At 51.4% G+C, this 57,671-nt stretch carries 47 protein-coding genes, 6 tRNA genes, 1 other RNA gene and 3 pseudogenes (2 of these 57 cut by a window edge); 24 read left to right on the top strand and 33 right to left on the bottom strand.

What is annotated here, in order from left to right:
• Positions 1-3,331, bottom strand: the start of a protein-coding gene (locus O1Q74_RS05520; protein WP_442953124.1) for an Ig-like domain-containing protein. It extends 9,146 nt beyond the left edge of the window; only the first 3,331 of its 12,477 coding nucleotides appear in the window; the start codon lies at positions 3,329-3,331; its stop codon lies off the left edge, out of view.
• Between the two features lie 380 nt (positions 3,332-3,711).
• Here O1Q74_RS05520 and O1Q74_RS05515 point away from each other — a divergent pair, with 380 nt between their 5' ends.
• From O1Q74_RS05515 to O1Q74_RS05505, 3 genes are all read left to right on the top strand, one after another.
• Positions 3,712-5,064 (top strand): TolC family outer membrane protein, encoded by a 1,353-nt coding sequence (locus O1Q74_RS05515; protein WP_271876833.1) that lies wholly within the window; start codon positions 3,712-3,714, stop codon positions 5,062-5,064.
• Positions 5,065-5,143: 79 nt separating this feature from the next.
• On the top strand, positions 5,144-7,420 hold the full coding sequence (locus tag O1Q74_RS05510; RefSeq protein WP_271876831.1) for a type I secretion system permease/ATPase: 2,277 nt from the start codon (positions 5,144-5,146) through the stop codon (positions 7,418-7,420).
• Positions 7,407-8,768: an HlyD family type I secretion periplasmic adaptor subunit gene (locus O1Q74_RS05505; RefSeq protein WP_271876829.1), complete on the top strand. Its 1,362-nt coding sequence runs from the start codon at positions 7,407-7,409 to the stop codon at positions 8,766-8,768. Before O1Q74_RS05510 ends, O1Q74_RS05505 begins: the two co-directional genes overlap by 14 nt.
• A 43-nt stretch (positions 8,769-8,811) precedes the next feature.
• Here the strand turns inward: O1Q74_RS05505 and O1Q74_RS05500 are convergent, their stop codons facing one another.
• Both O1Q74_RS05500 and pdeH read right to left on the bottom strand, forming a co-directional pair.
• A complete protein-coding gene (locus O1Q74_RS05500) occupies positions 8,812-10,326 on the bottom strand; it encodes a sensor domain-containing protein (RefSeq protein ID WP_271876826.1) in 1,515 nt (504 codons plus the stop codon).
• 783 nt (positions 10,327-11,109) lie between these two features.
• Positions 11,110-11,901, bottom strand: a complete 792-nt coding sequence (pdeH, locus tag O1Q74_RS05495; protein ID WP_271876823.1) for a cyclic-guanylate-specific phosphodiesterase — start codon at positions 11,899-11,901, stop codon at positions 11,110-11,112.
• Positions 11,902-12,369: 468 nt separating this feature from the next.
• Between pdeH and O1Q74_RS05490 the strand changes: the two genes are divergently transcribed.
• On the top strand, positions 12,370-12,630 hold the full coding sequence (locus O1Q74_RS05490) for a YfhL family 4Fe-4S dicluster ferredoxin (protein ID WP_180743920.1): 261 nt from the start codon (positions 12,370-12,372) through the stop codon (positions 12,628-12,630).
• Between the two features lie 18 nt (positions 12,631-12,648).
• Here O1Q74_RS05490 and acpS read toward each other — a convergent pair whose 3' ends face one another.
• The 7 genes from acpS to lepA form a co-directional block, all read right to left on the bottom strand.
• Positions 12,649-13,029 carry a holo-ACP synthase gene (acpS, locus tag O1Q74_RS05485; protein ID WP_271876820.1) on the bottom strand — a complete coding sequence of 127 codons (381 nt, stop codon included), beginning with the start codon at positions 13,027-13,029 and terminating at the stop codon, positions 12,649-12,651.
• Positions 13,029-13,760 (bottom strand): pyridoxine 5'-phosphate synthase, encoded by a 732-nt coding sequence (gene pdxJ / locus O1Q74_RS05480; RefSeq protein ID WP_271876818.1) that lies wholly within the window; start codon positions 13,758-13,760, stop codon positions 13,029-13,031. The genes acpS and pdxJ overlap by 1 nt, the downstream gene beginning before the upstream one ends.
• A gap of 80 nt (positions 13,761-13,840) precedes the next feature.
• Positions 13,841-14,578 (bottom strand): DNA repair protein RecO, encoded by a 738-nt coding sequence (recO, locus tag O1Q74_RS05475; RefSeq protein ID WP_271876815.1) that lies wholly within the window; start codon positions 14,576-14,578, stop codon positions 13,841-13,843.
• Between the two features lie 11 nt (positions 14,579-14,589).
• Complete coding sequence (gene era, locus O1Q74_RS05470) at positions 14,590-15,495, bottom strand: GTPase Era (protein ID WP_015841243.1); 906 nt, start codon at positions 15,493-15,495, stop codon at positions 14,590-14,592.
• A complete protein-coding gene (gene rnc / locus O1Q74_RS05465; RefSeq protein WP_010280465.1) occupies positions 15,492-16,172 on the bottom strand; it encodes a ribonuclease III in 681 nt (226 codons plus the stop codon). The genes era and rnc overlap by 4 nt, the downstream gene beginning before the upstream one ends.
• A gap of 291 nt (positions 16,173-16,463) precedes the next feature.
• Entirely contained in the window at positions 16,464-17,429 is a 966-nt protein-coding gene (gene lepB / locus O1Q74_RS05460; protein WP_271876809.1) for a signal peptidase I, read from the bottom strand.
• Between the two features lie 16 nt (positions 17,430-17,445).
• Positions 17,446-19,245 (bottom strand): translation elongation factor 4, encoded by a 1,800-nt coding sequence (gene lepA, locus O1Q74_RS05455; RefSeq protein WP_015841245.1) that lies wholly within the window; start codon positions 19,243-19,245, stop codon positions 17,446-17,448.
• On the opposite strand from lepA, the gene O1Q74_RS05450 reads away from it, so the two are divergent.
• The gene (locus O1Q74_RS05450) at positions 19,237-19,449 is read left to right on the top strand and encodes a hypothetical protein (protein WP_039284410.1); all 213 of its coding nucleotides are present in this window, start codon (positions 19,237-19,239) and stop codon (positions 19,447-19,449) included. The two genes, lepA and O1Q74_RS05450, sit on opposite strands and share 9 nt — an antisense overlap.
• A 107-nt stretch (positions 19,450-19,556) precedes the next feature.
• Here the strand turns inward: O1Q74_RS05450 and rseC are convergent, their stop codons facing one another.
• From rseC to rpoE, 4 genes are read right to left on the bottom strand one after another with little or no spacing between them, the layout of a single operon-like run.
• Positions 19,557-20,009 (bottom strand): SoxR-reducing system protein RseC, encoded by a 453-nt coding sequence (gene rseC / locus O1Q74_RS05445; protein WP_271876804.1) that lies wholly within the window; start codon positions 20,007-20,009, stop codon positions 19,557-19,559.
• Positions 20,006-20,968, bottom strand: coding sequence for a sigma-E factor regulatory protein RseB (gene rseB / locus O1Q74_RS05440; RefSeq protein ID WP_271876801.1), 963 nt, complete (start codon positions 20,966-20,968; stop codon positions 20,006-20,008). Before rseB ends, rseC begins: the two co-directional genes overlap by 4 nt.
• On the bottom strand, positions 20,968-21,615 hold the full coding sequence (gene rseA, locus O1Q74_RS05435; protein ID WP_271876798.1) for an anti-sigma-E factor RseA: 648 nt from the start codon (positions 21,613-21,615) through the stop codon (positions 20,968-20,970). Before rseA ends, rseB begins: the two co-directional genes overlap by 1 nt.
• 59 nt (positions 21,616-21,674) lie before the next feature.
• Positions 21,675-22,250: an RNA polymerase sigma factor RpoE gene (rpoE, locus tag O1Q74_RS05430; protein WP_005973561.1), complete on the bottom strand. Its 576-nt coding sequence runs from the start codon at positions 22,248-22,250 to the stop codon at positions 21,675-21,677.
• A gap of 430 nt (positions 22,251-22,680) precedes the next feature.
• On the opposite strand from rpoE, the gene nadB reads away from it, so the two are divergent.
• Positions 22,681-24,282: an L-aspartate oxidase gene (gene nadB / locus O1Q74_RS05425; protein WP_271876787.1), complete on the top strand. Its 1,602-nt coding sequence runs from the start codon at positions 22,681-22,683 to the stop codon at positions 24,280-24,282.
• Between the two features lie 72 nt (positions 24,283-24,354).
• On the opposite strand, the pseudogene trmN reads toward nadB, so the two are convergent.
• A pseudogene (trmN, locus tag O1Q74_RS05420) lies at positions 24,355-25,109 on the bottom strand (tRNA(1)(Val) (adenine(37)-N(6))-methyltransferase TrmN).
• Between the two features lie 134 nt (positions 25,110-25,243).
• On the opposite strand from trmN, the gene srmB reads away from it, so the two are divergent.
• Entirely contained in the window at positions 25,244-26,569 is a 1,326-nt protein-coding gene (srmB, locus tag O1Q74_RS05415) for an ATP-dependent RNA helicase SrmB (RefSeq protein WP_271876784.1), read from the top strand.
• Between the two features lie 194 nt (positions 26,570-26,763).
• Here srmB and grcA read toward each other — a convergent pair whose 3' ends face one another.
• Positions 26,764-27,147: an autonomous glycyl radical cofactor GrcA gene (gene grcA / locus O1Q74_RS05410; RefSeq protein ID WP_180743908.1), complete on the bottom strand. Its 384-nt coding sequence runs from the start codon at positions 27,145-27,147 to the stop codon at positions 26,764-26,766.
• Positions 27,148-27,521: 374 nt separating this feature from the next.
• Here grcA and ung point away from each other — a divergent pair, with 374 nt between their 5' ends.
• Positions 27,522-28,208 (top strand): uracil-DNA glycosylase, encoded by a 687-nt coding sequence (ung, locus tag O1Q74_RS05405; RefSeq protein ID WP_271876781.1) that lies wholly within the window; start codon positions 27,522-27,524, stop codon positions 28,206-28,208.
• 176 nt (positions 28,209-28,384) lie between these two features.
• On the opposite strand, the gene O1Q74_RS05400 is transcribed toward ung, so the two are convergent.
• Both O1Q74_RS05400 and O1Q74_RS05395 read right to left on the bottom strand, forming a co-directional pair.
• Positions 28,385-28,460 (bottom strand) — tRNA-Ala (locus tag O1Q74_RS05400).
• 47 nt (positions 28,461-28,507) lie between these two features.
• A tRNA-Ala gene (locus tag O1Q74_RS05395) sits at positions 28,508-28,583 on the bottom strand.
• Positions 28,584-28,849: 266 nt separating this feature from the next.
• Between O1Q74_RS05395 and O1Q74_RS05390 the strand changes: the two genes are divergently transcribed.
• Complete coding sequence (locus O1Q74_RS05390) at positions 28,850-29,719, top strand: alpha/beta hydrolase (protein WP_271876779.1); 870 nt, start codon at positions 28,850-28,852, stop codon at positions 29,717-29,719.
• Positions 29,720-29,800: 81 nt separating this feature from the next.
• On the opposite strand, the gene gltX is transcribed toward O1Q74_RS05390, so the two are convergent.
• Positions 29,801-31,216, bottom strand: coding sequence for a glutamate--tRNA ligase (gene gltX / locus O1Q74_RS05385; protein ID WP_271876776.1), 1,416 nt, complete (start codon positions 31,214-31,216; stop codon positions 29,801-29,803).
• Positions 31,217-31,507: 291 nt separating this feature from the next.
• Between gltX and O1Q74_RS05380 the strand changes: the two genes are divergently transcribed.
• The 5 genes from O1Q74_RS05380 to O1Q74_RS05360 all read left to right on the top strand — a co-directional run bounded on the left by O1Q74_RS05380 (position 31,508) and on the right by O1Q74_RS05360 (position 32,100).
• Positions 31,508-31,583: transfer RNA gene (locus tag O1Q74_RS05380), tRNA-Val, on the top strand.
• Positions 31,584-31,636: 53 nt separating this feature from the next.
• A tRNA-Val gene (locus O1Q74_RS05375) sits at positions 31,637-31,712 on the top strand.
• 55 nt (positions 31,713-31,767) lie between these two features.
• Positions 31,768-31,843 (top strand) — tRNA-Val (locus O1Q74_RS05370).
• A 7-nt stretch (positions 31,844-31,850) separates the two neighbouring features.
• Positions 31,851-31,926, top strand: a tRNA-Lys gene (locus O1Q74_RS05365).
• 46 nt (positions 31,927-31,972) lie between these two features.
• Positions 31,973-32,100: non-coding RNA, RtT sRNA (locus tag O1Q74_RS05360), on the top strand.
• Between the two features lie 223 nt (positions 32,101-32,323).
• On the opposite strand, the gene O1Q74_RS05355 is transcribed toward O1Q74_RS05360, so the two are convergent.
• The gene (locus tag O1Q74_RS05355; RefSeq protein WP_271876773.1) at positions 32,324-33,277 is read right to left on the bottom strand and encodes a helix-turn-helix transcriptional regulator; all 954 of its coding nucleotides are present in this window, start codon (positions 33,275-33,277) and stop codon (positions 32,324-32,326) included.
• Between the two features lie 149 nt (positions 33,278-33,426).
• Here O1Q74_RS05355 and O1Q74_RS05350 point away from each other — a divergent pair, with 149 nt between their 5' ends.
• The 4 genes from O1Q74_RS05350 to O1Q74_RS05335 all read left to right on the top strand — a co-directional run bounded on the left by O1Q74_RS05350 (position 33,427) and on the right by O1Q74_RS05335 (position 38,029).
• Positions 33,427-33,810, top strand: coding sequence for a hypothetical protein (locus tag O1Q74_RS05350; RefSeq protein ID WP_271876769.1), 384 nt, complete (start codon positions 33,427-33,429; stop codon positions 33,808-33,810).
• Positions 33,807-35,033, top strand: coding sequence for an MFS transporter (locus O1Q74_RS05345; RefSeq protein WP_271876766.1), 1,227 nt, complete (start codon positions 33,807-33,809; stop codon positions 35,031-35,033). Before O1Q74_RS05350 ends, O1Q74_RS05345 begins: the two co-directional genes overlap by 4 nt.
• Positions 35,034-35,063: 30 nt before the next feature.
• The gene (locus tag O1Q74_RS05340) at positions 35,064-37,319 is read left to right on the top strand and encodes a TonB-dependent receptor (RefSeq protein WP_271876763.1); all 2,256 of its coding nucleotides are present in this window, start codon (positions 35,064-35,066) and stop codon (positions 37,317-37,319) included.
• A 275-nt stretch (positions 37,320-37,594) separates the two neighbouring features.
• Positions 37,595-38,029, top strand: coding sequence for a DoxX family protein (locus O1Q74_RS05335; protein WP_271876760.1), 435 nt, complete (start codon positions 37,595-37,597; stop codon positions 38,027-38,029).
• Positions 38,030-38,110: 81 nt separating this feature from the next.
• Here O1Q74_RS05335 and O1Q74_RS05330 read toward each other — a convergent pair whose 3' ends face one another.
• From O1Q74_RS05330 to dgt, 7 genes are all read right to left on the bottom strand, one after another.
• The gene (locus O1Q74_RS05330) at positions 38,111-39,103 is read right to left on the bottom strand and encodes a sulfate/molybdate ABC transporter ATP-binding protein (RefSeq protein WP_271876757.1); all 993 of its coding nucleotides are present in this window, start codon (positions 39,101-39,103) and stop codon (positions 38,111-38,113) included.
• On the bottom strand, positions 39,093-39,974 hold the full coding sequence (cysW, locus tag O1Q74_RS05325; protein WP_271876754.1) for a sulfate ABC transporter permease subunit CysW: 882 nt from the start codon (positions 39,972-39,974) through the stop codon (positions 39,093-39,095). Before cysW ends, O1Q74_RS05330 begins: the two co-directional genes overlap by 11 nt.
• Before the next feature lie 12 nt (positions 39,975-39,986).
• On the bottom strand, positions 39,987-40,799 hold the full coding sequence (gene cysT / locus O1Q74_RS05320) for a sulfate ABC transporter permease subunit CysT (RefSeq protein WP_010280704.1): 813 nt from the start codon (positions 40,797-40,799) through the stop codon (positions 39,987-39,989).
• A 275-nt stretch (positions 40,800-41,074) separates the two neighbouring features.
• Complete coding sequence (locus tag O1Q74_RS05315; protein WP_369987577.1) at positions 41,075-42,079, bottom strand: sulfate ABC transporter substrate-binding protein; 1,005 nt, start codon at positions 42,077-42,079, stop codon at positions 41,075-41,077.
• A 397-nt stretch (positions 42,080-42,476) separates the two neighbouring features.
• Positions 42,477-43,634, bottom strand: a complete 1,158-nt coding sequence (locus tag O1Q74_RS05310; protein WP_271876748.1) for a CdaR family transcriptional regulator — start codon at positions 43,632-43,634, stop codon at positions 42,477-42,479.
• Positions 43,635-43,866: 232 nt separating this feature from the next.
• Entirely contained in the window at positions 43,867-45,306 is a 1,440-nt protein-coding gene (gene degP / locus O1Q74_RS05305) for a serine endoprotease DegP (protein WP_271876745.1), read from the bottom strand.
• Positions 45,307-45,491: 185 nt separating this feature from the next.
• On the bottom strand, positions 45,492-47,003 hold the full coding sequence (dgt, locus tag O1Q74_RS05300; protein WP_271876742.1) for a dGTPase: 1,512 nt from the start codon (positions 47,001-47,003) through the stop codon (positions 45,492-45,494).
• Positions 47,004-47,249: 246 nt separating this feature from the next.
• Here dgt and mtnN point away from each other — a divergent pair, with 246 nt between their 5' ends.
• From mtnN to O1Q74_RS05285, 3 genes are all read left to right on the top strand, one after another.
• Positions 47,250-47,948, top strand: coding sequence for a 5'-methylthioadenosine/S-adenosylhomocysteine nucleosidase (gene mtnN, locus O1Q74_RS05295; protein WP_271876739.1), 699 nt, complete (start codon positions 47,250-47,252; stop codon positions 47,946-47,948).
• A gap of 2 nt (positions 47,949-47,950) precedes the next feature.
• Complete coding sequence (gene btuF / locus O1Q74_RS05290; RefSeq protein ID WP_271876736.1) at positions 47,951-48,781, top strand: vitamin B12 ABC transporter substrate-binding protein BtuF; 831 nt, start codon at positions 47,951-47,953, stop codon at positions 48,779-48,781.
• 231 nt (positions 48,782-49,012) lie between these two features.
• The gene (locus O1Q74_RS05285; RefSeq protein WP_271876733.1) at positions 49,013-49,291 is read left to right on the top strand and encodes a hypothetical protein; all 279 of its coding nucleotides are present in this window, start codon (positions 49,013-49,015) and stop codon (positions 49,289-49,291) included.
• 92 nt (positions 49,292-49,383) lie between these two features.
• Here the strand turns inward: O1Q74_RS05285 and erpA are convergent, their stop codons facing one another.
• The 4 genes and pseudogenes from erpA to O1Q74_RS05265 form a co-directional block, all read right to left on the bottom strand.
• Positions 49,384-49,731, bottom strand: a complete 348-nt coding sequence (gene erpA / locus O1Q74_RS05280; protein ID WP_015841270.1) for an iron-sulfur cluster insertion protein ErpA — start codon at positions 49,729-49,731, stop codon at positions 49,384-49,386.
• Positions 49,732-49,810: 79 nt separating this feature from the next.
• Positions 49,811-50,653: pseudogene (gene clcA, locus O1Q74_RS05275) on the bottom strand (H(+)/Cl(-) exchange transporter ClcA); the annotation flags it as partial.
• A gap of 26 nt (positions 50,654-50,679) precedes the next feature.
• Positions 50,680-52,043, bottom strand: a protein-coding gene (locus O1Q74_RS05270; protein WP_271873361.1) for an IS3 family transposase whose coding sequence is annotated in 2 segments (ribosomal slippage) — positions 50,680-51,566 and positions 51,566-52,043 — 1,365 coding nt in all. Because the reading frame shifts where the segments join, the coding sequence is not laid out codon by codon here.
• 51 nt (positions 52,044-52,094) lie between these two features.
• Positions 52,095-52,598 (bottom strand): annotated as a pseudogene (locus O1Q74_RS05265) (chloride channel protein); the annotation flags it as partial.
• A 253-nt stretch (positions 52,599-52,851) separates the two neighbouring features.
• Here O1Q74_RS05265 and hemL point away from each other — a divergent pair.
• Both hemL and O1Q74_RS05255 read left to right on the top strand, forming a co-directional pair.
• On the top strand, positions 52,852-54,132 hold the full coding sequence (hemL, locus tag O1Q74_RS05260) for a glutamate-1-semialdehyde 2,1-aminomutase (protein WP_271876730.1): 1,281 nt from the start codon (positions 52,852-52,854) through the stop codon (positions 54,130-54,132).
• A gap of 183 nt (positions 54,133-54,315) precedes the next feature.
• The gene (locus O1Q74_RS05255) at positions 54,316-54,939 is read left to right on the top strand and encodes a glutathione S-transferase family protein (RefSeq protein WP_271876727.1); all 624 of its coding nucleotides are present in this window, start codon (positions 54,316-54,318) and stop codon (positions 54,937-54,939) included.
• A gap of 21 nt (positions 54,940-54,960) precedes the next feature.
• Here the strand turns inward: O1Q74_RS05255 and O1Q74_RS05250 are convergent, their stop codons facing one another.
• The gene (locus tag O1Q74_RS05250) at positions 54,961-56,421 is read right to left on the bottom strand and encodes an aminotransferase-like domain-containing protein (RefSeq protein ID WP_271876725.1); all 1,461 of its coding nucleotides are present in this window, start codon (positions 56,419-56,421) and stop codon (positions 54,961-54,963) included.
• Between the two features lie 135 nt (positions 56,422-56,556).
• On the opposite strand from O1Q74_RS05250, the gene O1Q74_RS05245 reads away from it, so the two are divergent.
• A complete protein-coding gene (locus O1Q74_RS05245) occupies positions 56,557-57,147 on the top strand; it encodes a LysE family translocator (protein ID WP_271876722.1) in 591 nt (196 codons plus the stop codon).
• A 40-nt stretch (positions 57,148-57,187) separates the two neighbouring features.
• On the opposite strand, the gene fhuB is transcribed toward O1Q74_RS05245, so the two are convergent.
• Positions 57,188-57,671, bottom strand: partial view of a Fe(3+)-hydroxamate ABC transporter permease FhuB gene (gene fhuB, locus O1Q74_RS05240; protein ID WP_442953139.1) — the 3' portion only. 1,469 nt of this gene lie beyond the right edge of the window; 484 of the gene's 1,953 nt are visible here — the last part of the coding sequence; its start codon lies off the right edge, out of view; it ends in the stop codon at positions 57,188-57,190.

Here is a 57,671-nt window from a genome sequence, read left to right as displayed (position 1 = left end):
TGACGTTATCGATAGTAATCGATGCCGTTGGTGCAACGATGTCCACGCCGTAGGCATGATTCGTGTTGGCGGTAGTGACGTTGCCTGCTGGATCGCGTGTGGTCACGCTGGCGCTCACATCGCCATTGGCTGCTAACACCGAACCAGGAACATTCACGCTCCAGGTTTTGCCATCGGCATTCACGGTGGTCTGGTAGGTCTCGGTACCCACTTTAACGGTAACCGCATCGCCGACTTTGACGTCGTTATCGACTTTCCCGGTCACCGCAATGGTCTGCCCGGATTCGCTGGCATTGATGACGTTATCCGACGTGACATCGTCGATAGTAATCGACGCCGTTGGTGCCACCGTATCCACGCCGTAAGCATGATTCGTGTTGGCGGTAGTGACATTGCCTGCGGTGTCACGCGTGGTGACCGTGGCACTCACATCACCGTTGGCGGCTAACACCGAACCGGGAACATTCACGCTCCAGGTTTTGCCGTCCGCATTGACGGTGGTCTGGTAGGTCTCGGTACCGACTTTAACGGTAACCGTATCACCAACTTTCACGTCGTTATCGACCTTCCCCGTCACCGCAATGGTCTGGCCGGACTCAGTCGCATTAATCACGTTATCAGACGTGACGTCATCGATAGTAATCGACGCGGTTGGTGCAACCGTATCGACACCGTAGGCATGGCTGGTATTTACAGTCGTAACGTTGCCTGCCGGATCGCGCGTGGTGACGCTAGCACTCACATCGCCGTTGGCGGCTAATACCGATCCGGGAACATTCACGCTCCAGGTCTTGCCATCGGCATTGACGGTGGTCTGATAAGTCTCGGTGCCGACCTTAACGGTAATGGCATCCCCGGCTTTGACGTCGTTATCGACGTTACCGGTCACCGCAATGGTCTGGCCGGACTCAGTCGCATTAATCACGTTATCAGACGTGACGTCATCGATAGATATCGAGGCAACGGGTGCAACGGTATCGACACCGTAGGCATGGGTCGTATTCGCGGTAGTGACGTTGCCTGCCGTGTCGCGTGTGGTGACCGTGGCGCTCACATCGCTATTCGTTGCCAGCACCGAGCCGGGAACATTCACGCTCCAGGTTTTGCCATCGGCATTCACGGTGGTCTGGTAGGTCTCGGTACCGACTTTAACGGTAACCGCATCGCCCGCCTTCACGTCATTATCGACTTTACCGGTGACTGCAATGGTCTGGCCGGATTCGGCGGCATTAATCACATTATCCGACGTCACATCGTCAATGGAAATTGAGGCAACTGGCGCAACCGTATCGACGCCGTAAGCGTGAGAAGTATTCGCCGTGGTGACATTGCCTGCCGCATCGCGCGTGATGACGGTAGCACTCACATCACTATTGGCTGCTAACACCGAACCGGGAACATTCACACTCCAGGTTTTACCATCAGTATTGACGGTGGTCTGGTACGTTTCCGTGCCGACCTTAACGGTAACCGCGTCGCCCGCTTTGACGTCGTTATCAACCTTACCGGTCACCGCAATGGTCTGGCCGGATTCGGTCGCGTTAATCACGTTATCCGACGTCACATCGTCGATAGTAATCGACGCGGTTGGTGCAACCGTATCGACACCGTAGGCATGGGTCGTATTGGCGGTAGTAACATTGCCCGCCGGATCACGCGTGGTGACCGTGGCACTCACATCGCTATTGGCGGCCAATACCGATCCGGGCACATTCACGCTCCAGGTTTTGCCATCGGCATTGACCGTGGTCTGGTAGGTCTCGCTACCGACTTTTACTGTAACCGCATCGCCGGCTTTGACGTCGTTATCGACTTTACCCGTCACCGCAATGGTCTGGCCGGACTCACTGGCATTAATCACGTTATCGCTGGTGACATCGTCGATAGTAATCGACGCCGTTGGGGCCACCGTATCGACATCATAAGCATGGCTGGTATTGGCGGTAGTAACATTGCCTGCCGCATCGCGGGTGGTGACCGTCGCGCTCACATCGCCGTTGGCGGCTAATACGGAGCCGGGAACATTCACGCTCCAGGTTTTGCCGTCCGCATTGACGGTGGTCTGGTAGGTTTCAGTACCAACTTTAACGGTAACCGCATCCCCGGCTTTCACGTCGTTATCGACTTTCCCGGTCACCGCAATGGTCTGCCCGGATTCGCTGGCATTGATGACGTTATCCGACGTGACATCGTCGATAGTAATCGACGCCGTTGGTGCCACCGTATCGACGCCGTAAGCATGAGAAGTATTCGCCGTGGTGACATTGCCTGCGGTATCACGTGTGGTGACGGTAGCACTCACATCACTGTTGGCGGCTAACACAGAACCGGGAACGTTGACGCTCCAGGTTTTGCCATCGGCATTGACCGTGGTCTGGTAGGTCTCGGTGCCGACTTTGACGGTGATTGCATCGCCCACTTTGACTTCATCGCCCACCTTGCCAGTAACGGCAATGGTCTGCCCAGACTCGGCGGCATTGATGACGTTATCGGACGTCACATCATCAATTGAAATTGAGGCAACAGGAGGTAGGGTATCGACGGTTACCGCTTCACTTCCCCCTGTTCCAGGAATGCCAGCATCATCGGTATAGCTGCCATCAGGGATGCTGACACGAACCTCACCCTCAAAATTGTTGGCAGGCGTTAATGTCGCCGTCCAGCGAGTGGGATCGTTAGGATCCTGCACCAAGTTCGTTACTGAGCCGTTTGTTACGGTGATATCAGTGAGGTCAAAACCAACGGGCGGTTTTGTAAAAACGAAACTTATTGTGCCGTCACTGTTTATGACAAGGGTGACAGAGGGAGGTGTGGTATCAGTGGTATCCGCGGCGGCAGTAAGCAGCGTGGATGAAGCGACACCATCCAGAACGGATGAGGCGCGGTCAGTAAACGATAAGCCCGCGGTATCATACCCAATCGGCGTCGTCACGACCTCGGCTGTCAGGTTCAAAATGACCGCGGGATTGAAATGTCCACCGCCACCGTCCCCCGCATCTCCTGTGCTGTCATTACCTGCTGCAGTTGCTTCAAGCACCTGTGTCGGATCAGCGCCCTGAGCAATCGCATCTTGTATCTCGGCAACATCATTGGCGACATCGGCACTTCCTTGAGAAGACGCATTGCTGACATCGCTCCAGCGGCTATCCCGCCCCAGATCCAATGTTTTGCCATCTGGTAATGTGATTGAAACCGCGCCATTAGCACCGGTAACGACCTCTTCACCGCTGTAGACCCGATCGCCAGCAACCAGCAATCTTTGACTTCCATCAAGCGCGACGATAAAAACCTGTCCAATAACGAATTTAATGACGCCAATCACACCATTCAAAATTCTTTCTCCTTGATATTTATAATTATTTTCATCATTTAGCGATATTGTGGATACCGATTTTAACTATCGTCCTGATAGGGTTGATTTGCTGTGTCTCGTCCTGACATTTTATTAAAAAAAGCGTTACGATAGGGTTGTTGTGATGCGTCAAATACTTGACTCAATGCACAATATAATAAAAAATTCAGAATATTCTTTCCAGAACTTTACTCATTGAGAGTAATTTCTATTTTTTCGCCTTAAGTGCGCCAAAAAAAACAAACCAAGATATTGATAAAAAAAGAATAAAATAAAAAAACTCATTAAACGCTTATATAACACTCAAGAATTTTAATAGGAATAATCACAAATAAAGTTTTTGTGAAGGAAGACTGCTGATGATTCGTAGATACCAATTTGCTTTATTGCCTTTTATTACCGTTCTTTCCACAGCGACGCATGCCGAGACGATTCAGGAAGCCATTAGAAGCACGCTCTATACCCACCCCGAAGTGAGTGCATCCATTAATAGTCGTTTTTCTGCCGAACATGATTTACGCGCAGCAAAAGGGGGATATCTTCCCTCCATAACCCTAAGCGCAGGCGTGGGCCGTGAAGAAACCGATAGCCCCTCAACGCGTGCCAGCGCCAATAAACGCGTTGAACTCAGCCGTCAGGAATCGAGTATTAATCTAAGCCAAACGGTATTCGATGGTTTCGCCACCTCAAGTGAGGTCGGCAGACAACACGCCACCGTCAATTCACGCGCCTATAAAGTATTAAATACCAGTGAGTCGACAGCGTTAGATACAGTTCAGGTTTATCTCAATGTGTTGCAACGTCAGGAATTCGTCCGTCTGGCACAAGCCAATCTGGCAAGCCATGAGCGCATTTACGATCAAATCAGGCTGCGCAGCGAACAGGGCGTTGGCCGATTGGCCGATTTGGATCAGGCCGAAGCACGTCTTGCGCAGGCTCGTAACAACGTGCTGACAGAGCAAACCAATCTGGACGACGCCAAAATCAACTACATGAGCATTGTGGGCAAAGTACCCGATAATTTGGTGATGCCCGATGCTTCTGTGATAAAGCTCCCTGCCTCGTTGGAAGAAGCGCAGCGCATCATGCTGGCTAACAGCCCGGCGCTGAAATCCGCAGAGTCAGATATTGAAGCCACACAGCAGCAATATGAGGCTTCAAAATCAAAGTTTTATCCACGCCTCAACGTTGAACTCTCTCGTACGATGGATAACAACGTTGACGGGACGCGCGGCCAAAACAATGAGTGGCAGGCGATGTTGCGGATGCGCTACAACCTGTATGAAGGCGGTAGCAGCAAAGCCAATATGGAAGCAAAAGCCTACCAGGTAAAAGAAGCGCAGGATGTACGAAATAATGCCCTGCGCCTGCTGAGCGAAGAGCTAAAACTAGCTTGGTCAGCGTTAAATAACTCGCGCCAACAGTTGCCGATCGCCGCCGAATATGCCGACCGCAGTATGAAAGTGCGTACTGCCTATCAGAAGCAATTTGGCCTGGGGGAAAGGACGCTGTTGGACCTGTTGGACAGTGAAAACGAGCTGTTCACCGCACAACGCCGTCTGGTCGAGGTCCGCTTCACCTCACTCTATACCGAATACCGGATCGCATCACGTATGGGGGAGCTATTAAATCGTTTAGCTATCCCAGCGCCTGATGCCGGTACCAGCTTGACAAACGTGACCACCAACGCAGAGTTGCCGAGCCTTAATTAATATATTTCATTGGTCAGACGGCGATAAATTATGGTTTATATGCGAGGGAATTACGTTGCGTAAGGGAACGTTCCGTTAAATGAAGTTGCATTCAGTACAAGAGACTCATGGTTCTGATAAATCAGTTGCCCAGGAGCCTATCGCCCATGAGTCTGCTGTTGTTCATGAATCAGCGGTTGTTCATGAATCAACGGTCGTTCATGAAGCGACTGCCGCGCATGAAAATAATAGTGACCCTCGCAGCCGTCATGACGACCCGTTATTGGATAGTTTACTGATCCTCTGTGCCTTGCAGGGGAAATCAGTCAGCCGCACCACCCTCACCGCCGGGCTACCCTTAGCCAACCAGCGATTATCGGTAAAACTGCTTCCGAGAGCCGCGGCGCGAGCCGGGCTGCAAGGGCGCGTTCTCAAACGTTCGTTAAATAAAATTTCCGACATGTCACTCCCTGCGATGTTGCTGTTACGGGAAGGACGCGCGGCGATTCTGCTAGGCTGGAACGCTGACGGCAGCGCACGCCTGATGCCCAGCGAAACAGAAGGCGGGGAAATTTCCGTCGAGCACAATACGCTGCAACAGAATTATCTGGGCCTGGTGATGTTCGCTCAGCCTCGTCACCAGTTCGAGCTGCAAAATCCGTCGCTGATCCCCCGAACCAAATCCTGGTTCAGGGATACGCTTAAGCTTTCACGCTCGCTCTATCTCGATGCCATCCTCGCGACGCTGCTGGTGAACATTATTGTGCTGGCTACGCCACTGTTCGTGATGAATGTCTACGATCGGGTTGTGCCCAATCAGGCCACGGCGACATTGTGGGTGCTGGCTATCGGCATTACCGGCGCTTTTGTTTTCGATTTGATACTCAAAACGCTGCGCGGCATTTGCCTCGATATGGCGGGCAAAAAAACCGATCTGATTATTTCCGCCACGCTATTTGAACGTATTACCGGTATGTCGATGAAAGCCCGGCCAGCGCGGGTCGGTAGCTTTGCACAGAATATTCATGAATTTCAATCACTCAGAGATTTCCTTTCCTCACTGACGCTGACGACGCTGATCGATTTTCCTTTTACGCTGCTTCTTTTGTTGGTTATCGGCATTATCGGCGGCCCGCTGGTCTGGGTTTCCATCCTCGTCTACCCTATCGCCCTGTTGGCGAGTTGGGCGATGCAAAAGCCGCTGTCAGCCACCATTGAAAAAACGATGCACCTTGCCAGCGAGCGACAGGCTACGCTGATCGAAACCTTGAGCTGTCTGGATGCGATCAAGGTCAATAATGCGGAAAGTGAACGTCAGCACCAATGGGAACAGACGATTGGCAGCCTGAGCAAGCTGGAGATGCGGGCCAAGGCGCTGTCTTCACTGGCAGTAAACCTGACGCAGTGGTTCCAGCAATTTGCTGGCGTTGCCATGATCGTCGTCGGCGTCTACATGCTGATTAACGGTAAGCTCAGTATGGGCGGGCTGATTGCCTGCTACATGCTGAACGGCAGAGCGCTTATGCCGTTGGGCCAACTGTCTGGTCTGGTCAGCCGTTACCAGCAAGCGCGTTTGACGATGCAAACCACCGAACAAATGATGCAGTTGCCGCAAGAGCGTAGCGATAACGAACGCCCGCTAAAGCGTGAGAGCATCCGGGGCGGTATCGAATTTCGCGATGTGACGTTCAACTACCCAGAACAAAAAACCAGTTCTCTGCAAGGCATCAGCCTGACCATCGCTCCCGGCGAGAAAGTCGGCGTTATTGGCCGTAGTGGTTCAGGAAAAAGCTCGCTGCAAAAACTGATAGTGAACCTCTATCAGCCTAACACCGGTAATATTCTGATCGACGGCGTCGATGCCCGTCAGTTGGATGTCAGCGATTTACGCCACAATATCGGCTATGTTCCTCAAGATATTCAGCTATTTAGTGGTTCATTGCGCAATAACCTGATTAGCGGCGCACGCTATGTCGAAGACGAAGCGATGCTGCGAGCCGCAGAGATTTCAGGGGTGAACGAGTTTGCTCGTCTGCACCCGGATGGCTATAACCTTCAGGTTGGCGAACGCGGTCAACAGCTCTCCGGCGGGCAACGTCAGGCTGTCGCGATAGCCAGAGCGTTGCTGCTCGATCCACCGATTCTGGTGCTGGATGAACCCACCAGTTCGATGGATAACACCAGTGAAGATCGGTTAAAACAGGCTCTGGCACCCGTCATTGCGGAGAAAACGCTCTTACTGGTTACCCATCGGGTTTCCATGCTGGCGCTCGTCGATCGCTTAGTGATTGTCGATAAAGGAAAAATTATCGCGGATGGACCGAAAACGATCGTGATGGATGCGTTGAAGAAGGGGCAAATCAATGCGTCTCGGTAAATATCTCAAACAAATCAAATGCTATTTTGTTGGCGGAGATGAAGAAAGTCTGCAAACGATGCCTGAAGTGAGCCGGGCAATGGCTGAGGATTCGCCACGTTCTATTCGCTTTACGTTATGGGCTATCGGCGCTTTTTTCTTGTTTTTCATCCTGTGGGCCGGGCTGGCAGATATTGATGAAGTCACCCGGGGTGACGGTAAAGCCATCCCCTCTTCCCGATTGCAAAAAGTCCAAAACCTGGAAGGTGGTATCGTCACAAAAGTGTTCATTCATGAAGGCCAGGTCGTCAATGCGGGCGATCCTTTGCTGCGCCTTGATGATACACGATTTGCTTCTAACGTCGGAGAAACCGAGGCCGACCGGTTTGCACTGCTCTCGCGCATTGAACGTCTGAACGCCGAAATCAACGATAGGGAGCTCGTGCTTTCGGAAGAAATTACGACGCAAGCGCCCAAAATCGCGGCAGGAGAAAAAGAGCTTTATAACAGCCGCCGCCAGCAGCTCCACAATGAGGTGTCCGGTCTGGAAGAGCAATTGATCCAGCGTCGCCAAGAATTGAGAGATTTCTCTGCCAAGGAAATTCAGTTCCGCAATAGTTTGAGCCTGCTCCAGCAAGAAATTAACATGTCAGAACCGCTGATTGCGGAAGGTGCCATTTCTAAAGTAGAAGTGTTACGTCTGCGACGCGCAGAGGTCGAAATCCGGGGCCAGCTTGATTCGATCAAACTCTCGATTCCTCGTGCAGAGTCTGCGATTAAAGAGAGCGAGAATAAAATAGAGGAAACGCGCAGTCGTTATAAAAGCGAGGCGTTATCTCAGCTTAGTGAAGCACAAACCAACCTGAATAAAATTGAAGCCACGGGCAAAGCACTCGAAGACCGGGTAAACCGAACGTTGGTCGCCTCCCCCGTTCGCGGTATCGTGCAGCAGGTTTTGGTGAATACTATCGGCGGAGTGATTCAACCGGGTAGCGACCTGGTGGAAATTGTTCCACTGGACGACAACCTGTTGGTCGAAGCCAGGATTCGTCCACAGGATATTGCGTTTTTACACCCAGGTCAGGATGCTGTAATAAAATTAACGGCCTACGACTACACCATCTATGGTGGTTTGAAAGGCCAGTTGGAACAAATCAGCCCGGACACTGTAACTGATAAAGAAGGGAACAGCTTTTATATTATTCGATTACGGACTGATAAGAACTATTTAGGTTCAGCCGATAAACCACTTCTTATCATTCCAGGTATGGTGGCTTCCGTTGATATAATAACGGGAAAGAAAACGATCCTCAGCTATTTGTTAAAACCAATTATTCGAGCAAAAGCAGAAGCACTACGGGAAAGATAATGAAAAAGGTGCTCAACAGGGCGCCTTTTTTATACTCATTCCATCAATGATCGTTCATATTGTGATAAACCTGAGTTTGACTTCGCCCCATGGCTTTAGCCTGATACATGGCAGAATCAGCATTAATTGCCAATGTCAGAGAGTCAGTACCGTGTTCCGGATACAACGCAATACCGATACTGCATGATATATCCAGGGTTTTCTCATCGATCTCGAAAGGCTTATTCAACGCGTTATGGATTTTATCTGCAACATAAAGTGTGTTGTCAATTTCCTTAATTCCTTGAAGCAGAATAATAAATTCATCACCGCTACGGCGATATACCGTATCCGAATCACGAACCGCACCACGCATACGTGCCGCCGCTTCTTTCAGTAACAAATCGCCAACAGCGTGTCCGAACGAATCATTTATCTGTTTAAATTTATCGAGATCCAGGAACATCAGCGCGATTTTCCTGCCCGTTTGTTTGGATAACAAAATCGCCTGTTCCATTTGTTCGGCAAACGTCAGGCCATTAGCCAATGACGTTAATGAGTCATAATGCGCCAGTTGACGATAGTGTTCCTCACTACGCCGCAGCATATCAATGGCATGATACCGCTCTATAGCGATCGCAATAAGCTGTGCCGATTTCTCAATAGAAAATATTTCCTCTTCGGTTGGCACATATACTTTACGATGGTAAACGCTTAAAACACCTAATATTTCTTTGTTCTGACCGATGATAGGTTCAGACCAGCAGGAACGTAGCCCGGCATATAATGCTAGCCCTTTATATAACGACCAATGCGGATGGACAGAAATGTCGTCAGCAATGACGCGCTTTCCGGTATAGGCAGCGGTACCAAAAGAAGCCACGCCATCGGCAATTTTCACATTGTGAATAGCATTTTTATAAAAGCCAGGCAGGCTCGGTGCCGAGCCCAGCGTCAGACATTTCTTGTCTTTATCAACCAGCAGAACAGAGCAAACGATACGACCTGGGTTTTTTTCCTCAACGCTGAAAATAATCGCATCCAGAATATCTTTCAGCGGTGCACCGCTTGATAACAACTCTAATGCACGATTGTATGAATTATCATGATGTTCCTGCGATTTTCGTTCCGTGATATCTAACTTAATGCCGACATACTGAGTTGTGTTACTCGCTTTATTATATATTTTAACGATATTGGCTTTTTCCCAATACAGTTGTCCATCTTTACGTCGGTTGACGAACTCACCAGTCCAAACATTACCTTTATTTATGGTAGACCACAGATCTTCATAGACACTAGCGTTAGTCATACCGGATTTTAATATATTCGTTTTTTTGCCAATAACCTCATCCGGCATATAACCTGACATAGTAATAAATTGACGATTAACGTAAATAATTTCACAATTTTCATCTGCGATCATAATTGAAGCAGGACTATATTCCATCGCAAAGAAAGTCATGTTGAGAAAATCTTTTTTTTTCTGCTCAGCTTTAAACTTTTGTTTAATTTTTCTATTTTTTACAGAAGAAAAAAATAACAGTAGCAATAGCATGGTTATTATAATTTCATACACAATAACACTCTCCTCAGGCCCGAGTGGTCCTGATCGTACAAATCACAACGCTGATGACGAAAAATCCCGGTAACGACCCCCTACCCCGCCGATTTTCGGGGCTGCTGCATTTCCGGAGAGCAGAAAGGATGAAAGAAAAAACGCTCCATGAAGCCGGAGTATTTAGAAACATAGCAACGTCAGCATAAAGCCCTCGCATTGGCTGTGCGCAGATAAAAACAATAAATTCAAAAAAATATCTTAAATTAATAGCAATAATTTTTCGGGTTATAAGTTTCTCTAATGGAATAAAAAAATATCCCTAAAGGTACATGACGATATATTCTGAACATCAATTTTTTGTAAGCAAATCAATTATACCAATAAGTATCATTGTTTTAATCAGCAAAATCTATCACAAAATGATTTTTGATCGTTAACAGTAAACATTATATTTTTTTACCGTTAAAAATCAAATAATTAAAAGAAAAAATAAAATCATTAACATAAACGCTTGATTATACATGTCATAATTTGATGCAAAATTATCAGTCCCTCTTCTTATCATTTATTTAGAATTAAAAACCTAAATAACAAATCAAATAAGAATTAAATAACAAAAAAAATAATAATACAGCATTAAACGTTGATAACCAGATCAGAATGCTGATCGCCTAAATAGGCGATATTTTGTACGGGAATGAAGTATTAGGAAATATAATGGATGAATATCGCGGAGAAGAATGGAAGAACACATAGCAGTACGTTAATACAAAAAGTGATAGCTTAAACAAAAGGTTACACCTATAAATCGAGTTTCAGCGCCTCAAAATTCTCAAATGGCTGGGGACGCGAGAGGTAGTACCCTTGGGCTGCATAAGCATGCGATGCCTGAACAATTGCCCACTCCTCCTTGGTTTCGATCCCCTCAATCACGACATAATTGCAAAAACGCGACAGCAAAGCGATCAGCGCAGGAAACACAATTCGCCCTTCACCACTTTGTTGCAAGAGTATAAAGAGTTCACGCGCCACTTTAATGCAATCATACTGAGCCAACATCAGTGATGAAAAATTAGCCATACCGCAGCCAAAATCATCCAGCCACAGTGTTTGTGCTTCAGGGAGCCTGGTTAATATTTCTTTTGGCAACCCTCCCTGATTTTCGACCATTTCAAAACGAATCCAGGGCATTGCTGCGATCAGGCGTTTGGCTTCAAGATTATTTTGCAGCGCCAGTAGCGTCATACCATCAATATTAACGGAGGCAAAAAGATCGTCGCGAGTAAATCGAAAACTCCACTGAGATAAAAGTTGCAGTTGTTCTACAATAATTAACAGGCGGGTTTCAACATCAATATTTGCGAAGTATTTTTCAGGAGAGATGAATTTTTGCGGCAGGGTGGGAGAAAAAACGGAAGTCAGTAATTCAATAGCCATTAATTTACCTGATGTTCGGTAAATGGGTTGAAAAGTATACCGCCGTTGACATTGATGCCAGTAATCAGCACCTAATGCCTCCTCGTTTCCCTGTTGGAAAAACTCTGCCCCAACCTGATTAAAATGACCTTCCTGCTGCACTATGAGTTCCGCCATTAAACTGACACTATTAGTTATAAAATTATATCATACGGACATGCACCGTCATCGATTCTCCAGATACAAACTTCATCGGTAATACCGATTAAATCAATGCCCATGATATTACAAAAATAAGCGTTTCAATATCACAACTACATTTATTTAAATTGTAAATCAATAAATTAAAACCTAAGAAACTCAGTCGCATTGGCTGAGTTATACAGTCTAAAGCATGCGTATGAAACCAATTTAACGAACAGATAGTAATTTTACCCTGTAACCTCACTATTTATGCAGCCAATGGGTTACATGCTGAGGGCGCGTAAAAACACACAAAACCCACGGTAACTCATCCGGGAAAAAGCGCGTTAAAGGCAACAAAAACGGATTCGCCAGTATATTCAGTATCAATGACGGTTACGCGTGTTTAAACAAGCCCCAACGGGTATAATCTGCGCCCTGTTTATAAGGTAGAAGAACATCATGGCGTTACTTATCACCCATAAATGCATCAACTGTGACATGTGTGAACCCGAGTGTCCTAATCAGGCCATCTCCATGGGCATGGACATTTATGAAATTGATACCACTCGCTGTACGGAGTGCGTTGGCCACTATGACACACCGACGTGTCAGAAAGTCTGCCCGATCGACAACACGATCGTTAAAGATCCAAACCACGTTGAAGGTAATGAGCAACTGTGGGAAAAATATGTGCTCATGCACCATGCCGACAGGATTTAAGCATCCGGTTACAGACAGTCAGCTTTCGACAATCACCGTCGCACAGGCATAGCGTCTTTCGTCAGCCAACGTCACATGGACGTGTCTGACGCCCATCTGTTCAGCCAGTTCTGCCGCTTTAGCAAAAAATCGCAAACAGGGTTTGCCCAGTTCGTCATTAAAAACTTCAAACTGGTTAAACGCGAGCCCGTTGCGAATTCCAGTCCCGAAAGCTTTTGCCGCCGCCTCTTTCACGGCAAAACGCTTGGCAAGGAAACGGACAGGTTGCTGATGCTGTTGATAATGTTCCCATTCAGCATCCGTCAGAACGCGGCGAGCTAATCGCTCGCCTGAACGTTCAATCACCGCTTCAATACGGGCGATTTCGACAATATCCGTTCCGATCCCAAGAATCGCCATCAGCGGCGCGCTTCCCGCATCAGCGTCTTCATTTCAGCAACGGCATCCTTCAACCCGCTCATCACCGCACGTCCGATAATGGCATGTCCGATATTTAATTCGTGCATTTCCGGCAGCGCAGCAATCGGCAAAACGTTATGGTACGTCAAACCATGGCCGGCATTGACTTTCAGCCCCTTCGCCGCAGCGTAAGTCGCCGCATCACGAATGCGCTCGAATTCATGTTGACGCGCTTCATCATCTGGCGCATCGGCATACGCCCCGGTATGAATTTCAATATAAGGCGCACCGCTGGCAACGGCAGCATCAATTTGCCGTTTATCCGCATCAATAAAGAGCGAAACCAATATGTTAGCCTGGCTAAGGCTGGCAACCGCATTATTGATTTTGTCCTGCTGCCCCGCCACATCCAGCCCGCCTTCTGTTGTCACTTCCTGGCGTTTTTCCGGCACCAGACAGCAAAAATGCGGCTTTACCTCACAGGCAATGTTCAGCATTTCTTCCGTGACAGCCATTTCAAGGTTCATGCGAGTTTGGAGCGTTTCTCTCAGGATCCGCACATCACGATCCGTAATATGGCGACGATCTTCACGTAAGTGCACCGTGATGCCGTCCGCTCCCGCCTGTTCAGCGACAAAAGCTGCCTGAACAGGATCGGGATACGCCGTTCCACGCGCATTACGCAGTGTTGCAATGTGATCGATGTTAACGCCAAGCAGCAATTCAGCCATGATAAATCCTCGGTAAAGTCATGCACGTTACGTGGCAGTTTACACCGATGTCACAGCGTCAGGGTACAGAGGAGACGGGATTATTTATCAGAAGGTGTGGGTTTGGACAAATTAACAGCAGGAACAAACTGGCGGAACAGTTCACGACTTTTCAGCGGTTTTCCCCCCAGATAGGGCTTTAACGCGATACGAGTGAAACGCTTTGCCGCCTTCAGTGTACCGCTGTCAGGAAATTCACGCGATGCCAGCGAACGTAACTCGTGCCCGGTAAAGCTTTTATTATCGACCACCAGGCTGGCAATAAATCCCCGTTCCTCTCGATATTGATAGGTCATGGTATCTGCCACAGGTTCACCGCTACCAGCACAATGTAGGAAATCAACGCCGTATCCCAGATAGCCCAACAATGCTAACTCAAAGCGTCTTAATGCCGGTTCGGGGGATGCATCCTGCGCAGCAAGATGTTGTAAACAGTGGAGATAATCGAAGAAAAGAGCGGAGTAGTTGGTTTCATGCTCCAGCACGCGAGCCAGCAGTTCGTTAACGTATAAACCGCTATAAAGCATCGTGCCAGTCAGTGGTAGCGCAAGCGAAACAGGCTCGGCGCTGCGTAACGTTTTCACGTCTCCCCGGCCGCTCCAGCGCACCAACAGCGGAGTGAAAGGCTGTAAACAGCCTTTTAGGCTAGAGCGACGGGCTCGCGCGCCTTTGGCAAGCACGCGAACGCGGCCATCGCTTTCGCTAAACAGATCCAGCAATAGGCTGGTTTCACTATAAGGTCGCCCATGTAAGACAAATGCGCGCTGCCAGCCTTCCATCGGCGCGAACCTTACAGGTCTTCGCTATAACCCAGGCTGCGCAGGGCACGTTCGTCATCTGCCCAGCCGGATTTCACTTTAACCCACAGTTCAAGGTGCACTTTGGCCTCGAACATCTCTTCCATATCCTGACGAGACTCGATACCAATGGTTTTAATTTTGGCACCTTTGTTACCAATGACCATCTTCTTCTGGCCTTCACGCTCAACCAGAATCAGGCCGTTGATGTCATAACCACCGCGTTCGTTAGTCACAAAGCGCTCGATTTCGACCGTGACGGAATACGGCAATTCTTCACCCAGGAAGCGCATCAGTTTTTCACGGATAATTTCCGATGCCATAAAACGCTGTGAGCGATCGGTAATGTAATCTTCCGGGAAGTGGTGCGTTGCCTGCGGTAAGTGCTTGCGTACAATGCTGGCAATCGTATCGACATTCGTCCCCTTCTCCGCCGAGATCGGAACGACATCAAGGAAGTCCATCTGCTGGCTGAGGAACTGGATATGCGGTAGCAGCTTGGTTTTATCCGTGACGTTATCGACTTTATTGATCGCTAACAGCACGGGGAGTTTTTGATCGCGCAGCTTATTCAATACCATTTCATCGTCGTCGTTCCAGTGTGTCCCTTCAACAACGAAAATGATCAGCTCAACGTCACCAATTGAACTGCTGGCGGCGCGGTTCATCAGGCGGTTAATCGCCCGTTTTTCTTCAATGTGCAATCCCGGCGTATCCACATAAATAGCCTGATAAGGCCCTTCAGTGTGAATACCCATGATACGGTGCCGCGTCGTCTGGGGCTTACGTGACGTAATGGAGATCTTCTGCCCCAGTAATTGATTCAATAACGTCGATTTACCGACGTTTGGTCGACCAACAATCGCGATAAAACCGCAGTGTGTCTGTACTTCGCTCATTCAAGCTCCAGTTTTTTCAACGCTTGTTCAGCCGCAGCCTGTTCGGCTTTACGACGGCTCGATCCTGTACCAATGACCGACTCGCTAAAGCCGCTCACCTGACAGTGGATAGTAAACTCCTGATCGTGTGCTTCCCCACGAACCTGTACCACCAGATAGGTCGGCAGAGGTAAGTGACGCCCTTGCAGAAACTCCTGCAACCGCGTTTTAGGATCTTTTTGCTTATCGCCAGGACTGATTTCATCCAGACGCGTTTGATACCAGTTCAGAATCAAACGTTCGATGGTCTGAATATCACTGTCGAGGAAAATGCCGCCGATCAGCGCTTCGACCGTATCAGCCAGAATCGATTCGCGACGGAAACCACCGCTTTTTAATTCACCTGGGCCAAGACGCAGGCACTCTCCCAGTTCGAATTCACGTGCAATTTCCGCCAGCGTATTTCCCCGAACCAGCGTCGCCCGCATCCGGCTCATATCCCCTTCATCAACCTTGGGGAAACGGTGATACAGCGCATTGGCGATCACAAAACTCAGGATGGAATCACCCAAGAATTCGAGTCTTTCATTGTGTTTGCTGCTGGCGCTACGATGCGTCAACGCCTGTAACAAAAGCTCGTACTGCTGAAAAGTATAGCCCAGCTTTCTTTGTAAACGATTTATCAGGATGGGATTCATGTGTTACCAATAGATCAACGATGCGTCAAAAACAGCAGCATACGGAACAGCCCTGCTTACTAATGCGGTCAAAACTGTTTCGTTTGCATTGGCTCCCGCAAGGGAGCCTGCCTTTCTGCCCACCATACTTCGCGTTGCCTGTCCGTTAGCGTTGTGAAAGCGGACACATTTTGTTCTGCAACTCGCATTATTTAGGGCATGTTCTTTTAAAAAGAGCGTTTCAAAAAATATTCTACAACGGACAGCAGCAGAATGCTGCCTGTATCTTATTTTGCTGAATGCTTACTTTGGTTAATGGATAGCACCGATGCGACTCAAACGAACACCGGTAGGCCATTCACCTTCCTGTTTCTCAAAGCTCATCCAGATCGCGGTGGCTTTACCGACTAGATTTCTCTCCGGCACAAAGCCCCAATAGCGGCTATCCAGACTGTTGTCGCGGTTATCACCCATCATGAAGTAGTACCCTTCGGGAACCTCCCATGTTGCAAGCTGCTGTTGCGATTGCTGGTAATAACCACCGAGCTGATCCTGCTGGCCTGGCACCAGAAGAATATTATGCGTTACATTGCCCAGTGACTCTCTGCGCGTGCCCATACGGACACCATCCACGCTATTGTCATTAGCCGGAACCTGATAAAAACCGCTGCGCGATTCCAATCCAGGTTGGTTAAAGGTCTGAACAAAATCGCTAGGCTGTACGTTACTGTATGTGACCGCCAACGCCGTATCGCACGCCTGTTGTCCCTGACAGGATGGACGAATTGTCACCTGCTTGGTCATCGGGTTATAACTGACGCGATCGCCCGGTACGCCCACCACACGTTTGATGAAGTCCACTTTAGGATCGGACGGGTATTTAAACACCACCACGTCGCCACGCTTCGGGTGCCCCGTTTCGATCAGCGTTTTTTGCGTGAAGGGTTCTTTAATGCCATAGGCAAATTTTTCCACCAGAATAAAATCACCGATCAACAGCGTCGGCATCATCGAACCAGATGGAATTTGAAACGGCTCATAAATAAAGGAGCGCACAACCAATACCAACGCCACGACCGGGAATACGGACGCGATCGTTTCAATCCAGCCAGGTTGTTGAATGACTTTCGCTGAAACTGCGCCATCAGGAAGATCGGCACCACTCATGGCGGCAAACTTTTTCCGGCGAGCGGGTGCCCAGACAAAGCGCTCTAAACACCAGACAATCCCCGTGACCAGCGTCACCAATGCCAGAATTACGGCAAACATATTGGCCATGCCAACTCCTCAGAATTTATTTACTGTCTTTGCCGACGTGCAGAATTGCCAGAAACGCTTCTTGTGGCAGCTCGACGTTACCGACCTGCTTCATACGTTTCTTACCATCTTTCTGTTTCTGCAACAGTTTCTTCTTACGGCTGACGTCACCACCATAACACTTGGCCAGTACGTTTTTACGCAATTGCTTAACCGTAGAACGCGCAATAATGTGGTTACCAATCGCAGCCTGAATCGCGATATCAAACTGCTGACGCGGAATCAGATCTTTCATTTTTTCGACCAGTTCACGGCCACGATATTGTGAATTATCGCGGTGCGTGATCAGCGCCAATGCATCCACACGTTCGTTGTTGATCAACACATCAACACGCACCATGTCTGATGTTTGGAAGCGTTTGAAGCTGTAATCCAGCGATGCATAGCCACGAGACGTTGATTTCAGGCGGTCAAAGAAATCAAGCACCACTTCAGCCATCGGAATTTCATAGGTCAACGCAACCTGATTGCCGTGGTACACCATGTTCGTCTGCACGCCGCGCTTCTCGATACAAAGCGTAATCACGTTGCCCAAGTACTCCTGAGGCAGCAGCATGTGACATTCGGCAATCGGTTCGCGCAGTTCCTGAATATTATTCAGCGGCGGCAGCTTGGACGGACTATCGACATAAACGGTTTCTTTGGCCGTCGTCTCAACTTCATACACTACCGTCGGTGCCGTGGTGATCAGATCCAGATCGTATTCACGTTCCAGACGTTCCTGAATGATTTCCATGTGCAGCAGACCCAGGAAGCCACAGCGGAAGCCGAAGCCCAGCGCGGTAGAACTTTCTGGCTCATAGAACAGAGAGGCATCATTGAGGCTTAGTTTACCCAGCGCATCGCGGAACGACTCATAGTCATCGGAGCTAATCGGGAACAGGCCAGCATAGACCTGCGGTTTGACTTTCTTGAAGCCCGGCAACGCTTTTTCAGCCGGTTGGCGAGCCAGCGTCAGGGTATCCCCTACCGGAGCGCCCAAAATATCTTTGATAGCGCACACCAGCCAGCCTACTTCGCCACAGTTCAAGACATCGCGATCAATCTGCTTCGGTGTAAAAATACCAAGACGGTCAGCGTTATAAACCTGACCGGTACTCATCACCTTAATTTTGTCGCCTTTGCGCATCGTGCCGTTTTTGATACGAACCAGCGACACAACGCCAAGGTAGTTATCAAACCAGGAGTCGATGATCAGCGCCTGTAGCGGCTCATCCGGACTACCTTCCGGCGGAGGAATATCACGCACCAGACGATCCAGAACATCCGGCACGCCAATCCCCGTTTTCGCGGAACAGCGCACGGCGTCAGTAGCATCAATGCCGACAATGTCTTCAATTTCCTGAGCAACACGATCCGGATCAGCAGCAGGCAGGTCGATTTTGTTCAAAACCGGCACCACTTCCAGATTCATATCCAAGGCGGTATAGCAGTTAGCCAGCGTTTGTGCTTCAACTCCCTGCCCGGCATCAACCACAAGCAGTGCGCCTTCGCAAGCAGCCAGCGAGCGGGAAACTTCATAAGAGAAGTCAACGTGCCCTGGGGTATCAATGAAGTTTAACTGGTAGGTTTGGCCATCCTGCGCTTTATAATCCAGCGTGACGCTTTGCGCTTTAATCGTTATTCCACGTTCACGTTCCAGATCCATGGAATCCAGAACCTGCGCAGCCATTTCACGCTCGGTCAAACCGCCGCAAATCTGGATAATGCGGTCAGATAACGTTGATTTACCGTGGTCGATATGGGCAATAATGGAGAAATTTCGTATATGCTTCATTATAAAAATTTTTCTACCTTGATATTCCTGAAATTCTTGCCGATGGGCATGCGCATAGGTGAAAACAGCAGCGATGTTATTCCACCTGAATCGCAGCATTCTACATGCGAGAGGCGTGAAAACCTAGTCATGTCCGGTGCATTCCCCTTGATTATGACGGTTTTATTTGGAATAGCAGAACAACAAGAGGAAAGCAGGAAGTAAAGTGTCATTACGTGGTAAACATCGTGTCGAAAAATCACAAACGTGTGGACAATCTACGTGTGGACAACGTTTCCGCACCGCGCGCCATTTACGCTCGGTTAAGCAGGTCAATTTTGTAAGAGCGTGCCGGGCAACGCAATTTGCAGAATAACAGGCTCATAACGTTTATTCTTACCCAGCCGCTTCGCCCAACGCTTCACGCCGATAAACGCCCCCCCCCCGCCCAGCAGCGCGCCAATGACCGCGGCCAGATCGGTGCCGAATAACGTTTGACAGAGCGCCGCACCAATTAGCAACCCGACCAGCGGAACGAAGTAAACCAGAGCGGCAGAAAACAGTAGCCGCCCCTCAGAAATCCCCAATTCGACTTTTTGCCCGACTTCTAAGGGCCGCTCATAAGGAACATACAGCGTATTGTCGGCAGAAAGCCCAAGCTGGCTTAATAAGCCGGTTCCACACGACGAGCGGGATTTACAGCTACCACACCCAGAACTCGGTTCACACCGCAGCTCCGCAATGCCATTCTGCCATGAAACGACTGTCGCCCACTCTTTGATCACGGTTGCCTCTTCAAAATAATGCTGTCAGCCACCCGTTTAGCCGTAGAAGGTGGAATATCACCGACGACGGTAATCTCGCGGTTACCTTTCATGACAGTGTGAATGGAGCGTCGCCCCGTAAGCAGCGATTGTTCTTCACTCACATCAGAAGACGGACTCATGTTAATGGAGAAACTGAATAAACCATCGCTATAGAGACGAGTTTCGATCGGAATGGACGAGCCTGGCAATACTTTTTTGCTGTGTGAAAGAGCTTTCATCCCGGCAGGCAGCCATTCAGGCTCCCAGGTAAAATCACTTTTGTCCGCAGCAGGCGTAGGTAACACGGGAGGAAGTTTGATCCCTTCCAGCGGACGCATCACGCTAACGACATCATCATCAACAATCAGCGATGTTGTTAAGAATTGTTCCAACCGCTTGTCACCGTTGCGATCTTGTAAATCGATACGCAATGGAAGTTTCGATTCCGCATCAATCCACACCATATAGCTGTAGCGTGTACCATCGCGTGAAATGACCCGAATGCCTGATGCCAGACGATCGGCAATACGCACCCGTCCGTCGGCGGGAATAAAATCATAATAAGGCGATAGTTTTTGGAAATCGGCAAAGACCAGAGCGGGGAAAGAGTCAACGATATGATCGCTGGTGAGCGTAAATGGCTCAAAACCGGGATCGAAGTAGCTGACTTCATTATTACGCAGCACGATCTCGCGTCGCGGTCCGTCCATAAACAGCAACTGCGCTAAGGAACGATTGTTGACTACGGCATGACGATACCGTACCGACTCGAATCCTTGCAGGGTAATGTTGATAAAGGATATTTCGTAATTCAGAGAACGAACGGCGCTATTCATCTGTTGCAGCAATGCGACCGGCTCAACATTCTGAGCCGGGGCGAAAGTAGAATAAAACAGGCTGCCAATCAGAAAACAGACGGCGGACCAAACACGCTTCATTACCGGGGCTGTGTTCCTAATGATTGAGTGCCGGGAACCTGAATGGCCGCTTGCTGATCATCCTGCGGCAGAGCGTGTTCGGCATGCAGCCGACGCTGTAATTCGTAGTCCTGCAAAATGGCGTTAAGGCGGTTGCGCTGCATATCGGATTTCTGCTGACCGCTGTGAGGGGCAACATTTTCTGACGGCACGCCTAGACTCACAGGAGAGGCGGTGCCCATAGCAGGTAAGGTGCTGAATACGCCGGATTCAACCACATGTTCGGATGCATTACCCTGCTGGTAATTTTGTACGCCGACAATCACCGCTAAAGATACGCAGGCAGCAACACCGACTTGCGTCAGTTGGCTGCCCCACGGACGGATTTTGTGCCAGAACGGCATCTTCGTCCATTCGACAGGTTGTGGCTGAGATTCAGGCTGCGCTTGTGGAACCAGACGAACAGGTTCTTTCTCGATTGCAGCAGCAACACGAGAAGCGATGTCCAGATGAATCACGTTTTCACTGACATCACCACGCAACGTATCACGAATTAGATGATAACTTTGCCAACTTTGCTGCAACGCATCATCCCGTGACAATGCGCTTAGCAGTTCGGAATCTACTGCTTCGCCATCCATTAAAGCGGAAAGTTTCTCTTTCTGCATACCGATACCCTTACCTTGTCAAATCCATCATTAGTCATGCGGATAGCTGAAAACGCTCGCTAGCGCTGAATAAGCGGTTGTACTTTATTATCAATCGCTTCCCGCGCCCGGAAAATACGAGAACGAACCGTGCCGACGGGACAATCCATAATTACGGCAATCTCTTCGTAGCTTAAACCGTCCAATTCACGCAGCGTAATCGCTAAACGTAAATCTTCCGGCAAAGACTCGATAGTGCGGAAAACAATGCTTCGTAATTCTTCAGACAACATTAAGTTCTCAGGGTTCGATATTTCTTTCAGTGCACCCGCATTTTCATAGTTTTCCGCGTCATTCGCATCAATGTCGCTGGAAGGCGGACGCCGCCCCTGAGCGACCAGATAATTCTTGGCCGTATTCACTGCAATACGATACAGCCATGTATAAAACGCACTATCGCCGCGAAATGACTCTAACGCGCGATAGGCTTTAATAAACGACTCCTGTACCACGTCCGGCACGTCTCCCTGAGGAACGTACCGCGATACCAGGCTCGCTACCTTATGCTGATAACGAACGACCAACAAGTTAAACGATTTTTGATCGCCTTTTTGGACTCGCTCGACCAGAACCTGATCTGCCAGTTGCTCGCTCATCCGAGGTAATCTCTACTCAAACCGTTCTCCACGCGTAAAAAAATCGTACTGCCAGCTATATAAGTCATATTTAGAGCAAGCTCCTCATTAGAACCAAGGCATCCAATAAAGTTCCGAGCCATCGTTTTTCTTTTGCTTCGCGCCGTTACTTGTCTTTGCAATGCGTATCATGACGCATTCTCTTCATCACACATTGCCTTTATCAAACATTGTCTTCATCAAAAATGGTCTTCATCAAAAATGGTCTTCATTTGAGGCTCTACGCTCTTCTTCCGAGGATGATACGATAAATCTGGGGTATTCGCACGATTCACCATGCTCCACCATTCGCTTATTTATAGCGTAGAGAGGGAGCTAAAAACCAATACAGCAATCAACCATTGGGTGCTAACATCGGATTTCCTCTTCTTTTTGCATCCACGACACGACCATGCAAACGACCACTGAATACGTCTGTGATGTTTTAATCATTGGCAGCGGTGCTGCCGGGCTTTCACTGGCGCTGCGTCTAGCTTCTCAGGCCAACGTGACGGTATTAAGCAAAGGCCCACTCAACGAAGGCGCGACGTTTTATGCTCAGGGCGGTATCGCAGCCGTTTTTGATGAAACCGACACGATTGACTCCCATATCGAAGATACCTTGATCGCTGGCGATGGCCTGTGTGAACGGGAAGCCGTTGAGTTTATCGCTAGCAATGCCAAACACTGCGTGCAATGGCTTATCGAACAAGGCGTACTATTCGATACCGAAACCAGCACCAGCGGCGAAGAACGCTATCACCTAACGCGCGAAGGTGGACATAGCCATCGTCGAATTCTGCATGCGGCGGATGCAACCGGAAAAGAAGTGGAAAACACGCTGGTGCAGAAAGCGCTAGCCCATCCGAATATTCGGATTATGGAACGCTGTAACGCCGTCGATCTCATTACCTCGAATAAGCTGGGTTTGCCCGGAACACGCCGCATTGTTGGCGCTTATATCTGGAACCGTGAACGAGAACATGTGGAATCCTGTCGAGCGAAAACCGTAGTTCTGGCGACTGGCGGGGCGTCCAAAGTTTATCAATACACTACGAACCCCGATATTTCTTCTGGCGATGGTATTGCCATGGCTTGGCGCGCAGGCTGCCGTGTGGCGAATCTGGAATTCAATCAGTTTCATCCAACCTGTCTATTCCATCCGCAGGCACGAAATTTTCTGCTAACGGAAGCACTACGCGGCGAAGGGGCATACCTTAAACGTCCTGACGGCACACGTTTTATGCCCGATTTCGATGCCAGAGGCGAGCTCGCCCCGCGCGATGTGGTCGCCCGCGCGATTGACCATGAGATGAAACGACTTGGCGCAGACTGCATGTATCTCGATATTAGCCACAAGCCCGAAGCGTTCATCAAACAACACTTCCCGACCATTGATGAAAAGCTACAGTCTCTCGGCATCGATCTGACGCGTGAACCGATCCCCATCGTCCCTGCGGCACACTACACCTGCGGTGGTGTGATGGTCGATCAAAATGGCCGTACCGATCTTGACGGCCTGTATGCCATTGGCGAAGTCAGCTACACCGGATTGCACGGTGCGAACCGCATGGCGTCCAACTCATTACTGGAGTGTCTGGTTTACGGCTGGTCCGCCGCGGAGGATATCTTGCAGCGCTTACCGCAAATCAAAGCAGTGAAAAAATTACCGGATTGGGATGAAAGCCAGGTCGACAACTCCGACGAACAGGTGGTGATTCAGCATAACTGGCACGAACTGCGTCTGTTTATGTGGGATTACGTTGGGATCGTGCGAACCACGAAGCGGTTGGAGCGAGCACAGCGCCGTATCCATCTGCTTCAGCAGGAAATCAATGAGTACTACGCCCACTTCCGTATTTCCAACAATCTGCTGGAGCTACGCAATCTGGTGCAGGTCGCCGAACTCATCGTCCGCTGCGCACTGGAAAGAAAAGAAAGCCGCGGGCTGCACTATACCCTGGACTACCCAGAACAGTTCGACGCGCCGACGCCAACCATTCTGGTGCCGTAGTTTATAAAAATAAGTAGTTCATAAAAATAATTCGCTCAGCAAAGGCAGACGCAGCAACAAGGCATCTGCCACTTACATAAAGAGATAAAAATCTTTTGTCAGCTGTTGGAAAGCCGTCGAGTAACGTCTTTCTCCATCACGAATTGCCAGCGAGGCATTCACACATTCTCTTTCCTGCCGAGACAGCGCCAGCAAAACGCGGTGAGCGGGTTTATCTTCCTGTTCCGATACGCGAAGCTGCTGGTGAACGTACCAGTTATGCTGCTGTGCCAGCGGAATAAATTTCTCCGCAACCTGAACGGGCAGCACCACGCAAAAAAGCCCTTCGGGCATCAGCAGTTGATGCGCACAGAGCAACAGTGCGTCATGGGTTAACAAGGTGGTGTAACGCGCCTGATCACGCTCAGCCGATCCGCACGCGATCCCCGGCGGGAAATAAGGCGGATTACTGATAATCAACGAATAGTCGGCGATTCGTGTCTCAGCAAACCCCACGATGTCCTCAGCATAGACCGTAATTCTGTCGCCCCATGGCGAAGCTGCAACGTTTTCCTTCGCCTGCTGACTCGCTGCGCTATCCAGTTCGACGGCATCAATCCGAACATGCGGTTCAGAACGTTGCGCCAGCATCAGCGCGAGCAGGCCGGAACCACTGCCGATATCCAGAATCCGCGTAGCTGAGGACACCGGCGCCCAGGCACCCAGGCACCCAGCAAAATGCCGTCGGTTCCCACCTTCATAGCACAGCGATCGTGCGCCACAAAGAATTGCTTGAAGGTAAATCCATCCCGACGCAATGTCAGTTTATTATCAGCCTGATGACTCATGAAAATAAGATTCCAAACGCAAACCGCAGTAGCATAGGTGAAACGTCAGTACAGGAAAAGCGCCGTTGTCTGCTTAAACAGGTGAAGAACCCGGCCAATGCGTCTATAATCGGCGCCCCAAACAGAGGTAGACCATGACTGTAACCAATTTTTCCGAGCTCGATCTTGATGAAAGCCTGTTAGACGCCCTGCGTGACATGGGCTACGAACGCCCGACCGCGATTCAGGCTGCGGCAATCCCACCCGCGATGGAAGGCCGCGACGTACTGGGTTCCGCGCCGACAGGAACCGGTAAAACCGCCGCCTATCTGCTGCCGGTTTTGCAGCATCTTATCGATTTCCCTCGTAAAAAATCAGGTCCGCCTCGTATTCTGATCCTCACGCCAACCCGTGAACTCGCCATGCAGGTAGCCGATCAGGCGCGTGCGTTTTCGGCACATACGCACCTGGATGTCGCCACGATCACCGGCGGCGTAGCCTACATGAACCACGCTGAAGTCTTCAGTGAAAATCAGGATATCGTCGTCGCGACGACGGGCCGCCTGCTGCAATACATCAAAGAAGAAAACTTCGATTGCCGCGCAGTAGAAACGCTGATTCTGGATGAAGCGGACAGAATGCTGGACATGGGCTTCGCTCAGGATATTGAACACATCGCCGGGGAAACCCGCTGGCGTAAGCAAACGCTGCTGTTTTCTGCGACGCTAGAAGGGGACGCGATCAAAGATTTCGCCGAGCGTTTGCTCAACGATCCGGTTGAAATCGAATCCGATCCATCTCGTCGGGAACGCAAAAAAATTCTGCAATGGTATTACCGCGCAGACGACATCAAACACAAAACCGCCCTGCTCTGCCATCAGTTAAAACAGCCGGATGTGACGCGTTCTATCGTCTTCGTGCGCAAACGTGAACGTGTGCATGAGCTGGTTGCCTGGCTGCGTGAAGCGGGCATTACCGCCTGCTATCTCGAAGGTGAAATGGTGCAGGCCAAACGTAACGAAGCGATCAAACGCCTGAGTGACGGGCGCGTCAACGTTCTGGTTGCTACGGACGTGGCGGCACGCGGCATCGATATTAACGATGTCAGCCACGTCTTCAACTTCGATTTACCACGCACATCGGACACTTATCTTCACCGTATTGGCCGCACTGGCCGCGCAGGTCGTAAAGGCTGTGCTATCTCTTTCGTCGAAGCGCACGATCATCTGCTGCTGGGAAAAATCAGCCGCTACCTGAATGAACCGCTAAAGCCGCGCGTCATTGATGAACTCCGCCCAACGACCAAGGCACCAAGCCCTAAAACCACGGGCAAACCGTCGAAAAAAGTGCTGGCTCAGAGAAAAGAGAAGAAAGCGAAGGAAAAAGAAAAAGTTAAGGTGAAAGTTCGCCATCGCGATAGCAAAAATATCGGTAAGCGTCGTCAGCCAACGCAGAAAGCCGATGAGCCGTCAGGCGAATAATAGTGATATAAAACAGAGATGTAAAAAAGGGAGCCTCGGCTAATGCTAGTCACTTAAGCATGGGTTTAGGGGGAAACACGGTGATGAGGCTCCCGCAGGGATGCCTCGCATCGTGGTAGCCCCCGGTATCTCGATCCTTAACCGATCGGCATTAGGAGCCTCGGCTCCCTTTTTGTTAAGGCTTGGGCAACAGCTTACAGACTTTCGGTAAACGTACGGGCGATAACATCGCGCTGCTGTTCTGGCGTCAGTGAGTTGAAACGCACAGCGTAACCAGATACACGGATGGTCAGCTGTGGGTATTTTTCTGGATGCTTAACGGCATCTTCCAGCGTCTCACGGCGCAGAACGTTCACGTTCAGGTGCTGACCGCCTTCCACACGCACTTCAGGTTTGATTTCCAGCGGAATTTCACGATACTCGATCTGACCCAGATCGCTCACAGGAACGATTTGATCTTCGCTATAGCCTGATTTAGCACACACGCAACGCGCCTGTGATTTTTCTTCGTCCAGCAACCAGAAAGAATTGATCAGCGCGCTGTCGTTAGCCTTGGTGATTTGAATACCCGTAACCATAATTGCCTCCGTAAAACGGCGTGTTATTGTCTTAGTTAAAACTGATTTAGTTAACATCGTTATCGGTAAAAATTGACGAATTTCGTAACGATCGTATAAAACCGTTTGTATCTGCCTTCTTATATACCAGCCTGATAACTGGGCATCCTTGACTTAAATCAATTTTAAAACCCCACCACTTAACTGCATGAAGGCAATTTATTGTTTTATATCAATTTTACCAAGACACCAAATTGCAAATATTTTTGTAAATTTTCAATTTTTTTCAAAAGAAGCCCTTTTCGTTCAGAGAACGGCGGTTACAGTTTTACCTCGGCACGATAGATCGGTAAGCTACCCGCAACACCATTCAACCTGTAAAAAAAGAGTGCATGATGGCGACCTCTCTCACTTGGCATGACGTGCTGGCACAAGAAAAGCAGCAGCCTTATTTCATCAATACCCTTGAATTTATAGGGAAAGAACGCTCAGCGGGTAAAACAATCTATCCCCCGCAGAAGGATGTTTTCAACGCGTTCCGCTTTACCGAACTGCATCAGGTCAAAGTCGTCATTCTGGGACAAGACCCCTATCACGGCCCGAATCAGGCACACGGGCTGTCATTTTCTGTCCGCCCGGGTGTACCTGCTCCGCCTTCTCTGGCCAATATTTATAAAGAATTGGCGAGCGACATCCCTGGATTTGAAATTCCACGACACGGTTTTCTGCAAAGTTGGGCAGAGCAAGGCGTTTTACTGCTCAACACGGTATTAACCGTTGAAGCCGGGCAGGCACATTCGCATGCTAACCTGGGCTGGGAAACGTTTACCGATCGCGTCATTGCGGCACTCAATGAGCAACGGGAAGGTCTGGTCTTTCTGCTATGGGGCTCGCATGCACAGAAAAAAGGCAACATTATTGACCAACACCGCCACCATATTCTGAAATCGCCGCATCCTTCCCCCCTATCTGCACACCGCGGTTTCTTGGGCTGTAAGCATTTTTCGCAGGCTAATCAGCTTCTCGAACAGCAAGGGCTATCGCCAATAGACTGGACGCCAAGGCTCCCGGAAGAGGCTTAAACGATGACGGTTTGGTTGTCTTCAAAGCACGAGGGCGGCCAACGATCTTTTATAAGGAAACATTGACAAAGAACCGTCCACAAACAACCGATGACAAACGTATTGAGCAGATTAAGGATGTTGATTGAATCAAAATAAATCGAGAGAACAGGATAATAAGAAAGGATAAGAGAATTTGGTGGAGCTAAGCGGGATCGAACCGCTGACCTCTTGCATGCCATGCAAGCGCTCTCCCAGCTGAGCTATAGCCCCACAATGTGTGGAATGTTCGTGATACTCAACCAAACAGAGGGAGTGTTTGGTGGAGCTAAGCGGGATCGAACCGCTGACCTCTTGCATGCCATGCAAGCGCTCTCCCAGCTGAGCTATAGCCCCGTATCTTACAGCATCACCGTGAAAGCAAGTACTGTACGAACGCGTCGCATAATATGAAACCCGATTAACAGTGTCAACGGCTAAATCCGGTAATCCGATTAACCGCTGAAAAAGACGCCAAAGGTGAGAAAAAACAGACGACAATTTCGATGTTATCCCATCACAAGCACAATAAAAAGCTGCTAACGATAACGCGATTTATTATCATCACTCTACGTTACGCTTCTGCCTTCGACTATAAGCCCTATCACATGCGCTATTTTCCTATGATTGTATTCTCTCTGATGGTATCTGCGTCTGGTATTTTGCCCGTTCGGGCACAGCCAACCATTCCTGATATTACCGAACATGCAAAAGCCCAATTTGAGATCAGGCAAGTCGAAATAAAAAGCAACGCGCAACATGCTTATCGACTTTTTATCGCACTTCCCCGCCCCCCCGCACCAGAAGGTGGCTATCCGGTTCTGTATATGCTGGATGGCAATGCCCAGTTTCCTGTTGCCGTAAACAGCTACAATGCAAAAAATGGCGCAGCACCGCTGATTATCGCCATCGGTTATCCAATCGATAAGCCTTACGATGTTCCCGCCAGAACGCGTGACTACACGCCGCCGACAACGCTCACCGATCCAGATTTTGCCGCAGGCGGCGAAGCCGAAGCATTTTATCAATTCCTGCAATCCACGGTAAAGCCCTGGGTTGAAGCGAACTACGCAGTAAATAAGCAAAAACAAACGCTGGCCGGGCACTCTTTCGGCGGTCTGTTTACGCTCTATACGCTTTTTAACCATACCGAATCTTTCCAGCGTTATGTTGCCGCAAGCCCGTCTATCTGGTGGGGAAATGGCGTCGTGATTCCGGTAAGAACGCCGCTGCTCGCTACACCACCGCTGTCAATCACCGTCACGGCAGGAGCAAATGAAGATGAGCCAGCCAAAACGCAGGCGGGTAAGCCTGTTGATGAAAAGCGGGCAGAACGGCTCAGCCAAAGAAAAATGGTGGAAAGAGCAACGGCACTGGTCGCACAGCTCAATGAACAAGGCACAAAAGCCGACTTTATTCTGTTCCCCGGTAAAGGACATGGCGACGTGATCCCTGATGCCATCGGTAAAGCAGTTGCTATTGCCGGTCAATAATCTCCATACCACACCATAAAAAAATGAACCCCAGCTTCTGGCCGGGGTTCATTTTATATAACGCTATTCACGCAATAACGATTACTGCTGCGCTTCGCGCTCGGCGATGAACGCCAGTGCTTTATCAATGCGCGTCAGCGAACGCTGTTGACCAATTGCATGCACCGTAACGTCAACGCCTGGAGACTGGCCCGCGCCTGTTACCGCAACGCGCAGCGGCATACCGACTTTACCCATGCCCTGACCCAGCTCATCCGCCGTGCCCTGAATGGCGTGATGGATGTTCTCTGGCGTCCAGCCCGTGATCGCAGCCAGTTTCTCGCGAACCAGCTCAAGCGGCTGACGCGCAACCGGGCGCAGGTGTTTCTTCGCAGCATCGGCGTCAAACTCAGCAAAATCTTCATAGAAATAACGGCAAGAATCCGCCATTTCTTTCAGCGTCTTGCAACGCTCGCCCAGTAAACCAACCAGCTCGCTCAACTGCGGCCCGGTACGGGTATCAATCCTTGCCTGCTCGATATGCCATGACAGATGCGTGGCCACGTATTCTGCGGGTAAATGGTTAATATAGTGATGGTTCAACCATTGCAGCTTCTCGGTATTGAAAGCACTCGCCGATTTGTTCACAGCGTCCAGCGAGAACAGCGATTTCATTTCATCAATAGAGAAGATTTCCTGATCGCCAGAAGACCAGCCTAAACGCACCAGATAGTTCAGCAGTGCTTCCGGCAGGTAGCCGTCATCACGGTATTGCATCACACCGACAGCGCCGTGACGTTTGGACAATTTCTTACCATCGTCGCCCAGGATCATCGACACATGCGCATATTCTGGCACGGGTGCGCCCAGCGCTTTCAGGATGTTGATCTGGCGCGGCGTGTTGTTGATATGGTCTTCACCACGGATAACGTGCGTGATTTCCATATCCCAGTCATCGATAACGACACAGAAATTGTAGGTCGGTGAACCGTCAGTACGGCGAATAATCAGATCATCGAGTTCCTGATTGCTGAATTCGATCGGCCCGCGGATGCGGTCATTGAAGATGACCGAGCCTTCCTGAGGGTTGAGGAAACGCACGACGTGCGGCTCATTATCAGCATGATGTTCGTGAGAACCACGGCAACAGCCGTCGTAACGTGGCTTATCACCCTTTTCCATCTGCTGCTCACGCAGTGCTTCCAGACGCTCTTTAGAACAGTAGCACTTATATGCCGTACCGTTTTCCAGCATCTGATCGATTACTGCGTTGTAACGGTCAAAACGTTTAGTCTGGTAGTACGGGCCTTCATCCCAGTTCAGGCTCAGCCAGTTCATACCATCCATAATGGCATCAATCGCGTCCTGAGTTGAACGCTCCAGATCGGTATCTTCAATACGCAGCACAAACTCGCCGTCATGATGACGGGCAAACAACCAGGAGTACAGTGCGGTGCGAGCGCCGCCGACGTGAAGATAGCCAGTAGGACTAGGGGCGAAACGGGTTTTGATTTTCATTTGGGATTACAGCCTTATTACGCAACGGCTGTCGGCATAGACCGACATAAGCTCAGAGAACAAAAGTGGGCAACATTCTATCACTCTGCTTCGATTCCTCAACGCCGTAACATGCCGCACGTGCTTTTATTCTGCTAGCGATAGCAAGATAACAGGCTGAATTGCGCAAGGATGCAGCACCAACGGCGATAAATACGACGTCTTGACTAATTTTGCAACGAACAATCATTTTAGTTTTAAAAAGCGTTGACTCACATTCAAGGATCCCTATAATGCGACTCCACACAGCGGGGGTGATTAGCTCAGCTGGGAGAGCACCTCCCTTACAAGGAGGGGGTCGGCGGTTCGATCCCGTCATCACCCACCACTCTTTACGAAAGTAAAAGTGTCTCGCTGTGTAGAGTAAGAAGATTTGAGATTGGGTGATTAGCTCAGCTGGGAGAGCACCTCCCTTACAAGGAGGGGGTCGGCGGTTCGATCCCGTCATCACCCACCAATCTCATACCAGCTGGTCTTCTTATTAGAAGTTGAAGTAAAGGTAGTTCAGAAGTGGGTGATTAGCTCAGCTGGGAGAGCACCTCCCTTACAAGGAGGGGGTCGGCGGTTCGATCCCGTCATCACCCACCACTTCTGCGGGTCGTTAGCTCAGTCGGTAGAGCAGTTGACTTTTAATCAATTGGTCGCAGGTTCGAATCCTGCACGACCCACCACTTCCGCAAAGTGATTCCTCTCTGAAGTAAATCCACCAAACCTTATACATTGCACGTGTCGTGTAGATGAGAACCTGCGTTCAGGTTCGAGCCGAGCGAAGCGAGACAGCAACGCGCCAGCGTTGACCCCGAAGGGGCGAGGCCAAAGGCCGAGTCATCCTGCACGACCCACCACTTCCGCAAAGTGATTCCCCTCTGAAATAAATCCACCAAATATTCTATTTGTCTATTTCATCTGTTTTTCAAACCAGACTACCTCGTTCGCATTAACGCGATGGGCAAGTCGAGCGGTAACATCAGCCTGCACGTCTCACTTATTTCGATGTATTACCAAGATCAAAATGAAAAAATAATTGCGGATAGAGGGCTACCCAACCTCATGATAGTGCCCCCTATCCTATTTGACCTGTGAAGGCGGGAATCCATACTGCTTCTTAAACGCGGCGCTGAAACTACTGACATGTTCATAGCACGCCAGCGCGGCAGCTTCATCGACAGACACGGCATGTCGGTGGAGCGCCTGATAGGCTCGTTCCAGCCGATGCTTACGTAGGTAGGCAGCAATAGTGATACCGTTGCGGGTACGAAAACCATTCTGCAAATCAACCGGGTTAGTCCCCAACGCCTTAGCCATCTGGCCGATACTCAGGCGATCGGCTTCGCCGCTATCCAGCCAGTCCTTCAAGCGTATCAGACAGCATTCAAGATGAGCACCAAAACGCTTTTGCCGAGGCGACGCATCAATACTTCGTAAAATGTCCGTTGCCAGATCCAGCGCGAAACTCTCGCATTGCAAACGTTGGATAAGCGAAACCGGAGACCGATCGTCGAAAGCCAGCCGGCAGGCACGTTGCAGGACATCCGAAGCGGGTTGCCAGGACAGGCTTTGCCAGTGCGCACGTCTGAATTGCAACAAACTGCTGCTGCACAGGCCGCTCTCGTTGGCGAACCGTTCGAACCAAATTGGGCTGAAACTCAGGCAGATCTTGGTTTCCCGTCGGCCTGCTTGCCAATGACGCTGAAACTGATCGCTATCCGTCAGATTAACCAGCATTGCGCGCTGGCGGGCGGAATGAGCATCGAAACGCAGACGCTGACCAGCCAGACTCACATCCGCTTGCCCCTGGAGCAGAAACGCGGCAGTAATCCCCGGTGACAGCAAATTCTGACTAAACGCATCGATCAAATCTTCACTCTGGCTCAGATACAACACCAGACCATTACCCAAGGACTGAATCCGCTGCCAACCGGCCAACACGGGCTGGTCGCTTGGCAACTCCTGGCCGAAATGCAGCTTTCCTCCCTGTTCACTGGCTGCCTGACTTAATTGGTCGCAGGTGAATACACGCATGAAACGTACCTGAATAAATATCGTCGCGCCTAACTTTTTCTTTTTTTAGCCTAAGCGAACGATTTGAATTAGAAGTATTCTCATTTGTAACATGACGGCAATCGACTGTCTAAGGTCTGTGACATTTTTCATTTTAAGGGTAACAACGCATGGTTTTACGTGTCACACAAACCGCGCTGGTCGACGCGGTGTTTCAGGAAAGCGTCAGCGCAGAGGAAATACGCGAATGGCTGGCGTGCATCGAGCACCTTCTCGAATCAAAACAACCCTTTTTCTTCATCGCCAGCACGCTAGCGCACACCGCGTTTGCCCCCGATTACCGATCCATTCAGGCATTCTGGTATCGACAGCACAAACCCGCGTTTCAGCGCTACTGCCGTGGTCTGGTGCGCATTGCCCGTGACGCAACCGAACAGGCTCGTCTGGATGCCCCCGCCCTACACCGAACCTGGGGCGTGCCGTACTTCGTCACACTGGAGAAGTCCAGTGGCTATCACTGGATTGCTGAACGCATGATGGGCATGGGTGAATGATGAAACAAACGAATGAGTTCGCGCCGATCGGCCGATTAGGACTGACGGCGATCGTGGTTCTCTATTTAGCGCATGCCCTGCCGCTGTATTTCTACAACGTCGCTCTACCAAGTATTCTGCGCAGCCAGGGGGTGGATCTGCGCTGGATAGGCATGCTTTCACTGCTTTATCTGCCCTGGGCCTGCAAATTTATCTGGGCACCGGTAATTGATCGTTATTATCTGCCTGTGCTGGGGCGTCGTCGCACCTGGTTATGGCTGACGCAAATCGCACTGGCAGGCGGTGTATTGGTTCTGGCGTTCACCGGATTGGATTACGGTTTGCTTCCATTCGTACTGATTGGATTATGGATCTCGACCTGGGCTGCCACGCAGGATATCGCCATCGACGGCTATACGGTGGAATCACTGGCAGAATCCGAGCATCGCCTTGGCAGCATGGCGCAAAGCATCGGCGTGGCGCTGGGCAGCATGATCGGCGGAGCTGGCATCCTGCTGTTGTATCAATTGTCCGGCTGGCGCAGCGCCTTGCTGTCTCTGGCGGTATTAACTGCGCTGACCATGATCGCCGTCACCTGGATTAATGAACGTCCGCAGCTATCCCCGGCATCCGAACGCCCAAATTTCGCCAATACGTTCAGGCGTCGTGAAATACGCTGGGCTTTACTGCTCATTCTGCTTTACCGACTGGTGGAAGCCCCCGCCATGGCAATGCTGACTCCGCTGCTGGTCGATCAGCAATGGACGCTGGTGGAAATCGGCCTTTTGATGTCGGTGGCGGGAGCGGGAGTCGGGTTGCTGAGTGCTGTCATCACCGCATGGGCGCTCAAACGTTACTCGTCCGACGTACTGCTGGTTCGCGCTGGCTGGCTGCGCAGCGGCGTCTATCTGTTGCTCGCCGCGCTGCTCTACAGCGGCTCAGCCATGATGTCAGGATTTTGGCTCGGCACACTGGTCATCGTGATGTTGGCGATCCGCTACATGGCCATGACCAGCCTTTATGCGCTGTTCATGCGCCTGTGCTCCCGCCGACAGGCTGGCACCGACTTCACCGTGCTGGTGTGCTTTGAACTTCTGGTATTTTTCCTTGGCGGTTCGCTTTCCGGCTTTCTCGCCGCAGGGCTGGGCTATGGCGCTTATTATCTGCTGCTCGGCGTGCTGTCGCTACTTAGCGTTCTGCTGTGCCGACCGCTCATCAGACAACATCTGACCAAAACCATTTAACCCTTATCATTCAGTTATTCAGGAGACATTATGCGATATCTTGCGCCCCCCGCGCGGGTAACCTTCTTGAGTCTGGCCATCAGTGCGCAGGCGTATGCACAGACCGATACGCCTCCCGTACAGGACACCGATGTCATGACGGTAACGGCGGCCCGCTCGGTGAAAAACATTGCCGACATCGCCGGGACGGTTTACAGCATTGAACGCGAAGATATCGCCAAACAATCCTCCGCAGGCAGGTCTACCGCCGATATCCTCGGTCAGTTGGTACCAGGTCTGGCTACCGCCTCCGGTACCACCAGTAACTACGGTATGACCATGCGCGGACGCACCGTTCAGGTCATGATCGACGGCGTACCCCTGACCGGTTCGCGCGATGGCTCGCGGCAGCTCAACAGCATCTCACCGACAATGATCGAACGTGTCGAAGTCGTATCGGGTGCCACAAGCCTCTATGGCGCGGGTGCTACAGGCGGCATAATCAATATCATCACCCGTAATGCCGATGATGAACCTTATGCTTTCAGCAGCCAGTTTGGATTGAAAAGCGTAGATAAGCCGTCGACATCCGATCTGGCCTACAGCGGTACGCAAACCGCCTCTTTCCATAACGATGACGTCAGCGGTTTTGCCGGGCTGAGCTATACCTCACAAGGGGACATGCGCAATGCCCACGGCGATCGAATCGGGCCGGAAATCGCCCAAACCGATCGTCAGAACACGACCAGTCTCGATTTCAACAGTCGGCTGACCTGGAATCTGGATGACAACCAGCAGTTGAGCGGCGCGTTCAGGTATTACAATGATGAGCAAGACAGCGACTACGGCCCGGATTATGGCCCTGGATTGGCCGCGCTGTTCAGTCCCGCAACGTTTCAGCCCAGCCTCAAGGGCATCAAAGGGCTGCAACTTGACGACCAGCCCCGTACCCGGCACTACGGCTTCAATACCCAATACCAGAATCGAGACATACTGGGCGGCCAGCAGTTGACGGCTGAAGCTTATTATCGCAAAGAGCAATCACGCTGGTTCCCTTCCGTCTCTGCGGTCACACACTCAGCGCTGCCAGGCGGCAGCACGTATGTAGCCATGCAATCCAATACGGATATTGATGTCTGGGGCGTGCATACCGCATTGCAAAAAAACCTGAATCTGGCAGGACGCGACCTACAGTTAACCTATGGTCTTGACTACGAACAGGAAAAAGACAGCCAGAATGGGCAGTCCTACGGTATCAACACCTTCATCGCCAGTAACGGCTTGCGTTATCAAGCCGAAAACCGTTACGCCATGGGGCCGGATGTTCAAGTGGACAAAACCGGCCTATTCTTGCAATCGGACTATGCGCTGACTCAACGTCTTAACCTACAGGCAGGTCTGCGCCACGAAATCATCCGCAACAAGGTTTCCACCTCAACGCCTTACAGCGAAGCCATCACGGCAGATCGGGTAGCAGGCTATCAGGCCAGGCAGCTAGAAGGCGGTCAAGTGAAGCACGGCGAAACGTTGTATAACCTGGGGTTAGTGTACCAGTTGACCGATACCCATCAACTGTTCACCAATTTTTCTCAAGGCTTCAGCCTGCCCGACACACAGCGCATGTTGCGCGACGTACCGGCGACATTCACCATTAACGGCGACAGTATCGACTCCATCAAAGTCAACAACTATGAGCTCGGTTGGCGTATGAGGGATAACCGTGGCCTGAATGCTGGCGTTACTGCGTTCTACAACACGTCCGATAAAGTGGTGCAGTTCAACCGTGACTACAGTGTATCAGTCGCCGATACCAACGAACGTATTTGGGGCATGGAAGGCAACCTGCAATATCCGCTGTCTGAAAGCTGGAATGTTGGCGGCACGCTTGCCTATACCCGGGGCGAATATAAAGACGCCGCTGGCGAATGGCGCGAACTGAATGCGTTCCGAGTCGCGCCGCTGAAAGCCACATTATACAGCGACTGGACATTCGCTGATGGATACGGATTACGTCTGCAATCCCTGACCGTCGGCGGAACCGACCGCGCTTATAATGATGCTAAATACGCTACTGTCAGCTCAAGCATTCGCTCCACGCCAGCAGCCAAGATTCAGGGTTATACCGTGTTCGACCTCATCGCGCATGCTCCGTTGTTGGGCGGCCAAGTCGGCTTTGGCATCTACAATCTGGCCAATCGTGACTATAAAACCGTCTACAGCCAACAGGCCGAAGCCACCTATGGCAAACTCTCCAGTCTGCCAGCGCAAGGCCGCACGTTCGCTCTGACGTATTCGATTGACTATTGAAACGCAAAGTAGCCGATACGGCAGCGTGATGTTCTGCGCTGCCATTAGGCACCTTCTCAAACATCAGCGATAGATGGGTGTTGAACGCTCATCTACCGTTAGCCGCCGCAATCGCGGTGCTATTCTTATACTGCGTTTATCATGTTCACGTAATTTTTTGACAGAAAATGTCAAATTTATTGGTTTTCTATTCAGTCCCTAAATCGACGACACTGCCGCATTACGTAAATGCATTATCAATAAGCTCTTTTTGCTCACTTATGAGGTTGTCTAGTATGATTTCTCAGTTGAATCAGTGGTTCACGCGTTTAACCGATCATCCCGATGCAGGTAAACTTTTGCTGCGTTTAACCGTGGGTATCCTGCTGCTGTTTCACGGCGGAGCAAAAATTGAGCACGGTGTGGGTTGGATTGTACAGATGCTGCAAGGCGCAGGCCTGCCAGGTTTTATCGCTTACGGCGTTTACGTCGGCGAAGTCGTTGCCCCGATTCTGATCATTCTGGGCGTATTTACCCGTATCTCCGGCCTGATTGCCGCGCTGACGCTGGTTGTGGCTACGCTGATGGTTGGCACGGGTAAATTCTTCACCCTGACTAACGTGGGTGCCTGGGCGCTGGAAGTGGAAGCACTCTATTTCTTCGCGGGCATTATCATCATGCTGGTGGGCAGCGGCCGTTACTCTGTTGCCTCTAACCCCGCTTATCGCTAATCCTTGCCATACGGCGAGCCTTTCCGATAAAAGCAAAAAACCCGTGAGTTTCGCGGGTTTTTTGTTTCAATCATCTACCGATCAGATTTCCCAATCGTGGCTATAACGCTTGGGTTTGAACTGAATCACATCGCCTTTCTGTAACCCTTGCAGGCTTGCATCATCTTTGGCGACTTCCGCTTCAATCAGCTCTGACTGTTCACCCAGCTTCAACGACAGGCGCGTTAACGCACCGAGTGGGCGAATATCGCGTACCGTCACCGCCTGATAACCTTCCTGCGCCTGAACGGATAACGACACTTCGTGAGGACGGAACAGAATCGTCTCTTCCGTCTGTGCCACTTTCAACCGGTTACTGTCGCCAAGGAAATGGTAAACAAACTCGCTAGCTGGGTTGTTATACACCTCCGCTGGCGTGCCGATTTGCTCAATCACACCTTTGTTCATCAGCACGATGCGATCGGCGACTTCCATCGCTTCTTCCTGATCGTGCGTCACAAATACCGATGTCAGATCGATATCTTCATGCAGTTGAGACAGCCAGCGGCGCAGCTCTTTGCGCACCTTGGCATCCAGTGCGCCAAAAGGTTCATCCAGCAGCAGAATGCTCGGTTCGACGATCAACGCACGCGCCAGCGCAATACGCTGCCGCTGACCGCCGGAAAGCTGCTCAGGATAACGATCCCCCAGCCAGTCCAGTTGCACCAGATTCAGCAGCTCATGCACTTTCTTTTCGATTTCACTCTTTGATGGCCGGATATTTTTCGGCTTCATGCGTAGCCCAAACGCGACGTTATCGAACACGGTCATGTGACGAAACAGCGCATAGTGCTGGAATACAAACCCTACGTTGCGTTTGCGCACATCGTGGACGGACACATCCTGACCGTGGAAAATAATACTGCCGCTATCCGGCTGTTCCAGCCCGGCGATAATACGCAGCAGCGTCGTCTTACCGCAGCCCGATGGCCCCAACAGCGCCACCAGCTCGCCGCTGTGGATCGACAAATTAATCTCGTTCAGCGCCCGAAACTGGCCAAATTGTTTATTAATATTGCGAATCTCAATGCTCATTTTTGGCCAACTCCTGTTGTTTCTGTATTTGCTTCGTCAATCGACCTTCACTCCACTGGCGCAGTAACAGCACCACCAGCGACATGATCAGCAGCAGAATCGCCACGCTGAAGGCCGCAACGATGTTGTACTCGTTATAAAGAATTTCGATGTGCAGCGGCAGCGTGTTCGTCAGGCCGCGAATATGGCCGGAAATGACGGAAACAGCGCCAAATTCCCCCATCGCACGCGCGGTACACAGCACCACACCGTAGATCAGCGCCCACTTCACATTCGGCAGCGTAATGTGCCAGAACATCTGCCAGCCGTTCGCCCCCAGCAGACGCGCCGCTTCTTCTTCCTGCGACCCCTGTTCTTCCATCAGCGGGATCAGCTCACGGGCAACATAAGGCAGCGTGACGAAAATCGTCGCCAACACAATGCCCGGTACGGCGTAAACAATTTGCAGATCGTGTTCAAGCAGGAAGGGATAAATCTTGCTTTGCGCGCCAAACAGCAGCACATAAACCAACCCCGCCACAACGGGGGAAACGGAAAACGGCAGATCGATCAGCGCCAGCAAAAAGCTCTTGCCACGAAATTCGAATTTCGTCACACACCACGCCGTCGCCAGTCCGAACACCACGTTTAATGGCACGGAAATGACGGTCGCAAGCAGCGTCAGCTTAAGTGCGGAGATCGCATCCGGTTCGGTAATCGCGTCCCAAAATGCGCCGACGCCTTTATCCAGCCCCTGAGTGACGACCATCATCAGCGGCAGCACCAGAATCAGGAAAAAGACGACCCACGCGAGTGAAACCAGAATGTAATAGGCGGCGGGCTGTTTTTTTCTTTTAGCCGCGTTGGCCTGAGTGGAAATAACCTGTTCCATGACGACCGGCCCTTACAGTTTCGGTTGAATGCGGCGCTGCAACACGTTAATCAGCAGCAGCATAATGAAAGAAACCAGCAGCATGAATACGCCGATCCCTGTTGCTCCCTTGTAGTCATACTGATCCAGCTTGGAGACGATCAGCAGCGGTAGAATTTCGGTTTTAAACGGAATATTCCCCGCGATAAACACCACAGAACCGTATTCCCCAACGCCGCGCGCAAAGGCCAGTGCAAAACCCGTCAGCCACGCCGGCAACAACGCAGGCAGCAACACATGGCGGAAAACCTGAAGCGGACGCGCGCCCAGACAGGCTGCGGCCTCCTCGACTTCTTTAGGAATATCAGCGAGCACCGGTTGCAGCGTTCTGACCACAAAGGGCAGCGTCACGAAAATAAGTGCCAGCGTGATACCAATACCGGTATAGGCAATTTTGAACGGAAACAGTGAGCCAATCAGGCCATTCGGTGCATACAACGCCGTCAGGGCAATCCCCGCGACTGCGGTTGGCAGCGCGAAGGGCATGTCGATCATGGCATCGATCACTTTACGGCCGGGAAAGGTATAACGCACAAGCACCCAGGCCAGTAACGTCCCGAGAATGCCGTTAATAAAAGCCGCCGCCAGCGCCGTACCAAACGAAAGCCGCAGGGAGAAAAGCACCTGACGGCTGGTTATCAAATCCCAAAATTGACCAAACGTTAGTTGGCTGGCATATAAAAACATCCCCGCCAACGGAATGAGGACAATTAATCCTAAATAGCTCAGGCTGAACCCTAACGTTAGCCCGAAACCGGGAATCACTGAGGAAGAACGCTGTGACATACCGTGCCTTTAATTTTCATACTCACTACCCAGCCAACAACTGCTTGCCGACACGCGCTACCTGACAAAAGGTTTAAGGCTGCTATCAACTCATGCCGATCGTTTAAGCATCGAGATACACGGGGCGACCACAGGGGTGAGGCCTCCCTGCGGGAACCTCCCCCTGTGTTTCCCCTAATAACGGGCTTAAGTGATCAGTATTACGCTGTCGCCAACCTTTTAACCTGAAAAAAGCCGCTAGGTGATAGCGGCCTTAATCCGTCAGACGTTAAAACTTACTTATTGATCTCTTTAAAGATTGCATCGAACACGCCGCCATCGTTAAAGAATTTGTCCTGTGCCGCTTTCCAGCCGCCGAAATCCTTATCAATCGTCACCAGATTCACAGGGGCAAACTGATCTTTAAACTCTTCGGCAATCTTGGCGTTGCGCGGACGGTAGAAATTTTTACCAATGATGCGCTGCGCTTCATCGCTGTAGAGGTATTGCAGGTAGGCTTCAGCCTGTTTCTGCGTTCCCTTGCGCTCAACGACTTTGTCCACTACGGCAACCGGCGGTTCAGCCAGAATCGATAGAGACGGTGTGACGATCTCAAGCTGATCGCCGCCCTGCTCTTGCAGAGACAGGTACGCTTCATTTTCCCATGCCAGCAGCACATCGCCTAACTGACGTTGTACAAAGCTAATGGTTGCCCCACGCGCACCAGTGTCCAGAACTGGCGCATGGCGATACAACTCAGTCACAAATTTCAGCGCAGTTTCATCATTGCCGCCCGGTTGCGCTTTGGCATAGGCCCACGCCGCCAGGAAGTTCCAACGCGCGCCACCAGAGGTTTTCGGGTTTGGCGTGATGACTTCAACGCCCGGCTTCACCAAATCGTTCCAGTCTTTGATTTGCTTTGGATTACCTTTACGTACCAGAAAAACGATGGTGGAGGTGTAAGGGGTGCTGTTGTCAGGCAGACGTGCCTGCCATTTAGGATCGATCAGTTGTTGATTCAGATTTAATGCATCAATATCACCAGCCAGCGCCAGCGTCACCACATCAGCCTGCAAGCCGTCAATCACCGAACGTGCCTGCTTTCCAGAACCGCCGTGCGAGTTTTTGATGGTGATATCTTCACCGGTGGTCGCTTTCCAATGCTTAATAAACGCCGCATTGTATTGCTGATACAGTTCACGTGTTGGATCGTAAGACACGTTTAATAATTCGGTAGCCGCCGAGGCCACACCGGAAAACAACAGTGCTGCCGTAGCAACAGATAACCCCAGACGACGTATTGACATTCTTATCACTCCCTAATGCTCGAAAGTATCAGATAAAATCATGACGGATGTGACTGATTAATAACTTAAATAATTCAACTTGCAGGACAAAACGCGATCGTTTTGCACCGCACACATGCAGCTTGAAATAGGACGGGTATATCAGGCTGACAACATGGAAGTGACAATAGTGGATATAGGGAGGGGGCAAAAATATTGTTTCGCGATAATTTATGCTATCGCGTTATATTGTTAATGGTTATGTCATAGTTTTCAATCTAAGCAATTTTATTGCCGTTGACGACGTTTTGCGAGGGAAGATGGGGTCACCCTGATGCCCTGTGGCATCAGGTGAGTGCGGCGGGAAAACCAGCTTGAGTCAGGATGGGCGTAAACGCCGTTTCTTTCGGCCCTACTCTTCTTCATCGAGTTGCAAAGCCACGTACAGCAGCAAACGATCGTCGAAATTCCCCAGATCTAACCCCGTCAGTTCAGAGATACGGTTGAGACGATACTCCAGCGTATTGCGATGAATAAACAGCGCTTTCGCCGTCGCTCCAGGCTGAACGTTATTACGGAACCAAGCCCCCAGCGTCCGACGCAACAAACCATTTCCGTCCATTGCTTTCAGCTTCGAGAGTGGCCGCACCAGCTCGTTTGCCTGCCAGCCGCCGCGCAGGCTGTCCAACAGTACGGGCAACATCAGATCCTGATAGTAATAACAGCGCTGAGCGGGCATACGCTGCTTACCCACGCTCATGGTCGTACGTGCCGTGCGATAAGAACGCGCAATACTGCCAGGGCCGGCAAAATAGTTTCCTAGCGCCAGCCGTACCCGTAGCCGGCTGCTTTCCGCCATGCGCGACATCAGCGTATCCACCCGACGTCGGTGCTCCTCTGCATCCCAGCGTCCGTGGGGATTCAACGCCGGTTTCAGCACCACCATTTCCGTCAACGAAACGATAGCGATAAGGTTGTCACGTTCCGGCGTGGTCAGCAGCGTTTGCAACTGCTGTAGCTCCGCCATAGCGGAATCCACCCCGAGCTGCCCGCTGTCCACTTCGATCACCGCCGCGACGCGGGGTTTATTCAGATCGATGCCCAAGCGCTGCGCCCACTCCATCAGGGCGGGAGAAAGATCGTCGGTGCGAATCAGGTTCAGTACCAGCTCTTCACGCAGGCGGCTATCCTGCGCCAGCATATGCAGCAGCCTCGCCTGTTCGAGCATCATTTCCGCCGTCATGCAGACCAGTTCGCCGTATTGCCTTAGCTGGCTGGGGTTGCCCGTCAGGCCGATAACGCCGACAATTTCACCGTCGATGCGCAGGGGTAAATTGATGCCAGGACGCACGCCGTGCAGGTGGCGCGCCACGGCATCATCAATATCGACAACCCGTCCCTGCGAGAGCGCCAGCAGTGCCCCTTCATGTAACTCCCCCAATCGTTCCTGATCGCCACTGCCGATAATCTTACCGCGAGCATCCATCACGTTGATATTGCTATCAATGATCTGCATGGTTCGTGCGACAATATCCTGTGCCATCTTGGCATTGAGATGATACGACGCCATTTTTACCTCTGAGAGGAACATTGACAATTGCACCAGCATATCGCCACACCGTGCGCCACACATTGTGCAAATTAACAAAGAAACGGGAATTAGATTAAATCTGTGGAAGAACTCACAAAAGCACGTTCATGAAAAAGCGGGAAACGATCGGGCACCTAAGTGCCCGATCAGTCGGTCAACGTAACAAGTTGTCTTAAAAGGCAATTATCCACTTGCACGTTGAACAGAGCGGTTATTGAGCCAGCAGATAAATCGTGCTGTCACCACGCCGCACATTCAGCGCCAAGACTGCCGGTTTGCTGTCGAGAATTTTACGTAACTCGCCAATATTCTGTACCACCTGCTGGTTAACCCCGAGAATAATGTCGTCCTTCTTCAGGCCAACTTTAGCTGCGGCAGAACCGGGTTTGACGTTATCAACCTTAACGCCTTTTTCACCGTCCACTTGAGTATTACTCAGCTCGGCACCGTCAATGCCAGAATAGAGATTGCCGGAAGCCACCTGAGCCTGATTACTCTGTTGCAGCGTCACCTCGACCGTCAGCGGTTTACCCTCACGCAGCAGGCCCAGCGCCACTTTGCTGCCCACCGGCAGCGAGCCAACCTGCGCACGCAGCGCGGAGAAGCTGCTGACCGCTTTTCCATTCAGCGTCACGATCACATCGCCCGCCTTGATGCCCGCCTCATCGGCTGCTGACTTCGGCCGAACCTGGCTCACAAACGCGCCGCGCTGGGCATCAACCTTCATCGCCTGCGCCAGTTCGGAGTTCAGCTCCGTCCCGGTGATGCCTAGTTCACCGCGTTTCACTTCGCCAAATTCGACAATCTGCGCCACGACGCTTTTCACCATATTGCTGGGGATAGCGAAACCAATTCCGATATTGCCGCCATCTGGTGCAAGAATCGCGGTATTCAGCCCAACCAGTTCTCCATTCAGGTTCACCAGTGCCCCACCGGAATTCCCCCGGTTGATCGCCGCATCGGTCTGAATAAAGTTCTCGTAGTTTTCAATATTCAACCCACTGCGCCCCAGCGCAGACACAATACCCGATGTCGCCGTTTCCCCCAGACCATATGGGTTACCGATCGCTACCGTATAGTCACCGACCCGCAGTTGGTCGGAATCTGCGACCTTGATAGCCGTCAGATTTTTAAAGTCTTTCAACTGCACCAGCGCGATATCGGAACGCGGATCTTTGCCTAATACTTTGCCGTCATACTTGCGGCCATCGCTGAGTCGAATCTGAATCTTATCAGCGTTATCCACCACATGGCTATTGGTCACCACGTAGCCTTTTTCCGCGTTGATCACCACACCGGCACCCAGCGACTGGAAATTTTCCTGCTGTGGCGCGTCGCCGTCATCATCACCTTCTCCCTGACACATCGGCGATGACTGGAACGGCGATCCCTCTTGGCAGAAAGGCGAATTCTCACCAAAGAATGGCTGAAGCTGCGGCGGGATGCCTTCTTTTCCCGCATTGGTGGTATGCCCTTCCACATAGATACTCACCACGGAAGGCATGACATTTTCCAGCATGGGGGCCAGGCTAGGAAGTTGACCCGATGACGCGGAAGATGCCGCTGACTCAGCCGCATTCGCCGTGGTGGAACCCATCGCCATCGCCAGGCTTAACGCCAGCGCACTCAGAACCAGTGATTTTCTTTTCATAGGAATCTATCTCATAGTAATCAACACGCGAGTCTTACGGCCTGTGTACCCGACACCGGATACACTCAGTGGTCGTGCTGTATGAGATAAATATGGACCAACAATGTTCCCGAGGGGAAGATCGTGAAGCGTAAGGAAATATTGAACGGCTTTACAAAACTCACCATTTCCATTGCTGCTCGTCGCTAATCTGCCGCCATCAGCTTGCGGTATTCGTCGTAGGCGTACAAATCCGTCATGCCGCTGATGTAATCCTGAATCAGACGCGCCCGATAGTAATACTCACGGACGATTCGCTCACTTTCGGGTAAGGCTTCCAGCGCGGCAACCGCTTCGCAATAGGCCAGACAGTGCTTGCTGGATAGCTTGTGATAAAGCCGCGTTTCAATCGGGTAGCGCCTATGTGTATCCTCACGGACAAGCTGGCTGAAATCCTGATAGGGCATCTCGAGCAGTGGGCTATAAATATCCAGCAGGCCGCGAATTACGCGATCCCCCTGTAGCTCCAGTTGCTCAACCTCATGATGATTAAAAACGTGCTTTAAGGCGACGTGTTTGAAAATGCCTAGCAGGCGATTCTGCGGGCTATCGTCTTCGAGCAACGCCTGATTGAACGATCCGGCATAAACCTCTGGCAGGTTGTCGATAAAACGCAGCGCGGCATGCGGCACCATCTGCCCCACGGTATAAACGCGAAGATTCATGAAGAACTGATCGTCATGACTACGCCATTGAAAGCGCTCACGCTCTTTGTAGGCCCGTTCGATCGTTTTAGCGAAAATGTCTTTCTCTGCCCCTTCGCCCCAATTCTCACGCAGGCGATCGTAAAGCTCTTCGATCGTGAGAATCTCTTTCTCGACGGCATCTTCCAGATCTGCAATGCAGTAGGACACATCATCCGCCGCTTCCATAATGTAACTTAGCGGATGACGATGAAATTCCCCCATATCCAGCTCTTCACGCAGTCTGGCGACAAACGCTTCTTCTGCCAGATAATAGCCCGGCTTCTTCATCAAATAATGGTAATCCGCCGGAAGCTCACCATGCCAATACGCCGGGCGGGTATATTTCAAAATACAGGCCACCTGCCCGTAGGTCAGATTGAGCTTCAGCAACGTGTGTACCAGCCGGATCGCCTGTGCGTTGCCTTCAAAGTGGCTCAGATCCTGCCGGATCTGCCCACGTAATTCGTCCAACCCATCCTGCTGCATCCGCAGCACAGGGACGTTACAGTCATCGACCCGTTCCGGGGATGCATTGTCCAGATAATGGCTATCCAGCAATGTTCTGAACCATTGATTAATCGCGGACTCGCCAAAGTGCCCAAACGGCGGATTGCCAATGTCATGCATCAGGCACGCCATTTCGACCATGCTTTCAAACGGCGTTTGTCTGTCTGCCAGACCCAGCGACACCAGCCGTCCATCGGCTTGCAGGCGGTGCAAAATCTCTTTGGCGATATAGCGCCCCACCTGCTGAACTTCCATCGAATGGGTCAGACGGGAACGGACAGCAGCATTACGTTCCAGCGGAAAGACCTGGGTTTTTTGCTGTAAGCGGCGGATGGCGGCGGAGTTAATAATACGACCACGATCGCTCTCAAACTGGCGCACAATCGCATATTCACTGTCAGCCGTTTTAGGTCGGCTGAAATGCCGCTGAAAGCTCATTTTTTTGGCGAAATCAATATCAGACATACGGTTCTCCATGTCATCCCGCTACAGCACAATGATGGACACTCCATCTCATCCCGCTAGCCATGATAGACTAACGTCCGCGATATACACCTAATGCTGGTCATTTAACGATCGAGATACACGGTGCGACCACAGGGGTGAGGCATCCCTGCGGGAACCTCCCCCTGTGTTTCCTCTAAAATGGGACTTCAGTGACCAACATTAGGTATACGCCTTCCATTTATAACAGAATTTGCGGGGAACCTTATGAAAGTCGGTATTATCGGCGCGATGGAACAAGAAGTAACGCTGCTGCGCGATCGGATTGAAAACCGTCAAACCTTCCAGCGGGCAGGTTGCGAAATTTACACCGGACACATCAACGGCGTAGAAGTCGCGCTGCTGAAATCCGGTATCGGCAAAGTTTCCGCCGCACTCGGCACCACGCTGCTGCTGGAACACAGCAAGCCAGACGTCGTGATTAACACTGGTTCCGCTGGCGGACTGGCCCCCACCTTAAACGTGGGTGATATCGTGGTGTCTGATGAAGTACGTTACCACGATGCCGACGTCACAGCCTTTGGCTATGAGCCCGGCCAGATGGCGGGCTGCCCTGCCGCTTTCCCTGCCGATGAAAAACTCATCGCGCTGACACAGGAAACCATTACCGATTTACAACTGAACGCCGTGCGCGGTTTGGTTGTCAGCGGTGATGCCTTCATTAACGGCGCAGAACCATTAGCCCGTATCCGTACGACTTTCCCGAACGCCATTGCCGTGGAAATGGAAGCGACGGCAATCGCGCATGTCTGCCACCAGTTTGCCGTCCCGTTTGTGGTGGTGCGTGCCATTTCTGATGTGGCCGATAAAGCATCACACCTGAGTTTCGATGAATTCCTGGGCGTTGCAGCACAGCAATCCACGCGGATGGTGGAAGCCATTCTAGCCAAACTGGCCGCACGCTAATCGTGACAGTCAGGTTCTTCTGCTGGCTGACCGGGCTACTGCTCTGCACCGCCGCTTATGCCATTCCGCAGCGTGTCATTAGCCTCGCGCCGCACGCGACGGAAATGGCCTATGCGGCTGGCATGGGCGAACAGCTGATTGCGGTCAGCGCCTGGTCAGATTACCCGCCAGATGCGAAAACGCTGGAACAGGTGGCTTCCTGGCAGGGAATCAATTTGGAGCGCATCCTCGCCCTCAAGCCCGATCTGATTCTGGCCTGGCGCGAGGGTAACCCGCAGCGACCGCTGGAGCAGCTTGCCAACTTCTCGATACCCATCGTTTATCTGGATGCGAAAACGTTAGACGATATCCCCGCATCATTGCGGCAGTTGGCGACCTACAGCCGCCATCCTGAGCAAGCAGAACAAGCTGCGACAGATTTTCAGCAGGAAATAAGCAGGCTACAGCGCGCCAGCGAGAGGCATAATACCGCTCCATTGCGGGTATTCATTCAATTCGGCACTCAGCCGCTGTTTACCTCTTCGCAAGCGACGCTGCAAAGCCAAATCGTTTCACTGTGCGGCGCAGAAAATGTCTTTAGCGACAGCCCGGTGCCCTGGCCGCAGGTCAGCCGCGAACAGGTGTTAAGGCGGCAGCCACAGGCCATTATTGTTGGTGGGACGCCAGATCGCATTGCCAGCGTGCAGGCGTTTTGGCAACCGCAGCTAGCCGTGCCGGTAGTTACCGTGAATGAAGACTGGTTTAGCCGCAGTGGCCCACGTTTGTTACTGGCAGCCCGGCAAATTTGTTCTCAGTTAGAGGAATTACGACCCACATTTTCGTCAGCAAAGTGATTGTTAATTAACACCGTGAAATCATTCCGATAACAATAGCTTCATTAATATACAACTTGTAACACTAGCAGACTTTTATTTCGCCAATGATTGCCGATAATCTGAGCATAACGGTGGAATCATAGACACCAATAAAAGGTGTTAGCTACCGCTCGGCAATAAAGCCAAAGCAGTACGAAATGAGAAAATTTTGAACCGATATCGGTTCCTTTAACACCAGGTAAAATAAACATGAAAAGTGCGTTGCTTTGCGCAAGTCTGCTGATCGCAGCTTGTGGGACTGCCTATGCAGGAAGTAGCGGCGGGCAAATTAATGCCCAATTGACGATATTGCCGTCGTGTGGCGTAACGCCACAATTCGGTCAATATCAAATGACATGTAACGTAGCCTCTGTACCTCAACCTAAAATTACTGAGTCACGCATTCAGGTCGATCAGGCAAAATATTCTACCGCTTCGGCAAAAACGACGCAGGGTACGGAAACGCGTTTGATTACGGTCGAATGGTAATCACAGTAAAAGAACATCTGCGAGAAAAAACCGTGTCTTGTTGTCAGGACACGGTTTTTATTTTTCAGCAGGTCAATAACCGCAATGAAGAGTCAGACGCTGAAAGAGGAACCACAGCCGCAGGTGGATTTCGCATTCGGATTCGTCACGACAAAGCGAGAACCTTCTAGCCCTTCGGTATAATCCACCGCACCACCAACCAGATATTGCAGGCTCATCGGGTCAACCACCAGCGACACCCCTTGCTTCTCAATCGTCATATCGCCGTCGTTGATTTGATCATCAAAGGTAAAACCATACTGGAAGCCACTACAGCCGCCGCCCGTGATATATACACGCAGTTTCAGCTCTGGGTTTTCTTCATCAGCAATCAGGTTTTTCACCTTGCTTGCCGCTGCATCAGTAAATTGCAGAGGCAGTGCTGCTATATCGTCGCTCATATTTTTACTCCCAACTCAGGGCTTATCAGGTGATAGACCCACATTCATACGCTCATTATCCGGCAGGATGAGAAAACGTTCAAGATTTGACAGCGGTTGTTGAATTTATCTCCGCCTCAGCCTGTAATTGGCGCTGTAACGTTCTGGCCAGAATGGACGAATACAACGGCTTGCCTCCCAGGAACTGAGCTGACAACGTCGCCCCCAGACAGGTCACTATCATCGGCAAAATCAGCTGATAATTATCCGTCATTTCCAGCACCAGCACGATCCCAGTCAAGGGCGCACGTACGGAGGCCGCGAACAGCGCCCCCATTCCCGCAATCGCAAAGGTACTCGCATCAATCGCATAATCAGGGAACAGCAGCGCTGACGTCATACCGAATGCCGCGCCTAATAGCGTTCCCAATGCCAACATGGGGGCAAAGATACCGCCGGGAGCCCCGGAGCAAAAACACAGTAATGTCATCAGCACACGTACAGCAAAAATAACGAGCAGCATGCCAATGCTATAATGCGCAGCCGCCGCAGCAGGAATTAACGCAAAACCACCGCCGGTTGCCTCATTGAATACCAGAGACAGTACGCCACAGACGCCACCAGCCAGCACGCCAACCAGTAAAAATCGAGATAAATGCTGACCGTGAAAGCGTAAAAAAACGGCCTGAGTCCGCAACACAAGTTGGTTAAAAACCACGCCAACCACACCAAAGATCATACCGAGCAGCAAATACAGCCAAAGCGTATTCAGCGGCGCAGAAGCAAGCTGCCCGACATCGATAACTGCCCGTTCGCCGTTAAACACGCGGAAGACAATGCTCGACATAATCACACCGATAAAGACAGCTTTGATCGAAATGGGGTTATAGCGAAACTGAGGACGCATTTCCTCAATAATAAAAAGGATGCCCGCCAGTGGACTGACCCCATAAAGTTGGACAGTTCATGTTAAGCGGCTATCAGGGCCCGGGTTCGGTATTCTACCGGACTCAGGCCTTTTAATTTCAGGCTGATCCGCTCGTTGTTATAGTAATGGATATAGTCCTCTATCGCCTTCCTCAGTTCATTCAGATCGCTGAACCTGTTCAGGTAAAAACACTCCGATTTCAGTGTGCCGAAGAAGTTCTCCATCACCGCGTTATCCAGGCAGTTTCCCTTGCGTGACATGCTTTGCGTCATACCCTGTGCCTTTAACTTTGCCTGATAGCCTGCCATTCGGTATTGCCAGCCCTGATCCGTGTGCAGCAGCGGTGTATCCTCCGGTCCGAGCGCTGAGAACGCATCGTGCAGCATCGTATTAACCATCTCCATCACCGGCCTTTCCGACAGGCTGTAGGAGATAATCTCCCGGTTAAACAGATCGAGAACCGGCGACAGGTACAGCTTTTTACCCTGCACCGAGAACTCTGTAACATCCGTGACCCATTTTTCGTTGGCTTTCGATGCACTGAAGTTCCGGCTCAGGATATTGGGCGCAGCCTTGCCCATTTCCCCTTTCCAGGCACGATATTTCTTCACCCTTATCAGAGAGCGGAGTGACAGCTCCGCCATCAGTCTCTGCACAGTTTTATGGTTTACCAACAACCCCTGTTTTCTCAGTGAGAGTGTGATCCTGCGGTAGCCATAACGCCCTTTGTGATAGTGGTAAATCTCTCTGATTTTATCTTTCAGCCCGGCATGCCTGTCCACTCGCTTCAGCGCATTCATATTGTGATACCACGTACTACGGGACATACCCGCTGCACGCAGAAGATCACCGAGCGCATACTCCAGCCTTAGCTCACTGATTATTCCGGCTTTCTGCCGCTTTTCTCGCTTTGAACTAAGGCCTTCAGCTTTTTTAGATAGGCATTCTCTGCGCGCAGGTAACGAAGTTCAGCCCGCAGTTCTTCGGGAGATAACTTTTCCAGTGCAGCATCGGTAAGTGGAGGTGTTTTTTTGGGTTTTGTCATGTCCTTGCTCCGGCCTGGTTTTATGCTCAGAAGTCCTTTCTCACCTGCGTCTTTGTATACATTCACCCAGTGCCGGACAACGGTTTCAGTTGAGATATTAAACCGTGCGGCAGCTTCACGCATCGAAAGTTCTTCATTGAGAACAGTCTGGACAACAGTCATCCGGAACGCCGGAGAATGGCGGTCATTTTTCCAGGTAATGCCATCAATACCATGGAGTTGCCAGGCTCTTACCCAGCGTCGCACTGATGTTCTCTCAACACCAAAGCGTTCAGCTGTACGATGTGTTCCATCTTTTCCGGCGAGGTAGTGATTAACTACAGCTAATCTGGTTTCGAGGGAATATTTTGGCTTTGCCATAAAAAACTGCACCTTACTCAGTTGGGTGTCCAACTTTTGGGGTGCAGTCCACAGAGGCGCATTAAACGCGGCGGATAACCCCGCCGCCGCCCCCGTGGCCAAAAGCGTATGCCGCCCTTCCTGTCGTTTTCGGAGAAATAAATCGGCAATCATTCCACCAACATTACCGCCGAGTTGAACCGTTGGCCCCTCTCTACCCAGCACCATGCCCGAGCCGAGCGTTCCAATGCCGCCAAAGAATTTTACCGGAAGCACGCGCCACCATCGCACAGGACGCAGCTCTTCGAGCGCCCCTTCAATTTCAGGAATCCCCGAGCCGCCCGCTTCCGGCGCAAAGTAACGCACCAGAAAGTAACCGCATAGCGCCAACAGTGCTGAAATCCCAAACGCCAGCCCCCAGATAAAACTGCGGTCCGAGAATTCAGCAAGCGTTGTCATACGAAACGCCATCACCCCATTGACGGCTTTTTCAAACGCGACCCCGACTAATCCCACCAGAGAGCCGACAGCGGCTGCCAGCAGTAAAATCAATACGGGCGTTTTATCCTGCCGCATAAACTGTTTTATTGCGGCTTTGCGCGTTGCAGAGAAAGAAGACGAGGAAGCGGTAGATAATTTAACCACAGGTCGTACTGCCACATCAGAATAAGAGAGAAGTCAATCTTACTCCTTTTAAGGTAATGGTGCCCATGATCGCTCAGCGTAAAACAAAGAAAACTCAATGGTATTCGCACAGCGATTTCATAACGGCGGTCAGTTCATTAGAATACCCCTACATTTTACGATCAAGACCAGTCAGGACCGCGTAATGAACAAATCTGAAAGCCTGTATGCTGCGGCACAGCAACTTATTCCCGGCGGTGTGAACTCACCCGTTCGTGCTTTTAACGGCGTTGGCGGTACTCCGCTGTTCATCGAGCGGGCTGATGGCGCTTATCTCTACGACGCTGACGAGCAAGCGTACATTGATTACGTGGGGTCGTGGGGTCCGATGGTGCTGGGGCACAATCACCCGGCAATTCGTGATGCGGTGATCGCCGCCGCAGAACGCGGCCTGAGTTTTGGCGCGCCGACCGAAATGGAAGTGCAGATGGCACGTCTGGTTACCTCGCTGGTGCCCAGCATGGACATGGTGCGGATGGTCAACTCCGGCACCGAAGCCACCATGAGCGCAATTCGTCTGGCACGTGGCTACACTGGTCGCGACAAAATCATTAAATTTGAAGGCTGCTACCACGGCCACGCCGATTGCCTGTTGGTGAAAGCCGGTTCCGGCGCGCTGACGCTGGGTCAACCGAACTCTCCCGGCGTTCCGGCCGACTTTGCTCGCCACACGCTGACCTGCGTTTATAACGATCTGTCATCCGTACGCGCCGCATTTGAACAATACCCTGACGAGATCGCCGCAATTATCGTCGAACCCGTCGCAGGCAACATGAACTGCGTTCCACCGCTGCCGGATTTCCTTCCTGGCCTGCGCGCCCTGTGCGACGAGTTTGGTGCCCTGTTCATCATCGATGAAGTGATGACCGGCTTCCGCGTCGCACTGGCGGGTGCACAGTCGCACTATGGCGTGGTGCCGGATCTGACCTGTCTGGGGAAAATCATCGGCGGCGGCATGCCAGTTGGCGCCTTCGGTGGCAAGCGTGAAGTCATGCAGGCGCTGGCGCCGACCGGTCCGGTTTATCAGGCGGGAACACTGTCCGGCAACCCGATTGCTATGGCGGCAGGCTTTGCCTGTTTGACGGAAGTCGCGAAACCCGGTGTCCATGAAAAACTCACCGCGTTGACCAATCAGCTGGCAGAAGGCCTGCTGGCTGCCGCGAAAGCCGAAAATATTCCGCTAGTCGTGAATCAGGCGGGTGGTATGTTTGGTCTGTTCTTCACCGATGCCGAGAGCGTCACCTGCTATCAGGATGTGATGAAGTGCGACGTCGAGCGCTTTAAGCGGTTCTTCCACATGATGCTGGAAGAAGGGGTTTATCTCGCGCCGTCCGCTTTTGAAGCGGGCTTTATGTCGCTGGCGCATACGCCACAGGACATCGACCGCACCATCGAAGCCGCACAGCTCTGCTTCTCACGCCTGTAAAGTGTATCTCGACGGCGTCATTCACTCACACTGACGCCGTCGCATTCATCCGTTGTTTCAGCCTTCATGACGCCCTCTCCTCCGTCCCCCCCGTTTTTTTCGTCAGGATTCTCGTTTGAGAATGACAAGCCGTCTCAAATTGGTTATGAGTAAGTCTATGTTCCTGAAAATAGCGGAGAGATTATGTTAAAAATTCTAGGACGCACGTCGTCGATCAACGTGCGGAAAGTGCTGTGGCTGTGTGATGAATTGGCGATTCCCTTCGACCGCGAAGACTGGGGTGAGGGCTATCAGTCACCGCAATCACCCGCGTTTTTGGCGCTCAATCCCAATGCCATGATACCAGTTATTCAGGATGACGATTTTGTCATGTGGGAATCGAACGCGATTATTCGTTACCTCGCCAACGCGAAGGACGGAGCCTGGCTTTACCCGCAGGATCCACGCAGCCGTGCTTCGATCGACCAATGGATCGACTGGCAGGCCTCCGAACTCAATCCTTCATGGCGTTACGCCTTTATGTCGCTGGTGCGCCAATCTCCCGCACATCAGGATCCGCAACTGCTGGCAGCCTCCAGCAACCTTTGGTCACGCACTATGGGTATTTTGAATCAGCAATTGGAGCGAACCGGTCACTACGTTGCTGGAGACGCATTTACACTGGCCGACATTCCGATCGGGCTGTCGGTAAACCGCTGGTATGAAACGCCGCTAGAGCACACGGACTACCCCGCTGTCCGCGCCTACTATGAGCACTTAAGCGCACGTGCAGGCTACCTGACCTGGGGACGAAACGGCACGCCATAAGCGATGTTCATAAGGATAAGACTACGTCGCGCTACCCGGCCCGATACCGCTCATCTCACACGCCAGCGCCCCTGCGCGCTTAAGCGCATACGTGTAGCGTTCATCAAACGGGTAGCAGCACGATAGCCGCAGCGCGTGCTTACAACGGCCGCTCAACGTGTAAAGCTCGCCGGGGGTGACACAAATTCGCTCTTGCAGCAGGCGATGGAATAATTCAACGCCATCCACATTGCCTGGTAACTCCAGCCAAAAGACAAAACCACCCTGTGGCTGCGTTGCGCGCGTCCCTTGGGGAAAATGCCGGGCAATCAGCCCACGCGCCTCATCCATCTGTGCGGCATAGCGACGGCGCAGCGTGCGCAGATGGTGATCGTAACCGCCGGACTCCAGAAACTGCGCCAGCGTTTCCGATAGCAGCGCCGATTCCGCCATTGACGATACCGCTTTCAGCCGCGCCACTTTGGCCCGGAAACGGCCCGACGCCATCCAGCCGATACGAAAATCCGGTGCCAGCGTTTTCGTGAAGCTGGAGCAGTAAATCACCCAGCCTTCGCGGTCGAAGGCTTTCACCGTCGGCGACAGCGGCCAGGTAAACTGAAGCTCGCTGTATAACCCATCCTCGATCAGCGGCACCTGATAATCGTTCACCAGCTTTGCCAGCCGCTTTTTATCCGCCAGCGTCATGCTGCACCCTAACGGATTCTGCGCGTTCGGCATGGCGATAATCGCCTGTAATCGCTGTTCTGACAGCAGCAGATCCAGCGCATCCAGCGCGAGGCCACGTTGCGGGTCGGTGGGAATCTCCACCGTTTTCAGTCCCAGACTGGCTAGCAGGGGAAAGAGATAAAAATAGGTTGGCGTTTCCAAGCCCACACAGTCGCCCGGCTGCGTAACCGTGCGCAGCGCCAGCTGTAGCGCCTCCATACAGCCGTGGGTGATCGTGATATCTTCACGCGTCAATGTCATACCCAAATCCATGGCTCGCCGCGCCACTTCGCGCCGCAGCCGCTCACTGCCCGGCGGCAGCGCATAGCGACCAATCAGTTCAGGCTGCCGCCGCAGCAGGGAAGCGGCAATACGGCTGATCTTTTCGGTAGGGTAGAAATCGGCATGCTGCGGACACGCCAGAGAAATGTTGGTGTAGTCAGGGTGCGTCTGAGCAGCAAAGACGGTATCAATCAGATCCAGTTTCTCACTGCCCGGCACAATCACCTGCGCTCGGTGAGGCTTGCTTTCCGTTAGCGACGGCAGACGCCCCCGCACAAAATAGCCGGACTGTGGCCGTGCTTCGATCAACCCACGATCTTCGAGAATACGCCAGGCATTCAGCACCGTGTTGACACTCACCTGATGCGATCCGGCGACGCGACGAATAGAAGGCAAGCGGCTTCCCGGCGCTAACGTCCCTTGATGAATCGCCGTGGCGAAGGTTTCCGCGAGCTGTTGATAGAGCGTACTTTCTTGTGAGTCGATGATGGACACAGTTCCCCCGCCAGCCGATGAGTACAGTTAACGATTAATGCAATTTGTACCCATTACAATAATTGTTTTGTGTATCTGTAACCATTTATTTTTTCTGCCTACTATAGTGCTCTTCCCCATCACCAGGATAACACCATGCTCGACCCTTCTTTTTTCAGCTACGTCACCGTCATGTCCATCACGCCGGGACCCAATAATCTGCTGCTGGCAACCTCAGGCGTCAATTTTGGCCTGCGCCGTACGTTACCGATGATGGTGGGAATTACCGTTGGCTGTGGGATACAAACGGCACTGATGGGTATGGCCCTGGAACTTCTGCTGAGCTGGATGAGCGTTATCCGCCTCCCTCTTACCGTGCTGGGGTGCGTCTATCTGCTGTGGCTATCGTGGAAAATCGTGCGCTCATCGGCACCGGAACTACAAGGGCGAGTACAGCCGATGACTGCACTGCAAGGGACGCTATTTCAAGCGGTGAATCCGAAGACCTGGCTAATGGCCAGCAACATCGCGCTGCTTTATACCGCCAGCGGTGGCCTTTTCACCACGGTCATCGCCTTTATGGCACTCAATCTGCCCTGCGTTTTAGTCTGGGCAGCGCTCGGCGATCGCATCGGCAAACATCTTCAGGAACCGTGGAAACTGAAAGCCTTCAACGGCATAATGGCGTTCTCTCTGCTACTCACCACATGCTGGATGCTGGCTGAAGCCATCAAGCTCTCCAGCTAATCCCCCGTTGCGGCGGGTTTCCTTTCCCGCCGCGCTCGCGTCATTTCACCTGCTTACGTAGCAGATAAACAAAATAAGGTGCACCGATAAACGTCGCGAGCAGCCCCGCCGGAACCTGCGCCGGAAAGAGGATCATCCGACCAAACCAGTCCGCCATCACCATCAGCGCGCCGCCAATCAATGCCGAACTGGCAATTTGCGGCAACACGCGGTTAAAGCCAAGCATCCGCGCCATGTGAGGCGCCATTAGCCCGACAAAACTCATCGGCCCAACCATCAGGGTTGCCATCGCGGTCAGCACCGATGCCAACAGCAAAACCAGCAGCCGAACTGGCGTGACAGCCACGCCAAGCGATCTGGCCGTCGTGGCACCAAGCGGCAGAATACGCAACCAGCGCTGGCACAGCGGGACAATCAACAGCAGCAGAACGGCAATCACCGCCGTGCGTATTGCGTCTGCCGGCTCGACCGCATAGGTTGAGCCCGACAGCCAGGTCAGCACGGTTCCCATGCGCGGGTCGCCA

The organism is Pectobacterium sp. A5351 (assembly GCF_028335745.1).
Classification (GTDB): Bacteria; Pseudomonadota; Gammaproteobacteria; order Enterobacterales; family Enterobacteriaceae; genus Pectobacterium.
Note: the sequence above shows the minus strand (reverse complement) of the source record. Positions and strands in the feature narration are given on the sequence as shown.

What these genes read in the sequence shown, in the direction of transcription:
- gltX (WP_271876776.1), bottom strand. Translation starts at nt 31,216, where the DNA reads ATGAAAATCAAAACCCGTTTCGCCCCTAGTCCTACTGGCTATCTTCAC.
- era (WP_015841243.1), bottom strand. Translation starts at nt 15,495, where the DNA reads ATGAGCGAAGTACAGACACACTGCGGTTTTATCGCGATTGTTGGTCGA.
- lepA (WP_015841245.1), bottom strand. Translation starts at nt 19,245, where the DNA reads ATGAAGCATATACGAAATTTCTCCATTATTGCCCATATCGACCACGGT.
- lepB (WP_271876809.1), bottom strand. Translation starts at nt 17,429, where the DNA reads ATGGCCAATATGTTTGCCGTAATTCTGGCATTGGTGACGCTGGTCACG.
- O1Q74_RS05515 (WP_271876833.1), top strand. Translation starts at nt 3,712, where the DNA reads ATGATTCGTAGATACCAATTTGCTTTATTGCCTTTTATTACCGTTCTT.
- pdxJ (WP_271876818.1), bottom strand. Translation starts at nt 13,760, where the DNA reads ATGGCTGAATTGCTGCTTGGCGTTAACATCGATCACATTGCAACACTG.
- rseA (WP_271876798.1), bottom strand. Translation starts at nt 21,615, where the DNA reads ATGCAGAAAGAGAAACTTTCCGCTTTAATGGATGGCGAAGCAGTAGAT.
- O1Q74_RS05310 (WP_271876748.1), bottom strand. Translation starts at nt 43,634, where the DNA reads ATGGCGTCGTATCATCTCAATGCCAAGATGGCACAGGATATTGTCGCA.
- rpoE (WP_005973561.1), bottom strand. Translation starts at nt 22,250, where the DNA reads ATGAGCGAGCAACTGGCAGATCAGGTTCTGGTCGAGCGAGTCCAAAAA.
- recO (WP_271876815.1), bottom strand. Translation starts at nt 14,578, where the DNA reads ATGGAAGGCTGGCAGCGCGCATTTGTCTTACATGGGCGACCTTATAGT.
- srmB (WP_271876784.1), top strand. Translation starts at nt 25,244, where the DNA reads ATGACTGTAACCAATTTTTCCGAGCTCGATCTTGATGAAAGCCTGTTA.
- dgt (WP_271876742.1), bottom strand. Translation starts at nt 47,003, where the DNA reads ATGTCTGATATTGATTTCGCCAAAAAAATGAGCTTTCAGCGGCATTTC.
- rseB (WP_271876801.1), bottom strand. Translation starts at nt 20,968, where the DNA reads ATGAAGCGTGTTTGGTCCGCCGTCTGTTTTCTGATTGGCAGCCTGTTT.
- O1Q74_RS05450 (WP_039284410.1), top strand. Translation starts at nt 19,237, where the DNA reads ATGCTTCATTATAAAAATTTTTCTACCTTGATATTCCTGAAATTCTTG.
- degP (WP_271876745.1), bottom strand. Translation starts at nt 45,306, where the DNA reads ATGAAAAGAAAATCACTGGTTCTGAGTGCGCTGGCGTTAAGCCTGGCG.
- O1Q74_RS05285 (WP_271876733.1), top strand. Translation starts at nt 49,013, where the DNA reads ATGAAAAGTGCGTTGCTTTGCGCAAGTCTGCTGATCGCAGCTTGTGGG.
- rnc (WP_010280465.1), bottom strand. Translation starts at nt 16,172, where the DNA reads ATGAATCCCATCCTGATAAATCGTTTACAAAGAAAGCTGGGCTATACT.
- O1Q74_RS05390 (WP_271876779.1), top strand. Translation starts at nt 28,850, where the DNA reads ATGATTGTATTCTCTCTGATGGTATCTGCGTCTGGTATTTTGCCCGTT.
- nadB (WP_271876787.1), top strand. Translation starts at nt 22,681, where the DNA reads ATGCAAACGACCACTGAATACGTCTGTGATGTTTTAATCATTGGCAGC.
- mtnN (WP_271876739.1), top strand. Translation starts at nt 47,250, where the DNA reads ATGAAAGTCGGTATTATCGGCGCGATGGAACAAGAAGTAACGCTGCTG.
- acpS (WP_271876820.1), bottom strand. Translation starts at nt 13,029, where the DNA reads ATGGCGATTCTTGGGATCGGAACGGATATTGTCGAAATCGCCCGTATT.
- O1Q74_RS05255 (WP_271876727.1), top strand. Translation starts at nt 54,316, where the DNA reads ATGTTAAAAATTCTAGGACGCACGTCGTCGATCAACGTGCGGAAAGTG.
- ung (WP_271876781.1), top strand. Translation starts at nt 27,522, where the DNA reads ATGGCGACCTCTCTCACTTGGCATGACGTGCTGGCACAAGAAAAGCAG.
- cysT (WP_010280704.1), bottom strand. Translation starts at nt 40,799, where the DNA reads ATGTCACAGCGTTCTTCCTCAGTGATTCCCGGTTTCGGGCTAACGTTA.
- O1Q74_RS05490 (WP_180743920.1), top strand. Translation starts at nt 12,370, where the DNA reads ATGGCGTTACTTATCACCCATAAATGCATCAACTGTGACATGTGTGAA.
- O1Q74_RS05245 (WP_271876722.1), top strand. Translation starts at nt 56,557, where the DNA reads ATGCTCGACCCTTCTTTTTTCAGCTACGTCACCGTCATGTCCATCACG.
- pdeH (WP_271876823.1), bottom strand. Translation starts at nt 11,901, where the DNA reads ATGGCGGAACTCATAGTGCAGCAGGAAGGTCATTTTAATCAGGTTGGG.
- grcA (WP_180743908.1), bottom strand. Translation starts at nt 27,147, where the DNA reads ATGGTTACGGGTATTCAAATCACCAAGGCTAACGACAGCGCGCTGATC.
- O1Q74_RS05340 (WP_271876763.1), top strand. Translation starts at nt 35,064, where the DNA reads ATGCGATATCTTGCGCCCCCCGCGCGGGTAACCTTCTTGAGTCTGGCC.
- hemL (WP_271876730.1), top strand. Translation starts at nt 52,852, where the DNA reads ATGAACAAATCTGAAAGCCTGTATGCTGCGGCACAGCAACTTATTCCC.
- O1Q74_RS05350 (WP_271876769.1), top strand. Translation starts at nt 33,427, where the DNA reads ATGGTTTTACGTGTCACACAAACCGCGCTGGTCGACGCGGTGTTTCAG.
- O1Q74_RS05505 (WP_271876829.1), top strand. Translation starts at nt 7,407, where the DNA reads ATGCGTCTCGGTAAATATCTCAAACAAATCAAATGCTATTTTGTTGGC.
- cysW (WP_271876754.1), bottom strand. Translation starts at nt 39,974, where the DNA reads ATGGAACAGGTTATTTCCACTCAGGCCAACGCGGCTAAAAGAAAAAAA.
- O1Q74_RS05335 (WP_271876760.1), top strand. Translation starts at nt 37,595, where the DNA reads ATGATTTCTCAGTTGAATCAGTGGTTCACGCGTTTAACCGATCATCCC.
- O1Q74_RS05345 (WP_271876766.1), top strand. Translation starts at nt 33,807, where the DNA reads ATGATGAAACAAACGAATGAGTTCGCGCCGATCGGCCGATTAGGACTG.
- O1Q74_RS05355 (WP_271876773.1), bottom strand. Translation starts at nt 33,277, where the DNA reads ATGCGTGTATTCACCTGCGACCAATTAAGTCAGGCAGCCAGTGAACAG.
- O1Q74_RS05510 (WP_271876831.1), top strand. Translation starts at nt 5,144, where the DNA reads ATGAAGTTGCATTCAGTACAAGAGACTCATGGTTCTGATAAATCAGTT.
- O1Q74_RS05330 (WP_271876757.1), bottom strand. Translation starts at nt 39,103, where the DNA reads ATGAGCATTGAGATTCGCAATATTAATAAACAATTTGGCCAGTTTCGG.
- erpA (WP_015841270.1), bottom strand. Translation starts at nt 49,731, where the DNA reads ATGAGCGACGATATAGCAGCACTGCCTCTGCAATTTACTGATGCAGCG.